This window comes from Secundilactobacillus yichangensis, assembly GCF_016861565.1.
Classification (GTDB): Bacteria; Bacillota; Bacilli; order Lactobacillales; family Lactobacillaceae; genus Secundilactobacillus; species Secundilactobacillus yichangensis.
This window is the reverse complement of sequence record NZ_BOLK01000009.1, coordinates 1-57671: the sequence shown is the minus strand read 5'-3', so window position 1 is coordinate 57671 and position 57671 is coordinate 1. Positions and strand designations below refer to the sequence as shown.

The window sequence follows — 57671 nt, the reverse complement described above, 5'->3', positions numbered from 1 at the left end:
TCTTCAGACTCCCCTGCTTTGTCGACGATAATAGTAGTTACATTTTAGCACAAATGAAAATAAGGTGCGGACTCAGCTCTCAGGATATCGTTTTAACCTTGCTGTAAACATCGCTTATCAAGTCAAAATTAATTCTCTCATAAAAAATTAACTTACGAAGCCGATTTTTTTCTGGTAATGTAACCCATTGTGCAAAAAACTTTTCTGAAAGTGGGGAATTTATTCAATGGAACAACAAGCAACAATGTCCGCTTCAAAGCCACGTGTTACCGTTAAGCATCCGGCATTAGCCATGGCCAGCATGCTGATCGGGGCTTTTGTTGGGATGTTTAGTGAAACGTCTTTAAATATCGCCTTACCAAGTCTGATGGTCAGTCTCGGAATCAACACGGCAACTGTCCAATGGCTCGTCACGGGTTACATGCTAGTCATCGGGGTAGTCTTACCGCTGAATAGCTTGATTACTAAGTGGTTTACCACCCGCCAAGTGGTTATTTTCGGCCTATTAGATTTTTTAATTGGTACTATTATTGCGGCCTTAGCGCCGAATTTTTCAGTATTACTCTTCGGCAGAATGATCCAAGGAATTGCGACAGGGTTAATTCTACCTTTGATGTTCACCGTTGCCATGCAAGTCTTCTCACCAGCTAAACTGGGCGCTGCTATGGGTGCTTGCGCCATGGTGATTATGTTTGCACCCGCAATCGGACCGACGCTAACAGGTTTAATTTTAGCGAAACTTTCTTGGCGCTGGATCTTTTGGGCTTTCGTTCCCTTCTTAGTAGCAGCTTTAATTTTCGCGCTAACTTCATTGGAAAACGTTGGTAAAATCAGCAAGCCAAAAATTGACGTCGTCTCCATTTTAACCAGTGTCGTGGGCTTTGCTAGCATCGTTACAGCGGTCAGTTTCGCCAGTTCTCACGGCTGGGGATCGCCCCTTGTTTTGAGCTTATTACTCCTTGGTATTATCGTTTTAGCCATCTATACTTACCGTCAAGTTCATATTAAAACACCAATTTTAAATCTGAAGATTTTTGCCAATCCCGCTTTTCGGGCTGGTGCGTTAATGGTGATGCTCGATTTTGGTATTATCCTTTCAGCGATGTATATTTTACCCATGTATATGCAAAAAGGACTGTTATTGCCAGTTGCAATGACTGGCATCATCATGCTGCCAGGCGGTATTGTTAATGCGTTAGTATCCGCCGTTTCAGGCCGTTTATTTGATAATTTTGGCGCCAAATGGCTGACTCGATTAGGCTTTTTGATTGCCATTATTGGTGGTATCATGCTGCTCATGACCGGAACACATACCGCCGTGATCTTTGTGATTGCCGCTCACGTCACTTTGATGATCGGCTGTCCGTTAGCCATGTCGCCTGCGCAAACGCACGCACTAAATGCATTGGCAGGTCCAACATCCGGTGACGGCAGTACCATCATGAATACCATGCAGCAAATCGTTGGTGCCATTTCCACAGCTTTAGCCACCAGCCTCTTAGGCATCGGTCAAGCTGCCAGCCATGCAAGCGCTCAGGGTGCCTTTACAGCTGGTGTCCATGTTGCGGTCTATCTGCCACTTGTATTAGCTGTAGCAGCCCTAATTATTGCTTTTACGACACATTCTTTTAAGACTGAACACTAATCGATCAGCTTAATCCGAAAAAACGTCTTCGCAGGTCAGAACAGACCTTACGAAGACGTTTTTTGATATGATTCAATTATTCTTTTTCATGCTTCCGACGCGCGAAGCCGAACCAGCCGAGAATACTTAACAGCAATCCGCCAATCAAGGTTGGCCTAGTTTTTGCAGTCTCGTTGGTTTGCGGCAAACGTGCTGCGGATAAATGATTTGTTGTCTTAGCTTTTGAACGCGACAGTGACACCATTGCTTGACCGTCACTGCTGCTTTGTGAAAGAACAGGTGTGGAAGCCCGTTTGGACGTTCCAACTGCACTGCCGTCCTGATCATTTTCAGACATTTCGGATGCAGCATGCGCCTTAATCGTTTTTCCTGGTTGCTGGTTAGATTCGCCATGGTCATCGGCGGTGTTAAGCACCGTCTGTGAACTATCATTTGGCGTTGGAACCGTTCCATTATCGCTACTAGTACCAGCCGGTTGCTGTTCTGGATCAGTCGGCGCAGGTGTTGGAGCCGTTTCTCCACCGGTCGTAGCTGTCCCGCTTTCCCCTTGTGAGGGGCCAGTTGGTGTATCATCTTGCGGTGCTAACGGAATAATGACCGTTTGATTGTGGGCTTGCGCTATCAATAAAGGAAGCTCACTGATTGGAATGGCCAGCTGCCAATTAGCAGGCACCTGTTCCAAAACCTGATACCGGTCAAATGGTACGCCAGGATTGCCAATCAAAGTCATACTGCCACGGGTGATACCATCTGGCGTCTGATAATTAACTGTTATGGTTGTAGCATCCAAAGCCGGTGCAGTAGCCGTTTTAGTTTGTGCGGCTAAAGGAATCACAATTGTCTGATTTTTCGCTTGCGCTACAAGCTTGGGTAATTCATTAACCGGTATCCCCAACTGCCAATTTTCAGGAATATGTGTCAAAATCTGATCCGAGTGAAATGAAAATCCTGGATTGCCAACTAAGGTCATACTGCCACGGGTGATACCATCTGGCGTCTGATAATTAACTGTTATGGTTGTAGCATCTAATGCCGGTGCAGTAGCCGTTTTAGTTTGTGCCGCTAAGGGAATCACAATTGTCTGATTTCCCGTTTGGGCTACCAGCTTGGGTAATTCATTAACCGGTATCCCCAACTGCCAATTTTCAGGAATATGTGTCAAAACCTGATCCGGGTGAAATGAAAATCCCGGATTGCCAGTTAAAGTCATACTGCCACGAGTAATACCATCTGGCGTCTGATAATTAACTGTTATCGTCGTCGCAAATACTGCGGGTGCAGATGAGGCTTTATCCCTCTTAGGGTGAATGACCAAATTACTTGTCCCGTAACTACCAGACCCTACAGAGCTAAACTGAAAGGTTACTTGGTTAGGCATTGTTTCACCGTTTGGAATGGTAAGGGTATCTGTTTTGACATCGTAAACCCACTGATGACCAGTACTATCAATAAAAGTTAGCTCGTCAGGCAACGTCACACCAACGGTAGCTTCAATTGCAGAACGAACTTTTTCAATTTTAGTGTCTGTCGCTTGTGCCGTGACATCAACTAACGCCTGTTGGTTGCTTAAGTAATCAGCTGAACCGTTTCCAGAATGATCGACGATCTTGCTAATTTCATTCTTAGCAAAAGCATCGGTAGCAATTGTTTGGTTAGTAGCTGAAGCCGGTTTGTCGATGACTAATTCACTAATTTTGTTATTTTCAAACGCATGGACACCAATCGAAGCAACCTTCTCGGGAATAGTAACAGTGCCACTAATATGATTGTCCATAAAAGCATTATCGCCAATCGTTTCAACGTTTTTACCCAATGTTAGACTATCAATTTGGTTATTCGCAAAAGCGTTATCACCGATGTAAGTAACCGTATCGGGAATGACAATTGCGTCCTTAAGTTGATTACCCGCAAATGCACCGGTACCAATTGTCTGAACCTGATTGTCTAACGCCAGTACACTAATGTGATTACCTGCGAATGCATGGTCTCCAATATTTACAATGCTCTGCGGAAGCGTCAATGAACTAATAGAATCTGCTTCAAAGGCTGACGTCCCAATTCCTGTCAACTTACTATTCTGACCGAACTGAACCGTTGTTAACGACTTATTATTCTGAAATGCTTCATCATTAATCAATCCAACTTGATCCGGTATTGTCAGTGTAGTTAACTGATTATTCACAAACGCATCATTACCAATTAGCGTGACACCCGTTCCTAAATCAAGATTATTGATTTGATTATTGGCAAATGTGCCGCGGCCCGTATACCAAGTTCCCGTTCCCAGCACAACACTGGTAATTTGGTTGTCTGCGTAAGCGTCATCGCCAATTGACTGTACTGAATTAGGAATCACAACTTCACCGGTAATCGCGTTACCTGCAAAAGCAGCGGTACCAATTGATGAGATGTTTTTACCCAATGTCACTTGGGTCAAAGCTTTAACAATCTGTAATTGATCATGGTCACTTTCATTATCAAAGGCGTAATCAGCTATGGCCGTAACCGCATCACCATTATAAGTATCTGGTATTGTAATCGCTGTAGCATACCCGTCCTTTGGTGTCGTACCGCCAGCGAGGTACTTTTGAAGCTCACCAGTGTAGCCAGTAACGGTGTACCCGTAATCGTTTTTCGCGTAAGTATAATCCGTCAACTGCGTATACGTATTAACCCCGGTTTGTTCATCGGTTGCGGCGTCAGTAACTGACACCCAATAGTTGCCAGTTTGATCCTTTAAAACAGTTGGATTAACTGTTTGGGCAGTTGTTTCACCCGTCTTTTGACCATCGGCTGATTGAGTACCGCTTGGTTGCTTAGTCGTAGATTGGCTGTCCGATGCGTTAAGGACCAGTGAGTGACCATTAACATCAACTGCTGATTGCTGAGACGGTTTAGTTGTCTCAGTGGCTGGAGTAGGTTGGCTTGAGGAATCAGGCGCTACTGAACTACTGGTTGAAGCGCTCGATTGAGCATCCGATTTACTCTCAGCAGAACTTGATGAGGAATTACTACTTGAAAACTGTGAAGAATCTTCGCCCTCTTGCTGTTCGGATGAGTCAGCTACTGAGGCTGTTGATGCCTTAGTTACCTCGGTCTGTGTAGCTGATGTCTCCTGAACATTAGCGCTGGCAACCGACATACTAAGTGTAAATCCGGTCATCATTGTCACGGTAATAATCCCCATTCGAACCCAGCATTTTTCTTTATTGCACTCAAAATGCTGAATTCGAACCATATTCAGATTATTTAATCGGTCGATTTTTTTCATTTAACTATGATACTCCCTGTTTAAAATTCTATAACTTGGTATTGTTCTGGATAGACGCACTCTCACTATACCACTACTGCATTTATATAAGTAAGGCTTAAATTAACTAAATTTACAAGACTTATACTATGATCTAAATTCAGGCACAAAAAAATGCCAACCAGCAATACTGGTTGACACCCTTCGCTCACTATATTAGTCAGCAACAACGAATGGCATTAAGCCCATGATCCGTGCACGCTTGATAGCGATGGTTAACTTACGTTGGTTCTTGGCACTAGTGCCAGTCACACGACGTGGTAAGATCTTGCCACGTTCTGAAACGAAACGTTCCAATAAGTTAGTATCTTTGTAATCGATGTATTCGATATGGTTTGCGGCGATGAAGTCGACTTTACGACGACGACGGCCACCTCTTCTTTGTTGAGCCATGATTTTCCCTCCAATTCGATCCGTTTAGAACGGTAAATCATCATCGGAGATATCAATCGAGTCGCCATTATTTGCAAATGGGTCCGCTTGATTATCACCGTTATTCTGATTATTGTTGTTTGCCGCTCCATTGGTGTTTGGATCACCAAACGGATTAGTGTTCTGAGGAGCATTGCCAGTGGGTGCATTATTGCTGCCGCCGTTGTTAGAGTTCCCTGCATTATTATTCGCTGAACGCGGTTCTAATAACGCAAAGTTTTCAACAACAACTTCGGTAACGTAGACCCGTTGACCCTGCTGATTTTCGTAGTTTCTGGTTTGAATCCGGCCATCAATCCCTACTAACGCACCCTTATGGGTGAAATTAGCAAAGTTTTCAGCAGATTTCCGCCAAATAACACAGTTGATAAAGTCAGCTTCGCGTTCGTTGTTTTGATTGGTAAATTGCCGATCAACAGCTAACGTAAAGTTCCCAACTGCTGCCCCGCTTGGGGTATACCGCAAATCAACATCTCTTGTCAAGCGTCCGGTAAGCACTGCCCGGTTGATCATACGACCCGCTCCTCTCAGTAGTTAAATGTCAATGTCAAAAATTAGTCTTCACGTTTTACGATCATGTGACGAAGAATATCATCGTTGATCTTTGAAAGACGGTCGAATTCGTTTAAGGCTTTGTCGTCATTAGCGTTTAAGTTAACAACGTGGTATACACCTTCATTGTAACCGCCAATTTCGTAAGCGAAACGAAGCTTCTTCCAATCTTTTGAATCGATTAAATCTGCACCATTATCAGTCAAAATCTTGTCGAAACGGTCAACCAATGCGGTCTTTGCTGCATCGTCAAGATCTGGACGAATGATGTAGGTAATTTCATACTTCATGAAATTTGCACCTCCTTATGGACTTCAGGCCCTCTTCATTGAGTTTTAAGAGAGCAAGGAGAGTTATCCGAATGGATTACTCACAGAATATTATTCTACCAAAGTTCACTCAAAAGTGCAATGTTATTTTACGTTTAGATTATCGGCAGCGAAACAATCACCCCACAATTCAGCTGCCATAACCCTTAAAAGTTAAATCAGTTTAAGACTAACCCGACAAGAGATGATGGTTATACCTCTTATCTACGAAAAAAGAACGGCATTAATTGCCGTTCTTTTAAATCATTTTATTTATTCATCGTCGTTATTATTATCTGATGAATCAGAATCATCATCGGTTGCTCGGTCAACTAACCGATTCAATGACGTATCGTCACCATCAGCTGAATCATCTGAAGCTGTATCGTCAGATTCATCTTCAGGCGCTTCTTTTTCAACAACCGCCATGGTAGCAACTTTAGCGTCATCGTCCAAGCGGATCAAGTGAACCCCTAAGGTTGCCCGACCAGTCTGGGAGACATTTTCCACACCAAACCGGATCATGACACCCTTATCGGTAATCAGCATAATATCCTCTTCACCGGTAACCGTCGTTAAGCCCGCCAGCGGACCATTCTTTTCGGTAACGTTGATGGTCTTGATTCCTTTACCACCACGCCCCTTAATGGCGTATTCGCTGGCCGGTGTCTGCTTACCGTAGCCCTTTTCGGAGATAACGAAAACGTTATCGTTTGGTTCTAGAATAGCTGAACCAACCACGTAATCGTCTTTACGCAGACGGACACCACGGACACCAGTTGCCGAACGGCCCATTGAACGAACGTCACTAGCCTTAAAACTAACAGCGTAGCCAGAATGGGTCCCAATGATCATGCACTGTTCATCATCAACGATGGACACATTGATCAGCTGGTCATCATCTTTCAAACTCAAAGCTTTAAGACCGTTGCTGCGAATATTAGAAAAGTCGCTAACAGGAGTCCGTTTAACGGTTCCGTGCAAGGTGGTGAAGAACAGATACTTCTGCTGATCCCCCGCTGCATCGGACACGTTAATTACGGCTTGAATCTTCTCACCAGCCTCGATGTTTAGCAGGTTGATCACTGGAATTCCCTTAGCGGAACGCCCGTATTCAGGAATCTCGTAACCCTTCATCCGGTAAACTTTACCCGCGTTGGTAAAGAATAACAGGACATCATGAGTGGAAGTTGAAATCAGGTGTTCGATAAAGTCATCATCATGGATACCCATGCCTTGAACACCACGGCCACCACGATTCTGCGCCTTAAATTCAGACGTTGGCAACCGCTTAATGTAGCCGTTATGGGTCAAGGAAATCATGACGTTTTCTTCTTCGATCAGGTCTTCGTCTTCCAAACTCAAGACTTCGCCGACCATTAATTCAGTCCGACGCTTGTCGCCAAACTTATTTTGAATATCCAGCAGTTCTTCGTAGATAATTTGGTTCTGCTTATCCTTGCTTGCCAAAATTTCTTGGTATTCAGCAATGGACTTTTGCAGTTCCGCATACTCTTTTTCGACCTTATCACGTTCCAGACCGGTCAAACGAACCAGCCGCATATCCAAAATGGCTTGTGCCTGTTTTTCAGAAAGCGGATAACGGCTGATTAACTCGTTTTTAGCAACTTCAGCCGTTTGTGAATTACGGATGATTGAAATAATCTCGTCAATGTGATCAAGGGCGATTTGCAACCCTTCCAGAATATGAGCTCGAGCTTTCGCCTTTTTCAGTTCAAATTCAGTCCGCCGACGGATGACTTCCAGTTGATGAGCCAGGTAATACTGCAAGATCTCTTTTAAGCTCAAAATCTTTGGTGAACCGTTTACGATAGCCAGCATGTTGAACCCAAACGAAGTCTGCATCATCGTCATTTTGTACAAGTTATTCAAAATAACTTCGGCACTGGCGTCGCGACGCACATCAACCACGATCCGCATCCCTTCACGGTCAGACTCATCGTTAACATCCGTAATGCCTTCGATTCGCTTATCCCGTGCTAGTTCAGCAATTCGCTCAATCAAGCGGGCTTTGTTGACCATGTAAGGAATTTCGGTGGCAACGATCTTTTGCTTGCCGCTTTTATCTTCTTCAATTTCAACCTTAGCCCGTAAGGTAATGGTTCCCTTACCAGTCTCGTAAGCTTTCCGGATGCCAGATTTACCCATGACGACCCCGCCAGTTGGAAAATCAGGGCCGGGTAAAGCTTCCATCAAATCAGCAGTGGTTGCATCAGGATTTTTCATCAGAATATGCAGCGCACTGATCACTTCTGCCAAATTATGCGGTGGAATATTGGTGGCCATCCCAACGGCGATCCCAGAAGCACCGTTAACCAGTAAGTTTGGAAAACGGGCCGGCAATACAACGGGCTCTTTTTCGGTCCCGTCGTAGTTGGGTTGGTAGTCAATCGTATCTTTGTTGATATCACGCAGCATTTCCATGGCAACCTTGCTCAGACGAGCTTCAGTATACCGCATGGCAGCGGCACCGTCGCCATCGACTGACCCGAAGTTACCATGACCGTCGACTAACATGTAACGGTAACTGAAGTCTTGCGCCATTCGAACCATGGCTTCATAAATTGCGGAATCCCCATGGGGGTGAAACTTACCCATGACGTCCCCAACGATTCTGGCAGACTTCTTGTATGGCTTATCAGGCGTAACCCCTAATTCACTCATTCCGTAAAGAATCCGTCGGTGAACTGGCTTTAAGCCATCACGAACATCCGGCAGTGCCCGAGCAACAATAACACTCATGGCATAGTCCAAAAATGAAGTCCGCATGGTTTTCGCTAAGTCAACATCGGTGATGCGACTTGGCAGTTCTTCATTCGCCAAATTTAGTACCTCCCATAATGTATCACGGGCAACTCAGCTACCCGTCAATCAATGACCCCCAGCGAATTAACAATTAATTCAAACTAGACATCCAAGTTTTCAACATACTTTGCGTTCGTTTCAATGAAGTCCCGACGTGGTTCAACCTTGTCACCCATCAACGTGGTGAAGACTTCGTTGGCTTCGGCAGCATCACTAGGATCGACCCGTAAGAGACGCCGTTTTTCTGGATCCATGGTAGTTTCCCACAGTTGACTGGCATCCATTTCACCAAGTCCCTTATACCGTTGAATAACTGGCTTTGGTGATGGCGGTAACTGACCCATAATAGTGTCTAATTCTTCGTCGGAATCAATATAACGTTTCATTTTTCCTTGGCGAACCTGGTACAGCGGTGGCTGGGCAATGTATACGTAGCCCGCATCCAGCAGTGGCCGCATGTAGCGGTAGATCAGCGTCAGCAATAGGGTTCGAATATGGGCGCCATCCACATCGGCATCGGTCATGATGATCAGCTTATGGTAGTTGACTTTAGAAACATCAAAGTCTTCACCAAAACCAGTTCCCATGGCAGTAAACAACGACCGAATTTCTTCGTTAGCCAGAATCTTATCCATGCTGGCTTTTTCAACGTTCAGGATTTTCCCACGAATTGGCAAAATGGCTTGTGTCAACCGTGATCGGCCCTGCTTAGCAGAACCGCCGGCGGAATCCCCTTCGACAATGAACAACTCGGAAATTGCTGGATCTTTACTGGTGTTATCAGCTAGTTTCCCGGGTAAATTGCTAATTTCCAAACCGCTCTTTTTCCGGGTAACTTCACGCGCACGCTTTGCAGCAACCCGTGCTTTAGAAGCCAATAACCCCTTGTCAACCACTTTTCGAGCAACCGTTGGGTTCTCCATCAAAAACTTCATGAAGTGCTCACTGAAAATGTGATCCGTCGCTGTTCTAGCGTCTGAATTCCCCAACTTAGTCTTAGTTTGACCCTCAAACTGCGGATCCGGGTGCTTAACTGAAACAACAGCCGTCATTCCTTCACGGACATCTTCCCCGCTCAGGTTAGCTTCATTATCTTTCATCAGGTTATTCTTACGTGCGTAATCGTTAACGATCCGAGTAAGGGCGCGTTTGAACCCTTCCTCATGAGTACCGCCTTCATAGGTGTGAATATTATTGGTAAACGTCAGCAGATTGGAATGGTAGCCATCCGTATACTGCAGTGCAACCTCCACCGTAATACCGTTTTCTTGACCCTCAACGTAAATCGGTTCGTCAAATAAAACGTCAGTATTCTTATCCAAGTACTCAACGTAATGTTTGATCCCGCCTTCGTACATGAAAGATTCTTCAGTTGGTTTTTCTGGCCGCTCGTCACGAATGGTGATTCGCAGACCCTTATTTAAGAACGCTAACTCACGAATCCGCGTCGTCAGCGTTTTAATATCAAAAGTAGTGGTTTCACGGAAAATATCTGAATCCGGCAGGAAGTGAACCGTGGTCCCGTGAATGTTTTCTGGCAAACCAGTGTCAATAACCTTCATTGGCGTAGTGACCCGACCATAAGCAAAGTCCATGTAATAACGCTTACCATCACGCACAACCTTGACATCAAGTTTGGAGGACAGCGCGTTAACGACTGAAGCCCCGACACCATGCAGACCACCAGAAACCTTGTAGCCGCCACCGCCGAATTTACCACCGGCATGCAAAATCGTGAAGACAGTTTCCAGCGCTGGTTTACCCGTTTTCTTTTGGGTATCAACAGGAATTCCACGACCATTGTCCATCACAGTGACGCTATTATCTTTGTGAACCGTCACGTGGATGGCATCGGCGAAACCAGCTAAGGCTTCGTCAATCCCGTTGTCGATGATTTCCCAGACCAAATGGTGCAGTCCTTGTGAACTGGTGGAGCCAATGTACATTCCGGGCCGTTTCCGAACCGCTTCAAGCCCCTCAAGAACTTGAATCTGACTGGCATCGTATTCGCGAGCACGTTCTTGTTTACTTTCTTCTTCAGCCAAGTGTGATCCTCCTCACTCTAAATCCCTAAAACAACTAATCATCAGCTTGGATTTCGCCATTGCTGATCCTAAATACTTTTGGTTGGTGTATTAATTTCTGCGCCACTCCGCTTAAGCTAGTGGTCGTCAAAAAGGTCTGAACCTTATCTTGAATCGCGGTCAGTAAATGCGTCTGCCGACTGTCATCCAATTCGGACAAAACGTCATCAAGCAGCAATACCGGGTATTCACCGGTTTGTTCATGCATCAAGTCAATTTCAGCTAACTTAACACTGAGTGCTGTCGTTCGCTGCTGCCCCTGAGAACCAAAACTTGAGACGTCTTTGTCATTCACCAGAAACTTTAAATCGTCCCGGTGAGGTCCAATCAGCGTCGTTCGCTGAAATAATTCTTTATCACGACGCTGCTGATACAGCAATTTAAGCGCATCGTAGACGTGCTGAGTATCTACTAGATCTTCATCGTTAACGCTGGTTTCATAATGAAACGACAGCTTTTCCCGTTGCTGGGAAATTTCCTGATGAACCTGAGCTGCCCAGACTTCTAAGCGCTTTAATAACGTCACGCGGGCACTGATGATCTCAGACCCGTACGCCGCCAGCTGATCAGACAAAACGTCTAACAGCACCATATCGGATTGCCGCTTACTACCCAATTCCTTTAAATACCGATTACGCTGCTTCAGGATCGTGCGGTATTGGGACGTATTGTATAAATACTTATGGCTCATTTGCCCGAATTCCATATCCATGAAGCGGCGACGAACCTGAGGCGAACCCTTGACTAGGTTTAAATCCTCCGGTGCAAATAAAATCACGTTCAGCTGACCGACATAGCCCGATAATTTAGCCTGTTCCAAATGGTTTACCTTGGCTTTTTTACCGTGCTTGGACAAATCCAACTCCAGCGGCGTCACTCCGGCGTGCTTTTGAACACGGCCGAGGACCTGTGCTGCTTCGGCCTGCCAGCCAATCAGTTCACGATCATTACTCGTTCGGTGACTGCGTGCCAGTGCCAAAAAGTAGATGGCTTCCAGCAAGTTTGTCTTCCCCTGAGCGTTCTCGCCGATCAAAACGTTTACGCCTGGTCCAAAGGTCACCGTCAGATCCTGATAATTGCGAAAATTGTGTAGCCTTAATTCTTCTAGTTTCATAAGCTTATTCAGCCTGATTTAAGCGAATAAAAAATAGCCCGACATCTTTGACATCGACCGTATCTCCTGGATATAGTTTTCGTCCGCGCCGATCATCCGGCTCATCATTTACAGCAACCGCATGTTCCTTCAAATACCACTTTGCTTGACCACCTGAACCAATAATTGCTTCCTCTTTGAGCAACTGGCCCAAAGTGATAAACGGTGGTTCAATGAAAACTTCCTTTTTCACGGCTTCACCCACCTTCATTTTCTCTTATAATTATACGCTTTTTAGGGGTAAAAGTATAGTTTCAGTTTCATTTTAAGCCATTTAAGCGGTTCTTCATATTCGTAAGGTATTTTGTCAAAATTCAATCAAAAACGCTTAGAGCTTAAAAATAACGTTTTACGTCAAAATGGCCCAAAATTGAAACATTATCCAGTTACCCTTGTAAATAACAGGCAAATAAGTCAACCTTTACCGGAGAAATACGTGAGCTTTTAACTAACGTTTTGTTAGACGAAAAAAGCACCGTTTCAGTTTTACCTGAAACGGTGCTTGCTTTTTTTCAATTGCTTAAAAAGTTCTCACTGGTGTAATCAACTGAATAAAGTTTTCCTTATCTTCAGTTGGCACTAGCGTAAATGGCCGCAATGGGGACGTAAAGGAAATTGTGATCACCGCAGCGCCAAAGGAACGCAATGCGTCCTTCATATAATCAGGGTTGAAGGAAATTTCCAGTTCATCACCAGTCATTTCACTGGGCGTCAATGCTTCTTCAACGTTACCAACGTCAGGTGAATTACCAAAAATCTTAGCTTGGTTATTGGCTGGATCAAGCGTTAGTTTAACCACGTTGTTCCGTGATTCATGGGACAGCAATGACGCACGTTCAATGGCTGAAAGCAGACCCTTAGCATCAAATTCAGCGCTGGTTGTTGATTCGTTAGGAATCAACCGCGATGTATCTGGATAATTGCCTTCCAGCAGCCGCGAATAAAACATCGTGTCGCCAATGGTAAACAGCACTTGGTTTTCTGAAAGCCGCATTTCAACGTCCGGATTATCATCGCCAATCATCCGTGCCAGTTCCGTTAAACTCTTACCAGGAATGATCACGTCGTAAGTAGCGGAGGCTGCAGATGGTAACTCGATCTTGCGTTGGCTTAACCGGTGACTGTCAGTTGCAACGGCTAAAAGTTGATTATCAACTAAGGTAAAGTGAACCCCAGTTAAAATTGGTCGGCTTTCTTGGTTAGATACGGCAATAACTGTTTGATTGATAAGTTCGCGGAAAACATCGCCAGTTAACGTAATGGCATCGCTAGCATCAATTTCTGGTAAGTGCGGATAGTTGTTGGCATCTAACCCATTGATAGTAAATGACGCTGAACCAGATGTGATCTCAGTTTGAAAGCCTTCAGTCACATCTAACGTCATGTTGTCTTCTGGCAAACGCTTAACAATGTCACTGAAAAAGCGGGCAGGTAACACAATGGCACCTGGACTTTGAATAGCCAGCTGATTGTCAGGATTATCTGAATGAATCAGAGTTTCAATGGAAATATCGGCATCTGAACCGGTCAGTGTTAAGCCGGTATCGTCGGCAGATAATTTTAAACCTGTCAGTATTGGAATAGTCGTTTTTGAAGAAATAGCCCGTTGGACATTATTGAGTTCTTTGATGAACGCTGCACGATTAATTGTAAATTTCATGATCGGTACTCCTTATAATCCATAATATAAATAAAAGAATAGTAATAGTAGGGCAGTGGATACTGTGGATAAGTTTAAGAAACACGCAGAAACTGTAAGTTATGCACATGTGGATAACTTGTGCATAACTTTTTGAGTTTTCCACATCTTGTCCTTTGAAGTCTTATCTATCATAGCCTATTCGTAGGAGTAAAAAAAGTAGCCGACTTGAAAACTGAATCAAATCGATTACTTTTTTACTTTACTCGGACTACCTTTCGATTTCGGTTTTGAGATTAGTAATCTCAGCTTGCAGGTCACTATCAGTTTTAAGCGCATCCGCGATTTTATCGTAGGCGTGAATAACGGTTGTGTGATCTTTGCCGCCAAATTCATTACCGATCTTTGGCAGTGAACTATCGGTCAGCTCCCGTGACAGATACATTGCAATTTGCCGCGGCATCACAATAGTTTTCATCCGCTTTTTACCCTTTAAGTCGGTTAATGAAACATGGTAATACTTAGCGACTTTTTCTTGAATCAGCGGAATCGTCAGTTCGCTGGAACGGCGGTCGAGTTTCAGACTCTTCAGCGAGCTGGCAACCAGTTCAGTGGTGATCGGTTGATGAACCATCTTCGAATAGGCATGAACCCGTGCTAAAGCACCTTCCAGTTCACGCACGTTGGAATCGATTCGGCTAGCAATGTAGCTTAAAGTTTCATCAGGAATGGCAATGTTATCAGCTTCGGCCTTGTTCCGCAAAATGGCGATTCGGGTTTCCAGGTCAGGTGGGGTAATGTCAACTGATAAACCCCAAGCAAAGCGTGATACTAAGCGGTCTTGCAGCTTGGGAATTTCGTTTGGCAAACGGTCTGAAGTCAAGACGATTTGTTTACCATCGTCATGGAGATCATTAAAAGTATGGAAGAACTCTTCTTGAGTTCCTTCTTTATCAGCAAAAAATTGAATATCATCCACTAATAGTAAATCAACACTGCGGTACTCTTCACGAAACTGATCCTGCGTTTTGGACTGAATTGCGGTAATGAAGTCGTTCGTAAACGCCTCACTAGTCACGTATTTCACCTTTGTATTCGGATCGTCGGCTAGCATCTTGTTACCAATGGCATGCATCAAGTGGGTCTTACCTAATCCCACACCACCATAGAAGAATAGTGGGTTATACATCACGCCTGGTTCCTCGGAAACAACCAACGCAGCAGCATGAGCCATTTGATTTCCCTTACCAATAACAAAGGTATCAAAGGTGTACTTAGGATTCAATTTAGCGCTTTGGCTAAATGGTGCTGATGCTGTTGCGGGATGTTCAAGTGTGGATACCTGAGAGTTGTTGTCATCATCAGCCACAATAAAAACTGGCTGAATATCCTCTTGGGCGTATTCATAGGCCAGTTCAACTAACGGTTGAGTTAGGTTGCGTTGCCAATAATCACGATGTAACTCCGATGGTAGCTTGATTGTCAGACGATTGTTTGTTAACTTAACGGGCTCTGCAGATGAGATCCACGTTTTAAATGCTGTAGGGGCGATTTTCTGTTGGAAACCGTCTTTGATTTCACCCCAAAGTGTGTCTAAATCAAGCACTTTTCTTCCTCCCCGTATTAAATTGATAAATTAAGTTTAGCATGCTGGAAAAAAGTTTTCCACAGGCTTTTGAACTTGTGGATAATTGTTTCACAGGCAGGTATAAAGTTTTCCACAAGGGTGTTCATAACTTTTAAAAAAGCTCTGTGAAACATTTTCATCCACAGGCAGTTGTGTAAAACAAATGCTGATATATCAGGTGTTTCACAAGTTCGTCCCCAGAATTAACAGGGGTAAAATTCTGAGAAACCACAGGCTGTGGACTAGTGGATAACTCTGTTAAAAAGGCGTAAAAATAATTCTAAAATTGACAGGTTATCCACACCCCTAAATCATGAAACAAATTTTTTTAGTTGCAAAAAAGACGCTCTTTTTTAAATTAAGTCTTTGATGTTGGCGCTAGATATGCTATTATATTTTAGAAATGCATTTAGAGATGTAAATAATGGCTTCATGCCTGAGGATCAGGAGGTGTAAGTTTTATGAAGCGCACATATCAACCTAAGAAGCGTCATCGTTCACGCGTGCACGGTTTCCGTAAGCGGATGAGCACGAGCAACGGCCGTAAGGTTTTAGCACGTCGACGTCAAAAAGGTAGAAAAGTATTGTCTGCATAGACCACTGACCAATCAGTGGTCTTTTATTTTTATGCCACGTAAAAATAATGTAAGCGGACGTTTTGGAGATGCAATATGCGAAAATCTTACCGCGTTAAAAAAGAAGCGGAATTTCAAGAGGTCTTTGAAGCCCGGCAGTCGGTGGCTAATCGTCAATTTGTGGTTTACCGAATGGATCGAAAGGATCAGCCCCATTTTCGGGTTGGTATTTCAGTAGGTAAAAAGATTGGCAATGCAGTTCACCGAAATTGGGTCAAACGCCGGATTCGACAATCGCTGACGGAGTTAAAACCCTATTTGAAACAGGACGTTGATTTTTTGGTGATTGCCAGACCATCAACGTCAGAGATGCCAATGCCGGAAATCAAGGCACACTTGGTTCACGTTTTAAAGCTTGCAAAATTGCTTGATAATGATTATAGCGAGGAAGACCAGTGAAAAAATTAAAGCGATTTATAACTATGTTTGGAATCGTTGGTCTGTCTGTCTTATTGACAGCGTGTGGTAACCAGCCAATTACCGAACATAGCACAGGGTTTTGGGATGGTGTTGTCCTTTTAAACTTCTCCCGGGCCATAATTTGGTTAGCTCACGTTTTCGGTGGGTATGGTATGGGGATCATCGTCTTCACAATCATCGTGCGGATCATCATCTTACCTTTGATGGTTTTCCAAACACGAAGCATGCGGAAGACGCAAGAGATTCAGCCCCAGTTAAAGGCATTACAAAAAAAGTATTCATCTCGTGACCAGGAAACGATGGCTAAGCTACGTGAAGAACAGCAAAAACTGTACAGCGAAGCGGGCGTCAACCCAGTTGCTGGATGTTTGCCAATGATTGTTCAACTGCCAATTATCTGGGCTTTGTACCAAGCTATTTTTCGGACCGACGTTTTACGATCCGGTCATTTCTTATGGTTACAACTGGGGTCACGGGATCCGTACTTAATTTTACCGATCCTAGCTGCAATCTTTACCTTCTTAAGTTCATGGCTCATGATGAAAGGTCAACCGGAGTCAAATTCCATGACAACTATGATGACGGTAACCACGCCTGTGATTATCTTCATCACCGCGTTAAGTTTGCCAAGTGCACTTTCGCTATACTGGGTTGTTACTAACGCGTTCCAAGTGGGTCAAACCTTGGTCATTCAAAATCCTTGGAAGATCCGTCGTGAACGTGAAGAAAAGAACCGGGAACAGCGAGAACGTGAACGGCAAATCAGAAAGGCTGTTCGACGAGCTAAGCAAAGTCGTCGTAAGTAGTTAACAGCTCACATTTTAAAAGCTAATAAGGATCTCAGGGTAGTCTGACTGCTCTGAGATTTTTTGTGCTTTCTAGTTAGATATCGTTATTTAAAATTAATTTCACAAAAAATTTGTAATATTACCATTTGCAAAAGCTACTAAATGCAAGCCCCTCGCATGCTATACTATAAGTTAAGCAGTTTATTGAAGGGAGAAGCAGTCATGACGTTATACACCAGCGAGACCGTTGAAGGGGCCGTTCAAAAAGCACTTCAACAACTTCAGCTCGATAAATCTCAAGTGGAGGTGACCATATTAACGAAACCGCGCAAAGGTTTTTTTGGTATTGGTGCCCGAAAGGCAAAGGTAGAGGTTAAGCCGGCTGTTGTCAGCAAGCCAGAAGAAGCAGTGGAGACGACTGATCCGTTAGCTAAAGCATCGTATAACAAATCAGAGTCAGAAACTGAAACTGACAGTGGATCGACACAGGATGTAGCAACCACTGATGAACCAACGGCTAACCGACAAGCTGAATATCAGCAGGTAGCCAATGAACTCAATCAGTATTTAAGTGAAATTATTAAACGATTAGGCATTGAAGCCACCAGTCAGGTTGTCGTCCAGCACAGACACGTCAACTTGAATTTTGAAACTGAACAAGAGGGGCTGCTAATTGGTAAGCATGGCCGAACGATCAACGCACTGCAGAGCCTGGCACAGGTTTATTTAAATCATAAACGGTTCTCCAAACTTGAAGTGACATTGGACGTTGCTAACTACCGTGAGCGCCGGGTAGAAACCTTGACCCGCTTAGCCGAAAATATGGCCCGTGAAGTGGTCGCAACGGGCAAACCAGTTTATCTGGATCCAATGCCATCTTTCGAACGTAAACAGATTCATAGCGTCCTAGCAGATAACGAGCACGTCATGACCTATTCGGCAGGAACGGAGCCGAAGAGGGCGGTGGTGATTACGTTAAGATAGGTGCGTAAAAAAGCGTTAAGGGAGTGGAGCGTAAGGTGACTAGTGGTGTAAACCGTGGGCTTGGGTTTAGACCACTAGTCACCTTACGTGCAACTCCCTACTTTTTGAAGCCAGTTTGGGCTAGGTGAAAGGGGAGCGGGGTAGCTGAAAGAACCGAGTAGTTAAGAGCTCTAATTTTACCCAGCCTAATCGGGCTACAACGAGCAGACAGCTGCATGTAAGGTACTATCAGCACAGGCACGCCAAAGTACGGCGCACCTATACTGATAGTACCTTACACTCCGCTATCTAAGCGCTCGTTTCCGCACCTTTTTTCCTTGACACTCCTCCCATTCCAGTCTATTATGATACTTAATCATTCTTATCTTAAATAGATAAAGTAGTCAAAGTGCTTTATCCATGCTGTTAGGGGCATGGAGTGGGCACTTTTTTTGTGCGTGAAAAAATGAACAATTAATTAATGGAGGGATAGATATGACGACGACAAGTGAATTTGACACGATTGCGGCCGTTGCAACACCGCCTGGTGAGGGTGGTATCTCAATTATTCGGGTGAGCGGCGATCATGCTTTTGAAGCGGTGATGCCTTTATTTAAAGGTAAAGCGTTGGATAAGGTGAAAAGTCACACAATCAACTATGGTCATATTATTGATCCTGAGACACAGTCGGAAGTGGATGAGGTCATGGTTTCCGTAATGCGGGCGCCAAAGACTTATACGCGTGAAGATGTGCTTGAGATCAACTGTCATGGCGGTTTGGTTGCGACTAACGAAATCCTGCAGCTTGTTATTAGTCAGGGTGCGCGGTTAGCCGAACCTGGTGAATTTACCAAGCGCGCCTTCCTCAATGGCCGAATTGACTTGAGCCAAGCTGAAGCCGTGATGGATTTGATCCGGGCCAAAACGGACCGGTCGATGAAGGTTGCTTTGAACCAGCTGGATGGCAATTTATCCCGGTTGATTAAAAACCTGCGGCAAGATATTTTGGAAGTCTTGGCACAAGTTGAGGTTAACATTGATTATCCAGAATACGATGACGTGGAAACCATGACTACAAAATTACTGCTGGAAAAAGCCAAAGAAGTGAAGGCTTCGATTCAGCAGTTGCTGAAAACGGCTAAGCAGGGTAAAGTACTCCGAGATGGTTTAGCAACGGCAATCGTCGGCCGGCCTAACGTGGGCAAGTCCAGTTTGCTGAACGAACTGCTTCATGAAGATAAGGCCATTGTAACGGACGTTGCCGGGACCACTCGAGACGTGATCGAAGAATATGTGAATGTCGGTGGTGTCCCGTTAAAACTAGTTGATACAGCTGGCATTCACCATACGGATGATAAAGTTGAAAAAATCGGTGTGGAACGTTCAAAGAAAGCCATTGCCGCAGCTGACTTAGTGGTGCTGGTCTTAGATGCCAGCGAACCGCTGACTGCTGAAGACCGTCAATTACTGAAGGATACCGCGAATGAAAAGCGGATCATCATTTTAAATAAAACTGATTTACCGCAGAAATTGGAAATGCCGGAACTGAAGCAATTAGCCGGCGATACCAAAATTATTCAAGCTTCCATGACCAAGAATCAGGGAATTGATCAGCTGGAAGGCGAAATCAGCCACTTGTTCTTTGATGAAGGCATCGAAACGGGTCGCGGTACTGTCATGGTGACCAACGCCCGCCATATTGGTCTGCTGAAACAGGCTAGTTCCGCTTTAGATGACGTTATGAGCGGTATTGCAGCTGGGATGCCAGTTGATTTAGTTCAGATCGATATGACCCGCTGCTGGAATAAGTTGGGTGAAATCACTGGTGACAGTTATCAAGACGAACTGCTGGATCAGCTTTTCAGTCAGTTCTGTGTCGGTAAGTAAACGAGAGAATTTATTTAGGAGGAAACAACATGCCTAAGATTCAAGCCTATCAAGGCAAGGACTATGATGTCATTGTCGTTGGTGCCGGCCACGCCGGAGTAGAAGCAGCGCTGGCAGCTGCGCGCATGGGTAACAAGACGTTATTAATGACGATTAATTTGGATATGGTGGCCTTTATGCCATGTAATCCATCGATTGGTGGGCCAGCTAAGGGAATCGTTGTGCGCGAAATCGATGCTCTGGGCGGTGAAATGGCCAAGAATATTGATAAAACTTACGTCCAGATGCGGATGCTCAATACGGGTAAGGGCCCAGCTGTCCGTGCTTTACGGGCTCAAGCTGATAAGCACGCATATCACGCTGAGATGAAGCATACCTTGGAAAAGGAACCCAATTTAACTTTGCGTCAGGGAATCGTTGACGATTTGATCGTTGAAGACGGGGTCTGCAAAGGTGTGATCACTAATACTGGGGCGCACTATAGCGCTAAAGCAGTGGTGATTGCTGCTGGAACGGCCGCACGGGGCAAAATTATCATCGGAGAGCTGATGTATTCATCAGGTCCTAACAATTCCCAGCCCGCAATGAAACTCACTAAGAACCTTGAAAAATACGGTTTAGAGCTTAAACGGTTTAAAACTGGGACACCGCCACGAGTTGACGGTAATACTATTAACTACGGCGAAACTCAGGAACAGCCAGGGGATAAAGAACCGAATCATTTCAGTTATGAAACGCCAGACGAAAACTATCTTGCGCTTAAAAACCAGTTATCCTGCTGGTTAACTTATACCAATGAAACGACCCACAAAATCATTCGTGCTAATCTCGACCGGGCACCAATGTTTACCGGTGTCATTGAAGGTGTGGGTCCACGGTACTGTCCTTCAATCGAGGATAAGATCGTGCGGTTTGCTGACAAGAGCCGGCACCAATTATTCCTGGAACCAGAAGGCCGGAATACGGATGAATGGTACGTTCAAGGACTATCCACTTCAATGCCGGAAGAGGTTCAGCAGAAGATTCTTCACTCCATTAAAGGCCTGGAAGCAGCTGAATTAATGCGGCCGGGTTATGCCATTGAATATGACGTGGTTTCACCGTATCAATTGCGGCCAACCCTTGAAACTAAAATCATTAAAAACCTCTATACTGCTGGCCAGACCAACGGGACTTCCGGTTATGAAGAAGCGGCTGGCCAAGGTATCATGGCAGGAATCAACGCCGGCTTGCGTGCCTTGGGTAAAGAACCTTACGTAATGAAGCGCTCAGAAGGTTACATTGGTGTCATGATCGATGATTTGGTGACTAAGGGAACTAATGAGCCCTACCGTTTGCTGACTAGCCGAGCAGAATACCGGTTGATCTTGCGGCACGATAACGCTGATCTGCGTTTAACACCGAAGGGTCACGAACTGGGTCTGATCTCTGACGAACGTTACAATGCCTTTTTAGCAAAACGGAAAACCATTGAAGACGAGATTGAGCGGTTAAATACCGTGCGGGTTAAGCCTTCTCCAGAAGTTAACGCCTACGTTGAATCACATAATGAAAAACCGTTGAAAGACGGTGTTTTAGCTGCGGAATTTCTGCGTCGCCCACGGGTGACTTATAAGGACTTGCTGAAGTTTATTCCAGCACCTGAAAAGCCGCTGGATCGACGGATCATTGAGGAAATCGAGATTCGCATCAAGTATGCTGGCTACATCAAGAAAGCCGAAGAAAACGTGGCTAAGATGAAGAAGATGGAAGCTAAGAAGATCCCGGATGATATCGACTTTGATGCCATTGACGGTTTAGCAACGGAAGCACACCAGAAATTAGATAAGATTCGGCCTGAAACCATTGCACAAGCAACGCGGATCAGTGGGGTCAACCCAGCCGATATTGCGATTTTAAGTGTTTACATTGAACGTGGCAGAATTGCCAAAATTCACTAATAACTAGACTAAAAAAGCTGAATCCTCGCTAATTTGCGAAGATTCAGCTTTTTAATTTACTTCAGGTTGAGATGGTTCAGTAGGTCTTTTTGATACTTACGGTCTTGTTGACGCTCGGTTAACCGAGCAGCATAGCCATTGCAAATGAATTTTTCTTCATCCGTTTCAGGCATGATTTTTGGCAGCGGCGGGTCAGCTGGATTAGCCACCGTGACGAAGGTGACAAAACAGGTGAAGCCCACAAAACGCTTGCCAGTTAGTAAATGTTCACCCAATCCCTTAACGAAGACTTCCAGCGAGCGGTGACTGGTACCAGTTACGTAAGATTCGATCAGCATAGCATCCTGCATGACAAATGGTGCGATAAAATTCATGTGATCCATTGTGGCAGTGACTTGGACCTGACGTACTGCCTTAGAGGCCGCAATTGAGCTGGCATCATCAACTAAGGATAAGATTCGACCGCCAAACACGGTGTCGTGGTCATTTAAATCGGAACTAAATACGCGGTGACTAGTAGTGGTTAACGTTTCGTGGCAGGTTAACTGATTTGTGCTCACAGTGGTGACCTCCAGTACTTAATAGTTAAAGGTATTTTAACATAGATTCACAAGCTGAATTAAAACAATGATTTTTAGCGTGACGCGGAACTGAAACAGATTAATTGTAATTTAGGCGGATAACTTTCATAATGAACCCAAAATTATCTGAAAGAAGCGATGAACATGACACGTCATTTAACATTGTCACCAGAAGCAATTGAGAAGATTAAGCCCCGTTTAAAAGATGATACGCGACTATTGTTGAGCTATGATGATGGCGTCGGTCCCTATTCTCACCATGGATTAGTTGCCCTGCAAGTTTCCTTTCAGCTAGTTTTGATCAATGACAGTCAGCCGTTTAAGGATTATGACGAAGAGATCGAGACTAATCTGCAGCCGATGTATATCAAAAGTTATTCTGGCCGTTTCCTAAGTGATCAAATGACCTTAAAGCTACAACCAAAATACCAGACATTAATTTTGGCGGATGACAGCGAAGTTATTGATCAGAACGTGGAAATTGTGGATGAACGTCAATAGTGGCTTTGAGAGTGTGTGCAAGACTTGGTGGATTCCAGAATTCAACGTGAATAAGGCCCATTTCGGCAGATCTTGTCGGAATGGGCCTTATTCACGTTAAGTGACCAGAAGCTGAGTTTTAGCATGTTATTAGGCGATGCCATCTGATACGGCTACAACCAAAACACTTAAAGTGTCTGTTTCCCAACTATTTTCCAGCAGCTTTAACCAGCGCATCCGTAAATTTAGCCAGTGTCTCAACGTCTTCTTCAACCGGTTCCAGGTCGATTTTAACGTTAGTGGCACCCTGGGTAGCGTGGGCAGTCTTGAATGCCTCACCATAGGCATCAACTGCTTTATTAAAGTCATCACCGTAGAAAACATCACCGGAGCCTGCAACCCCGTAAATTTTGCCAGTGAGATCCAATTCCTTTAGGTCTTCATAGAAGTCCATGCCTTCTTCAGGAAGGGCGCCTTCATCGTAGGTATATGGACAAACAACACAGATATCTGCGTCCAGCAGTTCTTTAGCGTCCGTTTGTGAAATTTCGGTTTCATCGACTTCAATACCGTGTTTTTTGAGTTGGTCTGCAATAATGTCTGCGATGTCTTCGTTATTGCCAGTAATAGTTGCGTATACGACGTGTGCGTTCATAAATAGGTTACCTCTTATTATTGTATTGTTTATAGTTCTTTCTAGTTACATATGATTCTACTACTTAAGTAACGCGGAGACCTTATCGATGTTGGTATCCGTGAACGCTGATATGGAGATGATCGGGTCAGCGCCCGCATCGTTTAAACGATCCTTAACGATGGCGACATCCTTATCAGTCGCTATATCAGTTTTAGTTACGATACCGATTGTCGGACTGCTGAACATGGAACTAAAGCCAGTGGGTAAAATTACCCGTGGATCGGTAGCGCTCTGCAGTAAAACGATGATATCGGCACCAATGGCTGAAGTCATCAGGTTTGAGTACATATAACGATGTTCCAAGTACTCGCCCGGAGTGTCAATGATATTATTGTAATACTCAATGGTCTGGGTTTTGTTGTATTCAATTTTCTTTTCGTTTAGCCGTTGAATCAACGTTGTTTTGCCGCAGCCAACTGGGCCGATAAACATTGCCCTTTTCATGTTAAAAGGCCTCCATAATTAAATATTTGAGATGATAGGTGTTTAAAACGCGTTATTTTTAATGAGGATGTAAATCCCTAACATAATGAAAATAAGCGGAATAACCCATTTCCGGTATTCCTCAATTTTTTTCTTTAATACTGGTAAATTAGCCAGTTTATAACCAATAAAACACCAGATTAAAGTCATTATCATATAAACACCGATAGTTAGGCCTGTTTCAGTCTGGTTATATTGAGAAAATAACGGAACGTAGATACCGATATTATCGGCACCGTTTGAAATGGTCAGCAGGCAGATACTGAGAATTTTAATAATGGCGAATCGATTATACTGAATTGATTTCGGTAAGCTGCTGTTGTCTGTTTTACTACGGAAATAGTAGTCAAACCAATACTTAATCCCCAAGAAAATCGGTAAAAGACCCAACCACTGCAGTAACCCGTTGATTAAGAAACTGAGGCCATAATCAATCAGCAGACTGAAAACGACCAGGCAGTCAATGCCCAACAACTGGCCCAAAATAATTTGATATTTTTTATACTTTTCTTCCTGTGTAAAAAGGAGTGTTAGAACCACAATGTCATCTAGGTCTGAGCTGATAAATGATACTACCCCTGTAATAATCAGTGCAAGCATTATAGGACCTCTGTATCCGCTTTCATTAAATACTTATCCTCTCATTCTAAGTGATACATTGCACATATTCAAGTGTTTATCTTGTTCAGTTGATAGACGTCAAGATTTGAAAAATCGTGGTATAGCAAGGATAGAAGCAGAAAACGCAGGCGCGTGACGGGTACTTTAATATCATTATTTTGCTGGTCCCTTAGCAAAACAGCTAAATGTTTATCAGGTATTGCGGAAGAAACCGACGTAATTGAGCTTTAATGACGTGTCGTTTCATAATTATCGGCTGCCACTGCGTTAAATGAGATGTAACAGAAGGATTTACTGTTGTTAATAAGTTTTAGCAGACGTGTCTAACATAGTATGTCATAATAATGGCAGAATAAGAAGAACGGGGGCACACTATGACAGATTTTTATTTCATTCGTCACGGTCAAACGACGGCAAATGTTCAGGGGTTAAAACAGGGAACCCTGGATACGGAAATTACCCATTTAAACGAAAGGGGTTTAGCTCAGGCAGCTAAGTTACGCGATCATTTTGATATTAGCTTCGCCGATCGGATGATGGTTAGTCCGCTAAACCGAACGAGACAGACAGCCGCCATTTTGAACGAAAACGCGCAGTTACCAATCAGCTATGACGACCGATTATTGGAGATTTCCTACGGCGACTGGGATGGCCAAAAAAACCGGGACTTGGAGAAACAGTATCCCGATGTGTTCGACCATCGTCTTCATGATGTGCTGCCAACGTATGTCAGCCTTGCGCATGGCGATTCTTTTCAAACGATAGCTGATCGGACTCAGTCATTTATGACTGAATTTGCAGGTAAATATCCTGATCAAGCCATTATTGTGGTGACTCATGGTTTTACTATCAAGGCCGCGGCCATGGCTGTTTTGCAGCCAGATAAACTCATGGCCCTGCCAGAACCTGATAATACAAGTGTTACCAAAGTGACCGTTGATGCTACTAGCGGGCAATCTTACTTATGGTCGTACAACCAACACTATTAAGAACTATTGTGTAAAGCGCAATTCGAACGCTGCGGACCACAAATAAGATTATTTTGAAAAGATAATGTTTTTATATCCACTCTTGATCAAAAGCGAGCTTTTTGACGCACGTCGTCATATAATGTAAGTGCTTACAATTAATTGATTAGACACGCATTGTCAACATAAAGATATTTTTGAGGTGGTTGTCTTGAAAAAAATAGGTGTATTTGTTGGTAGTTTACGGAAGGAATCATATTCCAAAAAAATTGCAAAAGTTTTAGTATCACTACTACCAAGTAATGTTGAAGCAGAGTTTTTAGATACAGGCGTACTCCCGTTATTTAACGATGATCTCGATCCCAATGGTGTGCCAGAATGGAATCATTTCAGAAGCCAGTTGGATACGCTGGATGGCCTATTGATCGTTACACCAGAATACAATCGTTCAATTCCAGGAGCTTTAAAAAATGCCATGGATATTGGCTCTCGGCCGAAGAACCACTTTAACGGTCAGGTTGCTTTAGTGGTGTCCGATTCCCCTGGAAATGCCGGTGGATATGGGGCGAACCATCACCTGCGGCAGACATTTACCACGCTGAACATTACGCCAGTTCAGCAGCCAGAGGTCTATCTTGCTCATGTGAATACGATATTTGATGAGCATGACATGATTAAAGACGAAAGAACAGTGGGGTTCTTGCAGTCCGCCATCGATGCATTTACCCAGTTGCTTTATGTGACGTCATTATCAACGAGCGTTAGTGATTTCTTGGAGAATAGTACCGATCCGCTATCGTTAACGCTTGGTGATGGGCACTACTACCATAAAAATGACGCTGGTGATATCGTGGCTGAAATTAAATTTAATTTTGACACACCTGGAGCATTGACTATTACTAGTACCACTGTTCAGCCTGAATTACAGGGCAAGGGAATCGCAAAACAACTGGTGCTTAAAGTCATTGCCATGGCAAAGGCTTATCAGCTTAAAATTATTCCTGACTGCAATTACGCAAAGTCATTTTTTGAAACGAATAAAGACTATGCGGACTTAGTTCAGTATCGTTAAGTTATCAGATTTCCCAAAAAACTACCAAGACGAGAATTCAATCGAATTAGCGTTTTGATAGTTTTTTAAAGCGGTTAATGTTGTTTTATATTGTTTTATAACAAATATTTACTCGAAAATTATGATGATTTTATTGATATGAAGGCAAAATAATACTATTAGCCATACTGAAATTTAGTATGCGCTTGATTCGGCGGTTACGTTATTTTGCTATTGGTGGTTGGGTGGTATCTTGCTTGTACCCGATTTTCGTAATAAAAGCCCTTGATATTGAGAGATGAATATCTCTTAACATCAAGGGCTTTTATAATAAGCTGTCTTTTTACGAAAAAGATGGTTTACCGGAATACGGGTTTGCTGTTCAGATATAAAACATCCTTGTTATCATCGAGCATGTTTGCGTAACGGGCTGCTGCAAAGAAGTAGTCAGACAGGCGGTTAATGAAGACCAATACGTCTTTATTGATATCATCTTCACCTTGAAGGGTCACAATGTTACGTTCAGCGCGCCGGGTGATTGTCCGGGCTACGTGTAAGGCTGAGGCTGGTTGGCTGCCCCCTGGCAGGATAAATTTCTGAACGGGTGGTACGGCTTCAGTATAGGTATCAATTTTACCTTCGAGCCACTTTATGGCATCGACGTTAAAAATGAAGGACCGTTTAGGATCGTCATTTAAGGTGGCCAGATCAGTACCGGCATCAAACAACAACTGTTGAATTTCTTCTAATTCTTCTTTTAAAACGGCGGTCTTTGGTGTGAGCACCGAGATCGTGTAACCGACCCAAGAATTTAACTCATCGACAGTACCGTAGGATTCGACCCGAGCATCGTCTTTGTCGACGATTTTTTTACCAATGATCCGGGTTTGCCCTTTGTCGCCTTTTTTCGTGTAGATTTTCATAATGAGCCTCCTGAAATAATAGGATGAAATTACTTTTTCCATGATACATAAACCACGCGTCACTGAAGTAACGAACTTCTAGGAACACCGTATGTTTGTTCGCTACCTGATTCATTTTATCGTTAACATGATTACATGTAAATATTGTATAGCAGTGCTCAAAGCGCTGATCCTTTCGTTAAACCCCCTAATCATTAACAGGGAGGTGTTTAAAGTAATGTGAAGTCAAAAAAATAAAATTCTAACAAAATAATAGTATTAAATTCAATATAGCGTAAAAATAATCTGGTTATGACGATAATTTGTCATAAAATCACGCTCGAAAAATGAGTTTTAAAAACAAACTGTAACATAAAACCTATGATGTCGCTGTTTTAATTTTGAAGGGGCGTAAAAATATCATGCAATATTTTATCATTAATCAATAAATCAGTATTATTTTAAAGAAATAGTCAGATTACCGTAAATAAATTGTTAGTTAAATCACAAGTCGTTGAAATGGGGAAAGGAACCTTTTATATTTTTAATTGAACACTGAATACAGTGTTATGTAAGCGCCATCATTATAATCTTTTTCAGAAAGAGAGGTTCTTCATTCATTATGGGTGATTCAGCCAGATTAAAAAGAATTGTATTAACAGCAATGTTACTGGCCCTTTGTGTCGTTGGGGCAAACATTAAGATCTTGGGTTCGATTGCGTTTGATTCTATGCCCGCATTTCTTGGTGCTATTTTATTAGGGCCGTGGTTCGGGGCGTTTTTAGGTGTCTTTGGTCACTTGACTTCAGCAGCCATAGCTGGGTTTCCATTAACCCTACCTATTCACCTTATCATTGGGTTCATGATGGGGGTCTGCATGTTTGTTTTCGGTTGGATCCGCCAGCGATTTGGTAAGGATAAGTTTGGTATTATTTTGATTTCAGACGTCGTGGGATACGTCATTAATACGCCGCTAGAAGTCCCGTTACTGTACCCGTTGTTAAAGGGTGCTATTTTCGCGCTGTTCGTTCCATTGACGATAGCAACCATCGTTAACATTGTCATTGCAGAAATTATCTATGCCTTTTTACCAAAGAATATGAAGCACGCCAGCTTCTTAGGGAGTAATTAGCATGAAAGTAACACACGGCGGTAACCGCGAATTAATTGCACAGCGGATTGGAATTTCAGCAGACAAGCTAGTGGATTTTAGTGCCAATATCAATCCACTAGGACTGTCACCACGGCTTAAGCAAGTTATTACGGATGCGGTGGACGAGGTGATCTACTATCCAAACCCGCAGTATCCAGAACTACGCGAGGCAATTGGCAGCCACTTCAAGTTATCATCTGAAGATGTTTTCGTTGGAAATGGCGCAGTGCAAATGATCTTTGATACCGCGACTGCCCTTCATTCGAAACACGCGCTGGTACTGGCACCGACGTTTGGCGAGTATGAACGCTCACTGACGCACGCTGGTACCACGGTCTCACACTTTGAATTAACGCCAGAAAACAATTTTCAAGTACCTGTTCAAAAGCTGTTAACATACCTAAAGGCACATCCAGACATTGATCTTATCTGTCTGTGCAACCCCAATAATCCAAGTGGTCAGGTTGTTAAACCAACGGATGTTCAGCAGTTAGCAGACTATTGCACGAAACACGACGTTTGGCTGATTCTTGATGAGGCCTTTATGGACCTCATTGATCATGACGCGCTCAGTTATGTGTCGTTGATGAAACCAACGGATCCCGTGATTATTTTACGGTCCGCGACTAAGTTCTTTGCGATTCCGGGTTTGCGGCTGGGGTTTGCATTGACGCGAAATGAGCAGTTAAAAAAACAATTGATCAATACACAGGAACCCTGGTCGGTGAACACTATGGCTGCCCGATTCGGTGAACACATGTATGAGGATACTGATTACATTAAACGGACCTACGATTGGTTAAGAACTGAAAAGCCATACCTGTATCAGGCACTGCAGACTGTGAATTACCTAACCGTTTTTCCGTCGGTCACTAATTACTACTTATTAAAGAGTGAGATTCCGCAATTACGCGAACGGCTTTGGCAACGCGGCATTATGATTCGTGACTGTTCTGATTACGTAGCGCTGAGTCCGGATTATTACCGGGTAGCGGTACGCAGTCACGCTGAAAATGAACGGTTGATTGCTGCTTTACGGTCGTTGGCATAGAAAAAATAAAGGGGGTTGGTTGGATGAAAAAGTTAATGATTGCCGGAGCAACGAGTGGATCCGGCAAAACCAGTGTGACGCTGGGCATTTTATCAGCCTTGAGTGACACGTTGCGGATCCAGCCTTATAAGGTGGGTCCAGATTACGTCGATACTAAATTTCACTCGCGAATCACGGGACGCCAATCGCGCAATATTGACAGTTTCTTGGTACCGGATGAGCATTCGCTGAAGTACCTCTTTGAACGCGATACCAGTGATGTGGATCTGGGATTGGTCGAAGGAGTCATGGGGCTCTACGACGGGCTGGGCACGGATAAGGATGCCCATTCCTCAGCAAGCATCGCAAAGACGTTAAACATTCCCGTTGTGCTAGTCGTCAACGGCCGGTCAGCCTCAACGTCGATTGCGGCCATCGTGAAAGGGTTTATCGAATTTGATCCCGCCGTTCCAATCGTTGGCATTGTGGTTAATAACGTGATGAGTCAAAATCACTTTGACCTCATTAAGGGTGCCATTATGCGGTACGTCAATATTCCAGTACTAGGCTATCTACCGTTTAAAAAATCGTTATCACTGCCATCACGGCAGCTGGGGTTGGTTCCCGACAACGAATTACCAGCAGTAGATTCAAAAATCGCTGAATTAGGCAAGCTGACGAAGGCTCACATTGATTTAAAACAACTGTTAGCGTTATCCGGCACAAGTGTGGATGCGCATTTACCATCACCAATTGTGACCCAGCAAGTTGATTTAACGTTGGGCATCGCCCAGGACGACGCCTTTAGTTTCTACTATCAGGATAACTTGGAAGCTTTGAAAGAAGCGGGCGTGACGCTCAAGTCATTTAGCCCGATTGCAGACAAAGCATTACCAGAGGGCATCGACGCTCTGTATCTGGGCGGCGGTTATCCCGAAGAATTCGCGGCAGAGCTGTCGGCTAATACCGCAATGAAACAAGCTATCCGCGCTTTTTCGCAAGCTAATCGTCCCATCTATGCTGAATGCGGCGGCTTGATGTATTTAGGTAATCAGCTAACGACCAGCAACGGTACGTTTAACATGCTGGGGCTGCTGAATGGCGAGAGTGAAATGACACCGCGATTGAAGCGGTTTGGCTACTGTGAAGCTTCACCAGTTGTGGATACACTCATTGGTGCAGCGGGTACTAAACTCGTTGGCCATGAATTTCACCACTCAGTGTTTACAGCGAACACAGGCCTTGAGCCGGTGCTTCGCATGAGAAAGGTCCGGGACGGTGCAGTTGTAGATGAGTGGCCGGGCGGTTATCAGGTTCGGCAAACATTTGCGAGCTACCTGCACGTTCATTTCTATCAAAGTAAGACCGTTTTCAACGGTTTACTAGATCGGTTAGGAGCGCGTGTCCATGCTAGTCATTAGTATGATTGCAATTGGCTTCGTTCTCGACCTGATTTTGGGCGATCCGCCGACCTGGCCGCACCCGGTTAAGCTAATTGGCCACGCAATTGCGGGACTGACTAAGTGGTGGAACAAACCAGCGTTTGCACCGATAACGCGCCGGCTGCTTGGCGGCTTGATGTGGCTGATCATCGTTGGTGGTACTTGGGTTGTCACCTTTGGACTCATGCGGCTAACGCGGCCAGTTCCCTGGTTTCAGTTTATCCTCGGCACCTATCTGTGTTACACGTGCCTTTCTATCAAGGGGTTGTCGATTGAGAGTCGCAAGATCATGCGCAGCTTAAAACAGGGCAACTTAGACAAGGCTCGCTATCAGGTGGGGATGATCGTTGGTCGTGATACTGATCAGCTTTCCGCTGAAGATGTTTGTAAGGCGACCATTGAAACGGATGCCGAAAATACCAGCGACGGGGTGATTGCCCCGTTGATTTATTTAGCTATCGGCGGTCCGGCGTTGGGACTGGCTTACAAGGCAGTCAACACGCTTGATTCGATGGTTGGCTATAAAAATGAACAGTATGGTGACATTGGTTTTGTTTCTGCCAAGTTAGATGATTTATTCAATTATATTCCCGCTCGGATAACGTGGTGTCTGCTGATGCTAGCCACGGTGCTGTTGCGGTTTGATGTACACAATGCATTGATCGTTGGTCGGCGTGACCGGGAACATCATCGCAGTCCAAACAGCGGTTTTTCTGAATCCGTGGTAGCCGGCGCACTAAATTTGCGTTTAGGCGGGCCGCATTACTACTTTGGCGAAATCGTGGATAAACCGTTTATTGGTAACGAGGATGCCGTAGCAGCCGACTTTAGCGCCATTCGAAACACGCTTAAACTCGTTTATCTAGTGGCGTTTATCGGCTTGCTGCTGGTCTGTGTCTGCCGCTTCGCATTTTTAATCATTGGAGGATTTATTGCATGAGTGATTACATTACGATTCCAAATCAAATTACGGATAAAAGTTTTGAAATGATTCAAGACGAAATTGATCAAATTGATCCCAATTACACGTTTAATTCAGCCATTGAGGAGGCCACAATCAAGCGAGCGATACATACCACTGCAGATTTTGACTACCTCAAGAACTTGAAGTTCACGCACGACGCTATCGCTAAGATCGCGCACGTGATGCAAAGTGGCGGCACGATCTTTACCGACACGACGATGGCCCTTGCCGGGATGAATAAACGTAAATTAGATGCGATTGGCTGTCATTACCACTGTTACATCAGTGAACCTGAAGTGTTTGCCCGGGCAAAGGAACGTGGCATTACCCGTTCCATGGCGGCCATAGAAGTGGCGGCTGAAGTCCCAACGGAGAAGGTGTTCGTCGTTGGAAACGCCCCAACTGCACTGTATAAGATTCTGGAGATGACGAAGGCCGGGAAGTTGAATCCAGACGCCGTTATCGGTGTGCCGGTTGGGTTTGTGGAAGCGGCGGAAAGCAAACAGGCCCTCTACGAAAGTGATATTCCAGCCATTGTGGCCCTTGGCAGAAAAGGCGGCAGTAATTTAGCCGCTGCTATGGTCAACGCAGTGTTATACAATTTAAAACTCGTGAAGTAGGTGACATCAATGTCAGAACCAGAAGATAATTATGTTTACTATAACGGCCGTAAATTACGAAAAGGCTACACCACGGGAACAACAGCAACCGCGGCATCTGTCGCTGCTGCCCGAGCGATTCTTGACCAGAAAGCGCCAGTGGTTGTGAAAGTTAATGCCGCTAACGGGACACCCGTTCAATTTAACGTTCAGGACTGCACGTTTGATCGCAACCAGGCAAGCGTTGCCATTCAAAAGGATGGCGGCGATGACCAGGATGCAACTGATGGCATGTTGATTTATTCAACGGTGACGTTGCGGTCTGATCACACTATCACACTCGACGGTGGCAAAGGCATTGGTCGCGTGACGCAGGAAGGGCTTGCTAATAAGCCGGGGATGCCAGCGATTAATCCAACGCCTTATAAACTGATTCAAGAAGGGGTTCGAGATGTGCTTGGTCCCGGCCGGGGTGCCGACATCGTTATTTCGGCACCGGAGGGCGAAAGGGTCGCTAAATTGACCTACAACCCTAAATTAGGGATCGTCGGCGGTATTTCCATTTTGGGTACCAGCGGCATTGTCACACCGATGTCTGAGGAATCTTGGAAGCATTCCATTTCGATTGAAATGAATATTCACCGTAAGCGCGGTGACACGGAACTGATCCTAACACCTGGAAATTATGGTGAAGATTTCTTAAAGGATGAAATGCATATTCCAGTTACCAAACAAGTGCAGATGAGCAACTTTGTCGGCTACGTACTCAAAGAAGTTCAGCGGTTAGGCTTTACGAAGGTGCTCATGGTGGGTGATCTTGGCAAGATGATCAAGGTCGCTGGTGGTATCTTTTCGACCCACAGCAAGGACGCTGACGCCAGGGCAGAAATCATGGTTGCCAACCTTGCCTTAATGGGTGCGCCGCTGGATCTGATGAAGAAGGTTTACGGCTGCTTAACAACGATTTCGATGATCAAATTGATTAACGAAGCTGGGTATCAGGACGTCTACCAGACGATTGTCGATAAGATTAAGGGTCGTGCTGAGAAGCTGCTGGCGCATAGAGAACCTAAAGTTGAAATTGACGCGGTCATTTTTTCACGGGATACCGGGTTCCTAGCTGCTACTAAGCCACTTAAAGAAATTGAGGCGGATTGGCAATGATTACGGTCCTAGGGATTGGTCCAGGCAGCCCAGATTTGATGCTGCGCGGGACCGACAAAGTGGTAGCACAGGCGGATCTCGTGATTGGGTCGAGGCGACAGCTGGCGGGTTTTGATATTCCAAGTGAGAAACAGCTGGAATTACCCAAACTAGAAATCCTCAAAAAATTGCTGGTGGAACAATACGACCAAAACGTGGTGTTGCTAGCATCAGGTGACCCATTACTTTACGGCATCGGCAGCTGGACACTGCGGCAATTTGGTAGTGACCATGTGAAGGTTGTTCCAGGTATCAGTTCCATTCAATACATGTTTCATCAGGTGGGACTCGCGATGAATGATGCGTACTTTACCAGCAGCCACGGTCGGATTCCAGACTTTGACTTTTTGCTGGCACACCAAACGGTCGGTATGGTGACCGATAAAAAAATCGGCCCTTACCAGATTGCACAGGAGGTATTGAATCGACATCAGCACCGAACCATCTACATTGGTGAACAGCTGAGTTATCCGGAAGAACGGATCAGTCAGTTACGACCCGAACAAGTTGAGAATAAAAAATACAATATGAACGTGGTGATCATAACAAATGCGTGATGAAGACTTTTTACGAACGAAGGTTCCAATGACCAAATCAGAAGTACGAAGTATTAGTTTGGATAAGCTCCAGCTGCACGGTAAAACCAGTTTCTTGGACATTGGCTCGGGTACTGGCAGTGTAAGTTTACAAGCAGCGCTTGAATTTCCAGAACTGCAGGTAACGGCCATTGAGAAAAACGATGACGCCATTGCCATCATGCACGACAATATGGTGCACTTTAAGACCAAGAATATTCAGCTGCTTCAAGGAGAAGCGCCAGCCGATATTCCAGAGCAGCAGTATGATGCTATTTTCGTTGGCGGCAGCGGTGCTAATTTAACGGCTATTATTGATTTTGCAGTGGCCCATTTGGTAGATGGCGGTGCGTTAGTGCTTAACTTTATTTTGCAAGAGAATGCGTATGAAGCGTTTGAACACCTCCGATCAGCCGACGTGGATGAACTGGAAATGGTTGAAACGCGAATTGCGAAATGGCACGCCTTAGGCCATGGCCATTTCTTTAAACCCCAAAATCCGACACTCATTGTGAGTGCCATTAGAAAGGTAAGATAAATTATGACAATTGTAAGTTTTGTAGGTGCAGGTCCTGGCGACAAAGATTTGATTACATTGAAGGGCTACCGACGTTTAGCCGAAGCCGACGTGGTTATCTATGCGGGCTCCCTCGTTAATCCCGAATTGCTCGACTATTGCAAAGACGGTGCTGAAAAAGATGACAGCGCTAGCATGACGCTTGAGGACATCATTTCGAAGATGAAGGAAGCCGTTACTGCTGATAAAAAGGTAGTTCGTTTGCAGACCGGGGACTTTTCAATCTATGGTTCAATTCGTGAACAAATCGAAGAGCTGAAGAAATTAAACATTGGCTACGAATGCATTCCAGGCGTCAGTTCGTTCCTTGGCGCCGCATCATCCATGGGTGTGGAATACACGGTTCCGGAAGTATCACAGAGTGTCATCATCACCCGAATGGCAGGTCGCACACCAGTACCAGACAGTGAATCATTACAAAAACTTGCTAGTCACCATACCTCAATGGTTATCTTCTTATCCGTTCAAGGTGTTGGCAAGGTTGTCCGTGAACTTTTAGCAGGCGGCTACAAGGAAACAACACCGGCAGCTGTCATTTACAAAGCAACTTGGCCGGATGAAAAGATGGTTAAGGGCACCTTAGCCGACATTGCCAAAAAGGTCAGAGAAGCAGGTATTCGTCGAACAGCCCTGATCATGGTTGGTGATTTCTTAGGTGATGAATACAGTTACTCTAAGCTCTACGATGCCACGTTTACTCACACTTATCGCAAGGGCGTTAAGAATGCCAAAAAGTAAGCGCTCGCAACTTGGTGTTATTGCGCTGACAAAACAGGGAAGCTTATTAGCACGGCGTATCGCCGACCTTATGCAAGGCACGGTGTACTTGCCAGAACGGTTCGCTGTAGCTAACGAGCAAACGTTTGGCAAGGGCCAATTTACTCAGACGTGTCAGCGGTTGTTTCATGAAATGGACGGCGTGATCTGCGTCATGGCCACCGGCATCGTGGTTCGGACGATTGCACCGCTTATTGAAGATAAAACAGTGGATCCAGCGGTGCTAGTGGTTGACGAACGGGCTAACCACGTTATTAGTCTGTTATCTGGTCACGTCGGCGGCGCGAACGCGTGGACGACGCAGTTAGCCGCGTTGCTGGAGTCAGATCCGGTAATCACTACCGCAACTGATACGGAACATGTTCAGGCGCTGGATACGTTAGCACAGCGGGTCGATGGCTGGTATCCAGATTTTAAAATGAACACTAAGAAGTACAACAGCCTACTAGCAGCCCGTGAGCCAGTTGAGATTTGGATTGATCCTGATTTTGTATCAGCATTTCCTGATTTAAGCGGTTTTCGTCAATTGGAAGCGTTAACGGATGCTACGCCAGACGTACCGCTGGTTATTGTGTCCGATAAAATCAACTTTGATAAGAGCGCAAATAGCGTCCAGGTAGTCCCCAGGGTCAACGCTCTAGGTATCGGCTGTCGCAAGAATGTGACCTACGCTATGATGCAAACTGCGTTTACTCAGTTTTGCGGTGAACATCAGCTGGCTTGGCAATCAATCTACGCGCTTGGGTCCATTGATAAAAAGCAGCATGAAGGCGCCATTCACTACCTCGCTGATACGTTAAACGTGCCGGTGACATTTTACTCGGCCGAAGCACTGCAGCCAGCAAGCCAACATTACCCGCAATCAGCATTTGTTGCCAAAACGGTAGGGGTTGGCAACGTTGCTAGCGCTGCCGCTGAAACGCTGACTGGCCAGCCCACCGTGACGGACCGTTTGGCACTTGACGAAATCACGATGGCGATGAGCCGAAAGTTGCTGTGAGTACGGCTTTGATCAGTTGCATGCAACGTTTAAATTCAAAGCAGAAAGTGTAACGGACTTAATTTCCGGATCCTGAAAAAACTAGATAAAAACTCAAAGGAGTAAAACGTATGTTATATATCGTAGGGTTAGGCCCCGGTTCAAAAGAATTGATGACGCAGGAAGCTTTGGACGTCATTGAAAAAACGGATACGATCGTCGGTTATGCAACCTATGTCCGCTTGATACAAGATATGCTGAAGGGTAAGAATCTTGTAGTTACTGGGATGCGCGGCGAAATTGACCGGTGTAAAAAAGCCATTGAAATTGCCCAGACTGGTAAGGATGTTGCCATTATCTCCAGCGGTGATGCCGGCATTTACGGTATGGCTGGACTGGTATTAGAACTGGCATCTAAAGCTGATCAGCACATTGACGTGAAAATTGTGCCGGGCGTTACCGCAAGTATCGGTGCCGCCGCAGCGTTGGGTGCACCGTTGATGAACGATTTTTGCCACATTAGTTTAAGCGATTTGATGACGCCCTGGGACGTTATCAAGGAACGGGTAGATGCTGCAGCCAAAGCAGACTTTGTGATTTGCCTGTACAACCCACGCAGCAAGGGCCGTCCAAACAATTTGCATGAAGCGCTAGATATTATTTTGAAATATAAGTCAGAAGATACGGTTGTCGGTATTGGTAAAGACGTTGCCCGTAAGAAGGAAATTGACAAAGTGACCACCATTAAAGACTTGGATGAAGAGGAGATCAACATGACCACCATCGTTATCGTGGGTAACAAGAACACCTACGTTGCAGATGGTCGTATGGTGACCCCTCGAGGATATACGCTGTGATTTTGCTGTTAGGCGGTACCAGCGAAAGTCTGGATGTTGCTGATTATCTAACGAAAGTTAATGCACCGTTCATTTTATCGGTCACTACGGATTACGGTGCAGAACTCGCGCGGCCGCACGCTGCAAATATCAGTGAGCAGATATTGACGCCAGCTACCTTTCATACCTTCTTTTCTGACCATGATATTACACTGATCATTGATGCGACGCACCCGTTTGCGAAGGTAATCTCCAGCACTGTGATGGCAGCAGCTCAAACGGATCAGATTCGTTACATCCGGTTAGAACGGGAAAATGGCTTAGCAGAGGGACCCAACCTGAAGTTATTCGATGATCTGGATGGGGTGGTCGACTATTTAAGAACGACTACCGGCACGGTTTACCTTTCCACTGGCAGCAAAACGGCCGGTGAATACGCCCAGAAACTTGGCGTTGAGCGCCTGCACGTCCGTGTCCTGCCGACAGTTAAAGCAATCAGCTTATTAGATGACGCAGGTTTTGAAGCCGACCAAATCGACGCTGTTCGCGGGCCCTTTAACGAGCAGCTCAATATTGATCTGTTTGATCGCTGCCATGCAGTTGCGGTGGTGACAAAAGAATCTGGGCGTCGTGGCGGCGTTCAGGAAAAGATGGCTGCCTGTGAAAAATTGGGAATTCCGTGTCTGGTTATTAGACGTCCAACGCTGAATTATCCAGAGCAGGCTGCAAGTTTATCTGAATTAAAGGCACTATTGGAGGGAACGCAATGAATGGTTTAGTCTCACTTATTGGCGCCGGGCCAGGCAACCCGGAGCTGCTCACACTATTGGGTAAGCGCCGTCTTGAAGAAGCCGACGTTATCGTGTATGACCGGCTGGTGAATCCAGCAATGCTGTCACCATTTGTGGCAGAGAAAATTGATGTGGGTAAGATGCCGCTGCACCATAAAGTCAGCCAATACCAGATCAATGACCTGCTGGTGGATCTGTCCAAACAGGGAAAGCGAGTTGCCCGGTTAAAGGCCGGCGACCCATATGTGTTTGGCCGTGGCGGTGAAGAGGGGCAGTACCTGAGTAAACATAATATCCCCTTTGAAGTCGTGCCGGGATTGACCAGTGCCATTGCCGGTTTGGCAGCCGCGGGGATTCCCATTACCCACCGTGACTTTGCCTCCAGTTTTCACGTGATTACCGGACACCGCAAAGCCAACGGTGAAGAATTGGATTGGGAAAACATCGCGCATCAGGAAGGGACCATCGTTTTCCTGATGGGCATGGGAGAGTTACCTAACATTACCAAACAGTTAATCGCACATGGAATGGCAAGTGATACACCAGTCGCTGTGGTTCAATGGGCAACCCACTGGAAGCAGCGGTCAATCTCGTCTGATTTGGCCAACGTTGTTCAAACGGTTGAAAAAATGAAGATTTCCTCGCCAGCGCTGATTGTCGTTGGTGGCGTTGTTCAATTAATGGGCGATCTGCAGCCGCATCGGCCATTGCAAGGGCTGCATCTCTTGGTTCCGTTTAAACAGGATTCTAAATTATTTCACGCTCTCCAAGATGAAGGGGCCGCCGTCAACTTCTTTGACCGGCGGGTAAAGCAGCCATTAGCATTTGACTTGCCTGACTTTGACGCTGGCGGGATGCTGATTATTACTGACTTTGCGGCTTTTCACTACTTCCAGGAGCGCTTGCTGACGATGGGTATCGATAACCGGGCACTGGCCAACTGGAAGGTGGTGGCTTGCAACCACATCGTGAAGTACCGACTGCAGCAAGATGGCCTTTTAGCCGATGAATTGTATGATCCCAATAAAATCGATTATCAGCGGCCAGTCGTCTTCATTGGCGAAAGAGCCACGCTGGCACACTATAACACCACGGATAACACGGATAAGGCCGACTACCTGGCAACATATCAAAGCGAAGCGATCAATCAAAACATTGACCTGAACGATTTTCACGGCATCGTATTTCCAAGCTCGGCATCAGTAGCTGATCTTTATACGGGCAGTACCAGTGACCAACGTGACTTAATGAGTCACCTGCACTGCTTCGCTATGGGTAAGACGGTTGCCGATGAATGTCAGAAATTAGGGTTAAAAAACGTCATCGAAGTAAAACCAAGCTATGATAACGTGATTCAAATGGTAAAGAAGGTCTTTGCGCGATGAGTAAAACAGCATTGTTAATTGTGAGTTTCGGGACCACTTATCCTGAGACGCGCCACCAGACGATTGAAGCAACGGAGGACGCTTTCCGAACAGCTTTTCCAAACGCGGAAGTTTTCCGGGCGTTTACGTCGAAGATCGTTGTTTCTCGAATCAAGCAAAACGAAGGTCTCAGTATTGATTCACCAAAACAGGCGCTTGCTAAAATTATTGCGGGTGGATATGACACCCTTTACGTACAATCGTTACACCTGATTCCCGGCATTGAATATCACCAGGTTGAAGCAGCAGTGGCGAAGGAAGCGGGACATTTCAAGCGAGTTGTGATTGGTCAGCCGTTATTAAACGACTTTGCGGATTACCAAGCTACGAGTACCTTTTTAAAACAGATCGGTAAACCGCTGGCAGCTGATGAAGCCGTACTCTTTATGGGACATGGTACTGCCAATAGCGCGTTTACTGCGTACGCTTGTCTGGATCACATGCTAATGGGTAGCCAGCATTACATGGGAGCAGTTGAAAGTTATCCTGACATTCAGTTTGAAATTAGCCGACTTAAAGCCGACGGAATCAAACGGGTGAGGTTGCAGCCGTTCATGTTAGTAGCTGGCAATCACGCCCATAACGACATGGCCTCTGATGCGCCTGATTCGTGGCAGAGTCAGTTGCAGCGTGCGGGGATTCAAGTGAGGTCACAATTGAAGGGTATGGGCGAGTATCCTGAAATTCAACAGCAGTTTATTAACCATTTAAAACGACAATTATTGTCAACTGAGACGAAAGGCGGTATGTAACGATGGCAACATTTTATGGTATTGGGGTCGGTCCCGGTGACAGCGAGCTGATGACGGTGAAGGCGGTCAACACGCTCAAACAGATCGACATCCTGTACACTCCAAAAGCCCATAAAGACCAGGTAAGTGTTGCAGAAAAAATTGCTGCGCCGTACCTTTCAAAGGATCTGACAGTCAAACGACGGCACTTTCCGATGGTTAAAAACCTCAGCGAGAAACAATCCAGTTGGCGTGCCATTGCCGAAGAGATCGTGGCAGACGTTAAATTAGGCCACGATGTCGGGTTCATCACACTGGGTGATCCCTCCGTGTACAGTACTTATAGTTATTTGCTGGACATCATTGGCGATCAGGTTGCCGTGGAAACGGTGGCCGGTATTTCTGCATATTCGCAGATCGCGGCAGCGACATCAATTCCACTGGTGTTAGATGACGAACTTTTAGAAATCATTCCAGCAACCGCGGATATGTCACTGATCAACAAGGCAGTCGACATTAATGACAACGTGGTCCTTATGAAAGTAGCGACCCATTGGTCAGAAGTCTTTGAGTTGCTCGAATCAAAAAAATTATTGGATCAGGCGATCGTGATTTCGAATGCTTCAATGGCTAACCAGCAACAATTTAAGGTTGCCGAGTTAACTAAAGAAACAAAGTTGCCTTACTTTTCAACGTTGATACTAAAGAAGAAATATCAGTTTTGACTAATGTCAGATGGGGTGAAACAAATGAAAAAGGTTTTTAGAAATCATTTGGTACCAAAGGTAAGCATAATTGCTGGCCTGAGTTCCTTAATATACTTTGCACTATATCCCCGTGATGCATATGCCATGCATATAATGGAAGGAATGTTACCGCCCAAGTGGTGTATTTTCTGGTTTGCGATCAGTGCACCGTTCTTCATTTACGGGTTATACCGAATGAAAAAGATCGTTACTTCAACCACGCAAAATGCCAAAATTATGCTGGCGCTGTGCGGTGCTTTTGTGTTCGTCCTTTCATCACTGAAGCTGCCTTCCGTTACGGGTTCATGTTCGCATCCAACTGGTGTCGGGCTGGGCACTGTCATGTTCGGACCAGGGGTCATGTCAGTTCTTGGGGTGATTATCCTACTGTTTCAAGCATTATTGCTTGCTCACGGTGGGCTAACAACCCTTGGTGCCAACTGTTTTTCAATGACGATCGTCGGTCCGTTTGTCGGTTATGCCGTGTATCAAATTTGCCGGGCATTGAAGGTCAGTCGTTCAGTGTCACTGTTCTTATGCGCGGTACTGGCTGATTGGTCAACTTATGTGACCACGTCCTTCCAGTTAGCCGTTGTTTTTCCAGACCCGAATAGTGGAGTCGGCGGTGCTGTGATCAAGTTCTTAGGCATTTACGCGGTAACACAAATTCCGTTGGCTATCGCTGAAGGTCTTTTGACCGTGGTTGTCTACAATCTGGTGATCAGCAATAACCTTTGGAAGGAGAACGCACTGGGATGAAGAAAAAAACAAAGCAAAATTGGATCCTACTCCTGTTAGTTTTAGTTCTCGTGATCACGCCATTCTTCGTTGCCAAAGGCGGTTCATTTTCCGGCAGTGATGACGAAGGGACTGCTCAAATCAAGAAAAATGATCCCAGCTATAAAGTCTGGGCTCATCCGCTATGGACACCGCCTTCAGCTGAAATTGAAAGCTTGCTGTTTACGGTTCAAGGCAGTCTTGGAACTGGTGTGATCGCCTACATTATTGGTAATGCTCATGGGCGTAAGAAGGAACGACAGCGTCAGCAGCAAGCGCAAGCTCAAAATAGTACTGGCAACGGTCGTTAAATAGGGTGATGAAATGTTAGTCATTGATAAGTACGCTTATTCAAATCGAATCGTTAAGTGGTCTCCTAAAATCAAGGGGCTGCTCTGGCTGCTTGGCATTATCCTGGCCTTTCAGCCAATCATTCCAATCAAGCTCGTCGTCATCGTGGTCGTTGTCTGGCATACCTTATACGCGACAAAAATGTCTGTTCGCGTTTATCTGCACTGGTTTTATGCGATATTGCCTTTTCTCCTACTGAGCATTATTGGCATTGTTTTCACCATGTCACCTAAAGCCAGTCAGATCTACTATCCAGTTCACTTATTTGGCAATTATTTTGGGGTTTCTAAAGTGATGCTGCCTAAGGGACTGCGGCTTGGCGTGCAAGTTTTGACGGCGGTGATCTGTACGTACTGGTTTGCCTTAACCACGCCATTTCAGCAGATCATTTTGACTTTGAAGGCTGTGCATATGCCCGCCTTGATGATTGAAGAAACGATGCTCATGTACCGGTTCATCTTCATCTTTGTTGAAGCGTGTGAACAGATTTACCGGGCTCAAAAATTACGGTTGGGTTACCGGACCTTTCGATTATCCATTCATTCAGCCGGTATTCTAGTCAAGATGCTCTTTCAGCAAGTGATGATTAATTATCAGCAAATGGTGCATGCCCTGGATGCAAAATTGTATGACGGTGAATTCAAAGTTTGAGAGGGTGATTAGTGATGATTGAACTAAAGCACGTGGATTTTTCATATGAAAAAAATCACCCCATTTTGAAGGATATTTCAGCTAAGTTCGGCGAAAATGGGTCCAAAGTCGTGGGGATCATTGGCCCTAATGGAACCGGTAAATCGACCTTATTTTTAAACTTGGTGGGCATGCTAAAGCCTACTGCCGGTCAGATCTTAGTGGATGATCAGCCCATCAACTATTCTAAAAAGGGCTTGAATCAGCTGCGCCAAAAAGTGGGTATTGTTTTTCAAAACTCCGATCAGCAGATCTTCTATTCTATTGTTAGAGATGACGTTGCGTTTGCTCTTCACAATCTGGACGTTCCGGAAGATGAAATCAAGCAGCGGGTGAACACGATTTTAAGGGAGTTAGATATTAGCGAGCTTAAGGATCGGCCCATTCAATACTTGAGCGGCGGTCAAAAAAAGCGGGTCGCCATTGCCGGTATTTTGATTTTAAATTCGGAATGGCTGCTGCTGGATGAACCGACGGCCGGGCTTGATCCGGATGGTAAGCGGCGAATGGTTGAACTGATCAAACATTTGATTGATCGGGGTCAAAAAGTGATTCTGTCTAGTCATGACATTAATTTTATGTATGAAGTTTGTGACTACTTTTATATTTTACAAGCCGGCCAGATCGTGAAATCAGGTAAAAAAGAAACCGTCTTTAATGATGAAAAAATGCTTTTGGAAACGAAGCTCGAACAGCCGTGGCTCGTGAAAGTCCATCAAAAATTGCATTTGCCACTATACGATAATGAAGCGGAACTTTTTGCCGACAAGACGTTGCAGGCTAAATTAGCGAAACTAGAATAAGGGTTGCGCCAATGCGTGATCATGCGTATTGGTCATTACATAAGGAAGCGGAGGTACAGAAAGATGTGTGCAAAATCGATTATGTTTCAGGGAACTGCATCAGATTCTGGTAAGAGCTGGACTGTGGCTGCACTTTGTCGCATATTAAAACAGCAGGGGTTAAAAGTTGCGCCATTTAAGTCGCAAAATATGGCGTTAAACTCTTACATTACGGATGATGGTAAGGAAATGGGTCGGGCGCAAGTCTTTCAGGCCGAAGCCGCTGAGATTGATCCAGATGTTCGGATGAACCCGTTATTGCTGAAACCTTCCACTGATACTGAGTCGCAAGTCGTCTTCATGGGCCGCGTGCTTAAGAATATGAGCGCAGCCGCATACCAGCAATTCAAACCGCAGTTAAAGGATAAGGTAAAAGCCGTGTATGATGATCTGGCATCAGAAAATGATGTGATGGTGCTGGAAGGCGCCGGCAGTCCTGCGGAGATTAACCTAAATGATCAGGATTTAGTTAATATGGGCATGGCAAGGATGGCGAAGAGTCCCGTCATTTTAGTTGCTGACATTGATAAGGGCGGTGTGTTTGCCTCAATTTATGGCACAATTAAATTACTGCCCCCAGAAGACCAGAAACGGATCAAAGGGATTATTATCAACAAGTTTCGTGGTGATGTATCCCTGCTGGAATCAGGCAATCAGATGATTGAGAAATTGACTGGGGTGCCGGTTATCGGCGTTTTGCCCATGACGACCATCGACTTGGATGAAGAAGACAGTGTGGCACTGGAACGAAAGTCACAGGTTAAAGACGACACCAAGGATCTTGACGTTGCCGTAATTGCGCTGCAAAAATTATCCAATTTTACCGATTTTCATAGTTTGGAGATCCAACCCGATGTTTCGGTTCGCTACGTTCTAAACACCAGTGAACTTGGTCATCCGGATTTATTGATTTTACCTGGTAGCAAAAACACCAACGAAGACATGGCTTATTTAAAAGCGCATGGTTTTGTTGAAGCGATTCAAAAGGTTCACGAAGCGGGCACTCAAATCGTTGGTATTTGCGGCGGTTACCAGATGCTGGGTACTGAGATGGTTGATGAGCACCACGTTGAATCGGATCGGCAAGTTCAGTCAGGACTGAATTTACTGGATACTAAGACGATTTTTACCCAGGAAAAAACCACGACTCAGGCGGTAGCAAAACGCAATGGGCAAACTTTATATGGCTATGAGATTCATATGGGGGAGACCAAGTTAGGCAGCGGTGCCAAGCCGTTTTCCACCATCACGGAGAATAACGGCCAGCCAACGGATCGTGAAGACGGTGCCGTTAACGCCGATGGCAGCGTGTGGGGGACTTATCTCCACGGTATTTTCGATAATACCGTGTGGGCCCGGCAGCTACTGGATCAATTACGACATAAAAAGGGCCTGCCATCGTTGACCGAGGTGCACCGCTCAATGGCCGAATACAAGGAACAGCAATATGAGCGGCTGGCTAAAGTTTTCAAGCAACACGTGGATATGCAAAAAATTAACCAGATCATAGCTGATTCTGACGCAGGGAAGTGAGTATGATGGAGCACCCTTATCCGGTTGTAATCGACCTAACAAAGAAGCGAGTGGCAGTCATTGGTGGCGGTCACGTTGCCGTACGAAAGGTTAAAGGCCTATTAGCGGCCCACGCTAACGTGACGGTGATCAGTCCCCAAATTGACCCCGCTATTGACCGCGATGCCGTCATTTGGAAGAAAAAACGGTTTGCGCCAGTTGATATCAAAGATATGGATCTCATCATTATCTGTACGTCAGATAGTGCTGTTAACCAGCAAGTGGTCGAGACAGCAACACACTTTCAACTGATCAATGATGCCACTGATAAAGCACGCTCAGATTTTTTCAACGTTGCCAAGGTTGAATCACCAGAATTGCTGTTCACAGTATCGACTAAGGGCAGTTCGCCCTCAAAAGCGAAATTTATCAAAGGCAAACTAAAAGAATGGTTAAACCAAAATAATTGGTTTACCGGAAAGGACAGTTAGCATGTACGTGATATGCGTTAGTCTAAACTACCAACATCTGCCAATTACTACGCGAGAACAATTGGTTTTTAGCAAGGAGGAACTGACTCAGGCGAACGAACTTTTAAGTGATGAAAAATCGATCCTTGAAAATATGATACTATCAACTTGTAACCGAACCGAAGTCTATGCGGTAGTTGACCAGATTCATACCGGGCGCTACTACATCAAACGGTTTTTAGCCAACTGGTTTCATGTGTCCATTGATCAGGTTAGCAAATGGGCAGAAATTAGTTTTAAACGAGATGCAGTGACACACCTGCTGCGGGTAACGACTGGTCTGGAATCCTTGATCGTGGGTGAACCGCAGATTCTGGGTCAGGTGAAGGATGCTTTCTTTACCGCACGCGACCTAGGTACCACGGGTGTGATCCTCAACCATCTTGCAAAAGACGCCATTACCTTTGCTAAAAAGCAGCATACGATTCATCGCGTTAGTGAGCTGGCCAAAACATCGGGACAGACTGGGCTACACCAAATTAAAATGAATCTGCGGGATCTTTCGGATAAGCACTTGGTGATTGCCGGACTTGGTAATGTCGGCAGCCACGTACTGAAGAACGCTAGTACCATGGGCTTTAGTGAGATCACCATTTTGAATCGGACGAATGAAAAAGCGGTTCAGATGGCCGGTAACTACGGCAAAACGGTGCAGGCGGCAGACTGGGATAAATTGGCGGTGGCAGCCAGCGCGGCGGACGCCGTTATTCTCGCAACTTCTGCTAAAACACCAGTGCTGGATGGGCGTATTTTTGCCAGCGGAACAGCCAATCTGAAAATAGTCGTGGACTTAGGTGTACCACGTAACTTACACAGTGAAGACCTGCCTGCCACGATTACCTACTTTGATATTGACCACTTAACGGCCATTATTTCAAAAAATCAACAGGAAAAAGCTGAAATGATTGATCAAATGGCGGCTCAGGTACCGGCAGCGGTGGATGATTTTTACGTGTGGGAACAGCAGCTTCACGTGGTGCCCGTCATTAAAGAGATCCGGGAGTCGGCAATGGACGTTGAAAAAACGGCCTACGACAGTCTGCTACGGAAGTTGCCGGAACTGGATGCTCACCAGCGTAAGGTAATCAGTAAACACATGAAGAGCATTATTAATCAGATGATTCTTGGCCCGATCAAAGAGGTCAAGGAGCTGGCTCTTCAAGACGATGTTGACGTGGACCTTGCGTTTATTTGCCAAATTTTTGGCCTCTCAACAGACTTAGCGAAACAGGAGCATACTTATGAAAAATGAATTTGTAGTGGGATCACGTAAGAGCTTACTGGCAATGTGTCAGTCAAAACTAGTTATTGCGGCCCTGCAGAAACGGTTTCCAAATATCACCTTTCGCATTAAAGAAATCGTGACTCAGGGTGATCGGAATATCAAAGATAGTCTTCAAAAAATTGGGGGCAAAGGGGTCTTCGTCAAGGAGATTGAAGCGAACCTGCAAAACGGTAACATCGATTTTGCGGTGCACAGCCTCAAGGACGTGATGCCGGTATTACCCGAAGATTTAATCATCGGGGCGATTCCCAAGCGTCAATCCCCCTACGATTGTCTGATTACACCCAAAAAGGTGGCACGGTTAGCTGATCTGCCACAGGGTGCGCGAATTGGAACGAACAGTCTGCGGCGTCAGGGACAGCTGTTGCATTTGCGGCCAGACATTCAAGTGATTCCAATCCGTGGAAATGTTGATACACGAATCAAGAAAATTAAAACGGAACATTTGGACGGTGTTATTTTGGCAGAATCTGGGTTGGATCGCTTGCAAGTCTCACTCGATGGCTTGTATCGGCTCAGCTTGAAGGATGATATTTTACCAGCCACGGGTCAGGGAGCATTGGCCATTGAATGTCGTAAGGCGGATGCCGATACGTTGGCGTTGCTGAGTACCATTGACGATGCTACTACCAAGCAAAATGTTCAGGTGGAACGCAATTTTCTGCGTGCTTTGGGGGGCAGCTGCAATTATCCGATCGGCGCGTTTGCCGAATCAAACGGGGATCAGATTACGTTTAAGGGGCTGGTCGCGTCACCCGATGGCACTCACCTGTTTCATAAAACAACGCAGGGAACAGTTAGTGACGCAATCGGCGGTAAAACTGCCGACACATTAATTGCTGAAGGCGCTTTGAAATTGATTGAATCAACGTTAAAATAAAAATGCCGGATGATTGCGCTTTCTGATTTGGCGTTTGTCAGCAACAGTTACCAGTTAATTTTAAAAAATGATTTTAATGGGAAGAAGATTATATATTATGGTTACATTTGATCGTCATCGTCGTTTAAGAAGCAGTGCAGCAATGCGTGATCTCGTGCGCGAGAATCACTTGGAAAAATCTGATTTAATTATGCCGGTGTTTGTGGATGCGACGATTCAGGACAAGGAAGAAATCGCGTCCATGCCCGGAATTTACCGGTATAGTCTCAATACCATTCTGGATGAAATTAAAGAGATCGTCGACTTAGGAATTCAATCAATTATTATTTTTGGAATTCCCGATCATAAGGACGACGTTGGTACCGGTGCTTGGGAAGATAACGGCATCGTGCAGGAAGCTATTCGTAAGATCAAAGCGGCTTATCCAGACCTGATCGTTATTGCTGATACTTGCATGTGTGAATACACATCGACTGGTCATTGCGGTATCGTGAAGGATCACAAGGTATTAAACGATGAATCGCTTGAGTACAATACTAAGGTTGCTGTCAGCCAAGTAAAGGCGGGTGCTGATATGGTGGCCCCTTCAAACGCGATGGACGGTTTTGTGGCCGCCATTCGTGAAGGATTGGATAAGGCAGGGTTTAAAGAAACGCCGATTATGGCTTATTCCGTTAAGTTTGCTTCCAGCTTCTATGGCCCATTCCGTGATGCCGCTGATGGCGCACCGCAGTTTGGTGATCGTAAGGGGTATCAGATGGATCCTGCTAACCGACTTGAAGCACTTCGTGAAATGAAGAGTGATGAAAAAGAGGGTGCTGACTTCACCATGGTTAAACCAGCAATGGCCTTTGCTGATATCATTCGTGATGTTCGTAACAACACCAACTTACCACTGGTCGCCTACAACGTTTCTGGCGAATATGCCATGGTTAAAGCGGCCGCAGCTAACGGCTGGATCAACGAAGAACAGATTGTTAACGAAGTTCTTGTTGGCTTAAAACGTGCGGGTGCTGATTTGATTATCACGTACTTCGCTAAGGAAGTTGCCGCACGGATGGACAAGAAGTAAGTTTAGGCTGACATTCGTTGCCCTACGATGAATTAAGGTGTTGCAAGCAACGAACGTTCGCGCAAAATAAAAATCGTAAGAGAAGGGAACACACACATTGAAGAATTTTGACAACTCAAAAAAAGCGTTCAAAGAAGCCCAAGACTACATGCCTGGTGGTGTAAATAGTCCAGTACGGGCGTTTAAGAACGTCGGTGGCGACCCACTGTTTATTAAACGGGGGAAGGGCGCCCACATTGAAGATATTGATGGCAACACGTTTATCGATTACGTGCTGTCATGGGGACCGCTGATTCTGGGCCACGCTGATGACAAAGTTGTTAGCGATTTGCAGGCAGCGACCGAGAAGGGGACCAGCTATGGTGCGCCAACGGAATTGGAAACGGAACTGGCTAAGAAGATTCGTGAAATCGTACCATCCGTTGAGATGATGCGGATGGTTTCATCTGGGACCGAAGCCACGATGAGTGCCATTCGTTTGGCCCGTGGGTTTACGAAGCGCGATAAGATCGTGAAATTCATCGGTAATTATCATGGTCACAGTGATTCCTTGCTGGTTGATGCCGGTTCTGGCTTGGCCACGTTTAACATTAATACTTCGCCTGGTGTGCCAAAAGATCTCGCTTATGATACGTTGACGGTGCCTTATAACGACGTGGAAGGTATCAAGGCGGTTTTTGAAAAGCATGGTTCTGAAATTGCTGCCGTCATCGTTGAACCCATTGCCGGGAACATGGGCGTTATTCCAGGAACGCAGGAATTCCTGGATACTTTGCGAAAACTGACCAAGGATGCTGGCTCGCTGCTCATCTTTGACGAAGTAATGTCTGGATTCCGGGCTGCCTATCATGGAGCACAGAGCCTCTATCACATTAAGCCAGACCTTACCACCCTTGGTAAAGTTGTTGGTGGCGGGTTGCCCGTTGGTGTGTTTGGCGGTCGGCGCGACATTATGGAGCACATTACACCGGTTGGTAACATTTACCACGCAGGGACCTTATCAGGGAACCCGTTAGCCATGACCGGTGGGTTAAGTACGCTTAACCAGTTGAATGATAACTTGTATCAGAACATGACAGCTAAAACGACTCGTCTTGTGGAAGGTATCAAGGCTGCTGGTGACGCTCATAACGTGCCGATTACTGTACACCATGTTGGTACCATGTGGAGCTACTTCTTCAACGCTGGTCCAGTGAACAACTTTGCGGACGTACAAGCTAGTGACGTCACCTACTTTTCAAAGTTCTTCAAGCAGTTACTGCAGCGGGGTATTTACACCGCGCCATCACAGTTTGAAACAAACTTTATGTCCAGCAAGCATACAGATCGGGATATTGAAGATACGATTCAAGCGTTCAACGATGCTTTTGATGCAGTAAATAACGGGTAAAACACATGACAAATACACAGTTTCGAGACTTAACGCTAACGCCATTGACAGCAACTGAAACGCTGGTAATTGCGTGTGACAGCAGTGCCGGAATTGGGGAGAAAAAAGCAGACGTTGTAGCCGTTGATCCAGCTATTACGGCTGCTTATTCTTTAAGGGTGCCACTATTAGAGCTGATGTGCTTTGGTGCCCACCCGATTACGGTTGTTGATACGGTTGGTAACGAAATGGTGCCGACTGGTGAGAGAATTATCAGCGGTGTCAAAGCAGAGCTTGCGCGGGCACAGCTTTCGGATATCCCGTTAAATGGCAGTACTGAAGATAACATGGCAACGGTCACAACTTCAATCGGCATCACGGTGATCGGCCGGATTCAGACGGCAAGTATTCCGAAGCCTGCTACGACAGATCTAACCGTTTTTAAATTGGGTACACCTTATGTGGGTAACGATGTGGTGGCGCATTTAGACCAGATATTCAGTTACGATATCGTTCGTCAAATTCGTGCAAACGCGGATGTCGTGGACATGCTGCCGGTGGGTTCAAAGGGTGTGACGTATGAACTCGACCAAATGGCGCAAACCAATCATTTGAAGACCCATTACCTGATTGACCGCACGTTGCCAGAATTAAATACTTCTGCTGGTCCAGCAACCGTGGTGCTAGTGGGGGTAAAAAAGGCAAGGGCAGCTGCGGTAAGCCAGAAATTCCCAGAATTAATTGCGGTGGCTGAACTCAGGAGGTCAGAATAATGAAGAGCCAGTTAGTGTTGGTAACCGGCGGGGCGAAGAGTGGTAAATCAGTATTTGCTGAGCAGTCTCTATCAGATGACGCTCACGTGTGCTACATTGCCACTGGTGTAATGACTCAGCCGGATCCAGAAATGCAGTTACGCATTAAAACCCATCAGAAGCGACGGGCGGAAAAAAACTGGGCCACGGAAGAACGGTATCAAGATGTTGGGTCGTTTATCGCGGCTAATCATTACGACAGTTATTTGTTAGACGACGCCACGATGCTTATTACCAACCTGTTTTATGACAGTACAATGCAGCTGGCAAAGGATCGGCATCTTGATTTGGACGATGCTATCGAGCAGATGACCAGTAATGATATTGATAAACTGAATCAGCAGATTTTTGATGCTTGGGATCAAATTATCGCTGCTCTACGCGCCACTAACCAATCAATGGTTGTGGTGACCAACGAAACGGGTCTGGGCATCGTGCCAGCGACAAAACAGACGAGAATTTTGCGGGATCTATACGGTCAAGTGAATCAACGCTTGGCACAGGCGGCTGACCACGTGTATTTTGTGATTAGCGGTCTGTCACAGCAATTGAAATAATAGGGGGGTTACCATGGGACAAGCAATGATTTTATTCGCGCAGTTTTTTACGCGAATATCCATTCCAATCGAGATCAAGGATGTCACGAACAAGTTTAAAAACAATATCCAGTATTTCAGTCTCTTTGGGTTATTGTTGGGGTGTATTGAGGCGCTGATCTTTTGGGGCTTTGCCAGTATTTTTCCACTTTGGTTTGCCTGGGTGATCTACTGGGTCACGGATGGCCTGCTGACTGGCGGTTTCCATCTTGACGCCTTAGCGGATACTGCCGACGGACTGTTTTCGGCACGAAAGCCAGAAAAGATGAAGGCCATCATGCATGATAGCCGACTCGGCACGATGGGCGCTTTGGGCCTAGTCTACTTTTACTTGATCGTTATCGGGTGCGGTATCGTCATTTGTAATCAGCTGCCGCTATGGCAACTGGTTGGGTTGACGGCTGTCATGACGATGGTCGCAAAGACCGGGATTGCGTTGCTATTTTACAAGATGGTCTATAACGGCGAAAATGGCCTGGCCAGTATTTGGATCGGCGTTAAAACCTGGCGGATTGTAGTAACTCAAGTAGTGGCTGTCGTGGTCATTGGTGCGGTACTGCAGTGGCAGGGTCTGGTCAGTTATTTAGCCATAATTGTGTTTGGCTACTTTTACCGGCGTTATAACATTCATTTGCTGAAGGGGCTTAGCGGTGACACGATTGGTGCTTTTGGTGATTTATCGCAGGTGATTTTTCTGCTGGTATACAGTGGCATTACTGAGGTGATTAAATGACCCTATTGGTGACGCGGCACGGTGAAACGACGCTCAATCAACACCGAAAATTTTATGGTTCGATGGACGTGCCGCTTGACGAAAAAGGACGGCAACAGGCTGCTGAACTCGCAGAGAAACTGCGCCATCAGCAACTCGATGTTATTATCCGCAGTGCAACGAAGCGCACAGAACAAACTGCCCAACCCATTATTGATGATCATCCAAACGCGGCGGTTTACGTGAACGCTGGCCTGAATGAGAAAGGGTTTGGTGACTGGGAAGGACTGGACGCTGACGAGATCGAGGCAAAGGACCCGGTAACTTGGGCACGATGGATTGAAAAGCCGTTTGACGTAACGCCAAACGGTGCCGAAAGTTATCTGGCTTTTTCGAGACGGGTGTTAGGAGTGATTGCCGACTATCAAGACCTGCTGGCTTCGGCAGCCAACGTGTTAATTGTCGCGCACCTTGGCACGCTACGGGTCATCCACCAGTCATGGGTATCGGGCACGGTGTTTTGGAATCTTGATTTCAAGGCTGGTCACTATTCAACGTATCAGGCTGATAAGCACGGCAAGATGAGAGTTATAGCGTTAAATCAATGAGTTGGAAGGTGTTTTCGGTGGCATTTTTAATTACGTATCCAAAAGAGAAGGTCGAACCGGAACTACAAGCACAATTGGCAAGCGTCACGATGCCGATGTATCTGCCATTACGGCAACTGGTAGCAACTCGGTTAATACCAGCTGAGGTGGCTAAGATTCGTACCGCGACAGGGATTGTGATAACGAGTCAATTTGCACTTCACGTGTACTTGAATCGGGATTGGCACCACGCGACCAAGCCAGAATTCTTTGTGCTGAGTCAAAAAATGGCGACGCAGTTGCAAGCAAAGGGGGTTGCTCAGGTCAGCTATCCGGTTGAAGAAAACCAGGCTAGTTTGGCGCAATTGCTAGCTTCAAGGCCAAAGCGACAGCTGCTGTGGCTGACGGGTAACCGGCACGTAAAGCATAACCAACTTTCAGCTTTGCCTCATTTAACCCAGTTGACATGCTACCAAAATACCTGGTCTCAGACGCAGGAAGACCAAGTTGTTTCTCAATTGAAGGGACATCAGATTACTAGAATACTTGTGACAAGCCCTTCAAGTTACACTCGATTACAAGCGATTGAAACGCGACTTGCACCTCAATTTTCAGCAGTAACCTACTACACTCTGGGCAACAGCACGTTTACATTGATCAGTGGCAATGAAAAAAATGTCGTCAAGCCCGTTAGTAATCGACATGTTCTTCGGCAAATGTTGCAAAAAATGTGCAATGATGAGGTGGAAAATCAGTAAAATTTTGAACATTATCACACTTTTTTGCTAAAGTAAATCACATTTATGTTTTAAAGAAGTGAAAATAATATAAATAAAGCGCTTACAAATATGCTACTATTAGTGTGTTAATTATTTAACAAACTTATGTAAAGGTGGGTGTCACTAATGGATGGTTTTATTGGTGAGTTTTTCGGCACTGCGATCCTAATTTTGTTAGGAGCTGGTACTGGTGCCGGACTTAACTTAAATAAGACGTATGCCAAAGGTTCAAGTTGGTTATTCGTCTGCCTGTCATGGGGTATGGCTGTTACCATGGGGGTTTATGTTGCAGGACTGCTGGGTTCAGATGGACATTTAAACCCAGCGGTTACAATTCCATTTGCAATCTTCGGATTGTTCCCATGGAATGAAGTTTTACCGTATTTAGCAGGCCAATTCTTAGGTGCGTTTGTCGGGGCAGCGTTAGTAATGGTCGCATTCGGCGCACACTTTAAGGAAACAAAAGGGGAAGAAAATGGGAACACGGTTGGTATCTTTGCTACTGTGCCAGCAATTAAGTCACCACTTTTCAACTTCTTTTCAGAAGTTATTGCGACGTTCGCTTTTGTCTTTGTTCTTCTCAATTTAGGTAACTTTACAACTGGTTTGAAGCCATTTATTGTTGGATTCTTGATCTTCGTTGTCGGTACTGGTTTAGGGACGACTACCGGGTTCGCCATTAACCCAGCTCGTGACTGGGGTCCTCGGTTTGCTTACACGATTTTACCAGTTCCTAACAAGGGTTCAGGTCACTGGGAATATTCATGGGTACCAATGTGTGGCCCTCTAGTTGGTGGTTTCCTCGCAGCTGCGTTGGAATCAGTAATTCATTAGCATTTAGCAATCATATTCAATTTAAATATAATAATCTAAGATCAATTCTGGGAGTGTAGCGTAACTCGGTAAACCCCCAGAGTTTAAAATAAGTTAACGTCATTTCGGTTTTTATCGGAATGGCGTTAATTTTTTAACTAGCTTCAGAATTTTACATAAGTCTCGGTTGGGAAAAATGTGAAAAATGTCACTTACAAAAAGTAAGCTAATCTCGTGACTTTTAAATTTGTTCGTTTTATACTTTTCCATGTTAAACAATTTAAGAATTAAAAGTTCTAACAGAAACTGATGGAGGAGTGCGATTCAGATGACAAAGATGATGGCAGGACAAGCATTAGTTAAGGTACTAGAGGATTGGGACGTTGACCATATTTATGGAATCCCCGGTGGCTCAATTAACCACACGGTTGAAGGCTTATACCTAGAACAAGATAAAGTTAAATACATTCAGGTTCGGCATGAAGAAGTAGGTGCCATTGCAGCGTCTGCTGACGCTAAATTTACCGGCAAAATTGGGGTTGCCTTTGGTTCCGCTGGTCCTGGTGCCACCCACCTGTTTAATGGCCTGTACGATGCCAAAATGGACCATGTACCAGTGCTGGCCATTGTTGGTCAAGTGCCGCAGCCAACGATGAACACCAATTTCTTTCAGGAAATGGATGAAACGCCAATGTTCGAAGATGTTTCAGTTTACAACCGGACAGTGACAACTGCGGAACAGATTCCATACGTCATCAATGAAGCGATTCGCGAAGCCTACCGTCAAAGCGGGGTTGCTGTAGTGATCTTGCCGGAAGACTTAACCACCAAAGAAATTGATTACGAACCAGCTAAGACACCAAAGGTTGTAGCTAATAACTATAGCCAAACCGTTGATCCAAAGGCGATCAAAGACAGTCTTAAGATGATCAAAGAAGCTAAACACCCATTAATTTATGCTGGCCGTGGCTTGTTAGGTGCCCGTGACGAATTAACGAAGTTCTCAGAACAGTTCAATATTCCAGTGATGAACACGGTACCAGCTACCGGTGTCATTTCAACTGATCACCCGAACTTTATTGGGACGTTTGGCCGCTTAGGCGCTAAATCAGGATTTGAAGCCTTACAGCATACTGACTTGATCCTGTTCTTGGCTTCCGAATTCCCGTTTGCCCAATTCTGGCCAAAGGACGTTAAAATTATTCAAGTGAACACCAATGCTTTTGATATTGGTAAGACAGTTGATGTCGATTATGCCATTATTGCGGATGCCAAGGCTTACTTGAACGATATGATTGCTACTGGTGAAACCCGTCCAGCTGATACTTGGCTAAAAGCTAACCAAGAAAACAAGGCTAACTGGGATAAGTGGCTGGATGAACAGGCTGAAGACGACAGCCGTGGATTGAACCCAGAAGCAGTGACGAAGAAAATCGCTGAATTGGCCGGGCCTAATGATACCTACGCTGTTGATACCGGGAACGTTTCTGAATGGGGCGTTCGTGGGTTGCCAATGAATAAGAATCAGCGGTTTGCCATTTCCGGTTTATTTGCAACCATGGGCTTTGGTTTACCCGGTGGTATGGCCGGTGCGCTCAGTGTGCCTGATGCTCAGGCTTGGTCATTATCAGGTGATGGCGGTTTTGCCATGGTTGCACCCGATATTATCACTGAAGCTCGCTACGAATTGCCAGTTATCAACGTTGTCTTCTCCAACAGCCGGTTTGGCTTTATCTATTATGAACAGGCTGAATCCAAGCAGCATTTCTATGGTGTTGATTTAACCGATGCTGATTGGGCAAAGGTTGCTGAAGGACTTGGCGGAATCGGCTTTACCGTTAAAAATAAGGCTGATCTGGACGAGGTCTTCGCTAAGGTTAAGGATCTGCAAGCTAAGGGTAACAAGAAGCCAATCGTTATCAATGCTTACATCAATCCTGATGACCCGATCGCCACGGCCTTTATGCCACTAGACGAAAAACTCTACGGTGCGGATACTGTTAAGGCTTACTCAGAGAAGTACCACATTGATCCAAAGACGCAGCCATCATTGGGCGAATTGCTTCGTGCTCAGGGTGACGAGAGATAATAATACCGATCAAAACTTACTAATATAAATGGTGTATTCAGCCCGACGGAGTTGAATACACCACTTTTTTTGTTAAAGTGGTAGCGAAGCAAAGCCGCAGCGCTTTTTGGCACATGATGCCGCTATTAAAAATGGCTGTTTCGCTGGCAACCTATT

At 45.2% G+C, this 57671-nt stretch carries 58 protein-coding genes and 1 pseudogene (1 of these 59 running past the window's edge); 43 read left to right on the top strand and 16 right to left on the bottom strand.

Annotation, left to right across the window (positions count from 1 at the left end):
• A protein-coding gene (locus JUE95_RS08195) for a DHH family phosphoesterase (protein ID WP_203650603.1) crosses the window boundary here: on the bottom strand, window position 1 shows a 1-nt sliver of it. It extends 2021 nt beyond the left edge of the window; a 1-nt sliver of its 2022-nt coding sequence is all that appears in the window; the start codon is cut by the window's left edge — 1 of its three bases falls inside, at window position 1; its stop codon lies beyond the left edge, outside the window.
• Between the two features lie 225 nt (window positions 2-226).
• On the opposite strand from JUE95_RS08195, the gene JUE95_RS08190 reads away from it, so the two are divergent.
• The gene (locus JUE95_RS08190) at window positions 227-1645 is read left to right on the top strand and encodes a DHA2 family efflux MFS transporter permease subunit (protein ID WP_203650601.1); all 1419 of its coding nucleotides are present in this window, start codon (window positions 227-229) and stop codon (window positions 1643-1645) included.
• A 76-nt stretch (window positions 1646-1721) separates the two neighbouring features.
• Here the strand turns inward: JUE95_RS08190 and JUE95_RS08185 are convergent, their stop codons facing one another.
• The 10 genes from JUE95_RS08185 to dnaA form a co-directional block, all read right to left on the bottom strand.
• Complete coding sequence (locus JUE95_RS08185; protein ID WP_203650599.1) at window positions 1722-4916, bottom strand: leucine-rich repeat domain-containing protein; 3195 nt, start codon at window positions 4914-4916, stop codon at window positions 1722-1724.
• Window positions 4917-5111: 195 nt separating this feature from the next.
• Complete coding sequence (gene rpsR, locus JUE95_RS08180; protein WP_054655617.1) at window positions 5112-5348, bottom strand: 30S ribosomal protein S18; 237 nt, start codon at window positions 5346-5348, stop codon at window positions 5112-5114.
• A gap of 24 nt (window positions 5349-5372) precedes the next feature.
• Complete coding sequence (gene ssb / locus JUE95_RS08175; RefSeq protein WP_203650597.1) at window positions 5373-5900, bottom strand: single-stranded DNA-binding protein; 528 nt, start codon at window positions 5898-5900, stop codon at window positions 5373-5375.
• Window positions 5901-5941: 41 nt separating this feature from the next.
• Complete coding sequence (gene rpsF / locus JUE95_RS08170; RefSeq protein WP_203650595.1) at window positions 5942-6229, bottom strand: 30S ribosomal protein S6; 288 nt, start codon at window positions 6227-6229, stop codon at window positions 5942-5944.
• 291 nt (window positions 6230-6520) lie between these two features.
• Window positions 6521-9037 (bottom strand): DNA gyrase subunit A, encoded by a 2517-nt coding sequence (gene gyrA / locus JUE95_RS08165; protein ID WP_235995371.1) that lies wholly within the window; start codon window positions 9035-9037, stop codon window positions 6521-6523.
• A 137-nt stretch (window positions 9038-9174) separates the two neighbouring features.
• Window positions 9175-11118 carry a DNA topoisomerase (ATP-hydrolyzing) subunit B gene (gene gyrB / locus JUE95_RS08160; RefSeq protein ID WP_203650592.1) on the bottom strand — a complete coding sequence of 648 codons (1944 nt, stop codon included), beginning with the start codon at window positions 11116-11118 and terminating at the stop codon, window positions 9175-9177.
• A 34-nt stretch (window positions 11119-11152) separates the two neighbouring features.
• The gene (gene recF / locus JUE95_RS08155; RefSeq protein ID WP_203650590.1) at window positions 11153-12271 is read right to left on the bottom strand and encodes a DNA replication/repair protein RecF; all 1119 of its coding nucleotides are present in this window, start codon (window positions 12269-12271) and stop codon (window positions 11153-11155) included.
• Window positions 12272-12275: 4 nt separating this feature from the next.
• On the bottom strand, window positions 12276-12521 hold the full coding sequence (gene yaaA / locus JUE95_RS08150; protein WP_203650588.1) for a S4 domain-containing protein YaaA: 246 nt from the start codon (window positions 12519-12521) through the stop codon (window positions 12276-12278).
• A gap of 309 nt (window positions 12522-12830) precedes the next feature.
• Entirely contained in the window at window positions 12831-13970 is a 1140-nt protein-coding gene (gene dnaN / locus JUE95_RS08145) for a DNA polymerase III subunit beta (protein ID WP_203650586.1), read from the bottom strand.
• Window positions 13971-14220: 250 nt separating this feature from the next.
• Complete coding sequence (gene dnaA / locus JUE95_RS08140; protein WP_203650584.1) at window positions 14221-15555, bottom strand: chromosomal replication initiator protein DnaA; 1335 nt, start codon at window positions 15553-15555, stop codon at window positions 14221-14223.
• A gap of 482 nt (window positions 15556-16037) precedes the next feature.
• Here dnaA and rpmH point away from each other — a divergent pair, with 482 nt between their 5' ends.
• The 6 genes from rpmH (at window position 16038) to mnmG (ending at window position 22209) form a co-directional block, all read left to right on the top strand.
• Complete coding sequence (rpmH, locus tag JUE95_RS08135) at window positions 16038-16172, top strand: 50S ribosomal protein L34 (RefSeq protein WP_054702263.1); 135 nt, start codon at window positions 16038-16040, stop codon at window positions 16170-16172.
• A 75-nt stretch (window positions 16173-16247) separates the two neighbouring features.
• The gene (gene rnpA / locus JUE95_RS08130; protein ID WP_203650582.1) at window positions 16248-16610 is read left to right on the top strand and encodes a ribonuclease P protein component; all 363 of its coding nucleotides are present in this window, start codon (window positions 16248-16250) and stop codon (window positions 16608-16610) included.
• A gap of 23 nt (window positions 16611-16633) precedes the next feature.
• Window positions 16634-17437 carry a membrane protein insertase YidC gene (yidC, locus tag JUE95_RS08125; RefSeq protein ID WP_203650683.1) on the top strand — a complete coding sequence of 268 codons (804 nt, stop codon included), beginning with the start codon at window positions 16634-16636 and terminating at the stop codon, window positions 17435-17437.
• A 204-nt stretch (window positions 17438-17641) separates the two neighbouring features.
• The gene (jag, locus tag JUE95_RS08120) at window positions 17642-18403 is read left to right on the top strand and encodes an RNA-binding cell elongation regulator Jag/EloR (RefSeq protein WP_203650580.1); all 762 of its coding nucleotides are present in this window, start codon (window positions 17642-17644) and stop codon (window positions 18401-18403) included.
• Window positions 18404-18877: 474 nt separating this feature from the next.
• Complete coding sequence (gene mnmE, locus JUE95_RS08115) at window positions 18878-20269, top strand: tRNA uridine-5-carboxymethylaminomethyl(34) synthesis GTPase MnmE (protein ID WP_203650578.1); 1392 nt, start codon at window positions 18878-18880, stop codon at window positions 20267-20269.
• A gap of 29 nt (window positions 20270-20298) precedes the next feature.
• Window positions 20299-22209, top strand: a complete 1911-nt coding sequence (mnmG, locus tag JUE95_RS08110) for a tRNA uridine-5-carboxymethylaminomethyl(34) synthesis enzyme MnmG (RefSeq protein WP_203650576.1) — start codon at window positions 20299-20301, stop codon at window positions 22207-22209.
• A gap of 56 nt (window positions 22210-22265) precedes the next feature.
• Here the strand turns inward: mnmG and JUE95_RS08105 are convergent, their stop codons facing one another.
• Window positions 22266-22769, bottom strand: a complete 504-nt coding sequence (locus JUE95_RS08105) for an acyl-CoA thioesterase (protein ID WP_203650574.1) — start codon at window positions 22767-22769, stop codon at window positions 22266-22268.
• 165 nt (window positions 22770-22934) lie between these two features.
• Here JUE95_RS08105 and JUE95_RS08100 point away from each other — a divergent pair, with 165 nt between their 5' ends.
• Window positions 22935-23291, top strand: a complete 357-nt coding sequence (locus JUE95_RS08100) for an iron-sulfur cluster biosynthesis family protein (protein WP_203650573.1) — start codon at window positions 22935-22937, stop codon at window positions 23289-23291.
• 187 nt (window positions 23292-23478) lie between these two features.
• Here the strand turns inward: JUE95_RS08100 and JUE95_RS08095 are convergent, their stop codons facing one another.
• The 3 genes from JUE95_RS08095 to JUE95_RS08085 are packed head-to-tail and all read right to left on the bottom strand — an operon-like array spanning window position 23479 to window position 25050.
• Entirely contained in the window at window positions 23479-23925 is a 447-nt protein-coding gene (locus tag JUE95_RS08095; RefSeq protein ID WP_203650572.1) for a flavodoxin, read from the bottom strand.
• 60 nt (window positions 23926-23985) lie between these two features.
• Window positions 23986-24411, bottom strand: a complete 426-nt coding sequence (locus JUE95_RS08090) for a EutP/PduV family microcompartment system protein (RefSeq protein WP_203650571.1) — start codon at window positions 24409-24411, stop codon at window positions 23986-23988.
• A 42-nt stretch (window positions 24412-24453) separates the two neighbouring features.
• Window positions 24454-25050 (bottom strand): cadmium resistance transporter, encoded by a 597-nt coding sequence (locus JUE95_RS08085; protein ID WP_203650570.1) that lies wholly within the window; start codon window positions 25048-25050, stop codon window positions 24454-24456.
• 395 nt (window positions 25051-25445) lie between these two features.
• Between JUE95_RS08085 and JUE95_RS08080 the strand changes: the two genes are divergently transcribed.
• The 3 genes and pseudogenes from JUE95_RS08080 to JUE95_RS12930 all read left to right on the top strand — a co-directional run bounded on the left by JUE95_RS08080 (window position 25446) and on the right by JUE95_RS12930 (window position 27111).
• On the top strand, window positions 25446-26060 hold the full coding sequence (locus tag JUE95_RS08080) for a histidine phosphatase family protein (protein ID WP_203650569.1): 615 nt from the start codon (window positions 25446-25448) through the stop codon (window positions 26058-26060).
• Window positions 26061-26250: 190 nt separating this feature from the next.
• A pseudogene (locus JUE95_RS12935) lies at window positions 26251-26763 on the top strand (NADPH-dependent FMN reductase); the annotation flags it as partial.
• 15 nt (window positions 26764-26778) lie between these two features.
• The gene (locus JUE95_RS12930; protein WP_235995369.1) at window positions 26779-27111 is read left to right on the top strand and encodes a GNAT family N-acetyltransferase; all 333 of its coding nucleotides are present in this window, start codon (window positions 26779-26781) and stop codon (window positions 27109-27111) included.
• Between the two features lie 338 nt (window positions 27112-27449).
• Here the strand turns inward: JUE95_RS12930 and JUE95_RS08070 are convergent, their stop codons facing one another.
• Window positions 27450-28013, bottom strand: coding sequence for a cob(I)yrinic acid a,c-diamide adenosyltransferase (locus tag JUE95_RS08070; protein WP_203650567.1), 564 nt, complete (start codon window positions 28011-28013; stop codon window positions 27450-27452).
• A gap of 601 nt (window positions 28014-28614) precedes the next feature.
• Between JUE95_RS08070 and JUE95_RS08065 the strand changes: the two genes are divergently transcribed.
• The 32 genes from JUE95_RS08065 to spxB all read left to right on the top strand — a co-directional run bounded on the left by JUE95_RS08065 (window position 28615) and on the right by spxB (window position 57515).
• On the top strand, window positions 28615-29124 hold the full coding sequence (locus tag JUE95_RS08065; RefSeq protein WP_203650565.1) for an ECF transporter S component: 510 nt from the start codon (window positions 28615-28617) through the stop codon (window positions 29122-29124).
• A gap of 1 nt (window position 29125) precedes the next feature.
• On the top strand, window positions 29126-30196 hold the full coding sequence (gene cobD / locus JUE95_RS08060; RefSeq protein WP_203650563.1) for a threonine-phosphate decarboxylase CobD: 1071 nt from the start codon (window positions 29126-29128) through the stop codon (window positions 30194-30196).
• Window positions 30197-30219: 23 nt separating this feature from the next.
• Window positions 30220-31596: a cobyrinic acid a,c-diamide synthase CobB gene (locus JUE95_RS08055; protein WP_203650561.1), complete on the top strand. Its 1377-nt coding sequence runs from the start codon at window positions 30220-30222 to the stop codon at window positions 31594-31596.
• Entirely contained in the window at window positions 31583-32557 is a 975-nt protein-coding gene (gene cbiB / locus JUE95_RS08050) for an adenosylcobinamide-phosphate synthase CbiB (RefSeq protein WP_203650559.1), read from the top strand. Before JUE95_RS08055 ends, cbiB begins: the two co-directional genes overlap by 14 nt.
• Window positions 32554-33201 carry a cobalt-precorrin-8 methylmutase gene (locus JUE95_RS08045; protein WP_203650557.1) on the top strand — a complete coding sequence of 216 codons (648 nt, stop codon included), beginning with the start codon at window positions 32554-32556 and terminating at the stop codon, window positions 33199-33201. The genes cbiB and JUE95_RS08045 overlap by 4 nt, the downstream gene beginning before the upstream one ends.
• 9 nt (window positions 33202-33210) lie before the next feature.
• On the top strand, window positions 33211-34344 hold the full coding sequence (cbiD, locus tag JUE95_RS08040; RefSeq protein ID WP_203650555.1) for a cobalt-precorrin-5B (C(1))-methyltransferase CbiD: 1134 nt from the start codon (window positions 33211-33213) through the stop codon (window positions 34342-34344).
• Window positions 34341-34940: a cobalt-precorrin-7 (C(5))-methyltransferase gene (locus tag JUE95_RS08035; RefSeq protein ID WP_203650554.1), complete on the top strand. Its 600-nt coding sequence runs from the start codon at window positions 34341-34343 to the stop codon at window positions 34938-34940. The genes cbiD and JUE95_RS08035 overlap by 4 nt, the downstream gene beginning before the upstream one ends.
• On the top strand, window positions 34933-35496 hold the full coding sequence (locus tag JUE95_RS08030) for a decarboxylating cobalt-precorrin-6B (C(15))-methyltransferase (protein ID WP_203650553.1): 564 nt from the start codon (window positions 34933-34935) through the stop codon (window positions 35494-35496). Before JUE95_RS08035 ends, JUE95_RS08030 begins: the two co-directional genes overlap by 8 nt.
• A 3-nt stretch (window positions 35497-35499) precedes the next feature.
• A complete protein-coding gene (locus tag JUE95_RS08025; RefSeq protein ID WP_203650552.1) occupies window positions 35500-36273 on the top strand; it encodes a cobalt-precorrin-4 methyltransferase in 774 nt (257 codons plus the stop codon).
• On the top strand, window positions 36260-37312 hold the full coding sequence (locus JUE95_RS08020; RefSeq protein WP_203650551.1) for a cobalt-precorrin 5A hydrolase: 1053 nt from the start codon (window positions 36260-36262) through the stop codon (window positions 37310-37312). Before JUE95_RS08025 ends, JUE95_RS08020 begins: the two co-directional genes overlap by 14 nt.
• Window positions 37313-37422: 110 nt before the next feature.
• A complete protein-coding gene (gene cobJ, locus JUE95_RS08015; protein ID WP_203650550.1) occupies window positions 37423-38148 on the top strand; it encodes a precorrin-3B C(17)-methyltransferase in 726 nt (241 codons plus the stop codon).
• Window positions 38145-38897: a precorrin-6A reductase gene (cobK, locus tag JUE95_RS08010; RefSeq protein ID WP_203650549.1), complete on the top strand. Its 753-nt coding sequence runs from the start codon at window positions 38145-38147 to the stop codon at window positions 38895-38897. The genes cobJ and cobK overlap by 4 nt, the downstream gene beginning before the upstream one ends.
• Window positions 38894-40303, top strand: a complete 1410-nt coding sequence (gene cobA, locus JUE95_RS08005) for a uroporphyrinogen-III C-methyltransferase (protein WP_203650547.1) — start codon at window positions 38894-38896, stop codon at window positions 40301-40303. Before cobK ends, cobA begins: the two co-directional genes overlap by 4 nt.
• Entirely contained in the window at window positions 40300-41094 is a 795-nt protein-coding gene (locus JUE95_RS08000) for a sirohydrochlorin cobaltochelatase (protein WP_203650545.1), read from the top strand. The genes cobA and JUE95_RS08000 overlap by 4 nt, the downstream gene beginning before the upstream one ends.
• Window positions 41095-41096: 2 nt before the next feature.
• On the top strand, window positions 41097-41798 hold the full coding sequence (locus JUE95_RS07995) for a cobalt-factor II C(20)-methyltransferase (protein WP_203650543.1): 702 nt from the start codon (window positions 41097-41099) through the stop codon (window positions 41796-41798).
• A gap of 24 nt (window positions 41799-41822) precedes the next feature.
• Window positions 41823-42578 (top strand): energy-coupling factor ABC transporter permease, encoded by a 756-nt coding sequence (locus tag JUE95_RS07990; protein ID WP_203650541.1) that lies wholly within the window; start codon window positions 41823-41825, stop codon window positions 42576-42578.
• Window positions 42575-42907 carry an energy-coupling factor ABC transporter substrate-binding protein gene (locus JUE95_RS07985; protein WP_203650539.1) on the top strand — a complete coding sequence of 111 codons (333 nt, stop codon included), beginning with the start codon at window positions 42575-42577 and terminating at the stop codon, window positions 42905-42907. The genes JUE95_RS07990 and JUE95_RS07985 overlap by 4 nt, the downstream gene beginning before the upstream one ends.
• A gap of 13 nt (window positions 42908-42920) precedes the next feature.
• The gene (gene cbiQ / locus JUE95_RS07980; protein WP_203650537.1) at window positions 42921-43598 is read left to right on the top strand and encodes a cobalt ECF transporter T component CbiQ; all 678 of its coding nucleotides are present in this window, start codon (window positions 42921-42923) and stop codon (window positions 43596-43598) included.
• A 14-nt stretch (window positions 43599-43612) separates the two neighbouring features.
• On the top strand, window positions 43613-44440 hold the full coding sequence (locus JUE95_RS07975; RefSeq protein WP_203650681.1) for an energy-coupling factor ABC transporter ATP-binding protein: 828 nt from the start codon (window positions 43613-43615) through the stop codon (window positions 44438-44440).
• 63 nt (window positions 44441-44503) lie between these two features.
• A complete protein-coding gene (locus tag JUE95_RS07970) occupies window positions 44504-46012 on the top strand; it encodes a cobyric acid synthase (RefSeq protein WP_203650536.1) in 1509 nt (502 codons plus the stop codon).
• A 2-nt stretch (window positions 46013-46014) separates the two neighbouring features.
• On the top strand, window positions 46015-46482 hold the full coding sequence (locus tag JUE95_RS07965; protein ID WP_235995365.1) for a precorrin-2 dehydrogenase/sirohydrochlorin ferrochelatase family protein: 468 nt from the start codon (window positions 46015-46017) through the stop codon (window positions 46480-46482).
• 1 nt (window position 46483) lies between these two features.
• Window positions 46484-47773 carry a glutamyl-tRNA reductase gene (hemA, locus tag JUE95_RS07960; protein WP_203650534.1) on the top strand — a complete coding sequence of 430 codons (1290 nt, stop codon included), beginning with the start codon at window positions 46484-46486 and terminating at the stop codon, window positions 47771-47773.
• Entirely contained in the window at window positions 47763-48686 is a 924-nt protein-coding gene (gene hemC / locus JUE95_RS07955) for a hydroxymethylbilane synthase (RefSeq protein WP_203650532.1), read from the top strand. Before hemA ends, hemC begins: the two co-directional genes overlap by 11 nt.
• A 97-nt stretch (window positions 48687-48783) precedes the next feature.
• Entirely contained in the window at window positions 48784-49758 is a 975-nt protein-coding gene (gene hemB / locus JUE95_RS07950; protein ID WP_203650530.1) for a porphobilinogen synthase, read from the top strand.
• A 97-nt stretch (window positions 49759-49855) separates the two neighbouring features.
• Window positions 49856-51148: a glutamate-1-semialdehyde 2,1-aminomutase gene (hemL, locus tag JUE95_RS07945; RefSeq protein WP_203650528.1), complete on the top strand. Its 1293-nt coding sequence runs from the start codon at window positions 49856-49858 to the stop codon at window positions 51146-51148.
• 5 nt (window positions 51149-51153) lie between these two features.
• Window positions 51154-51900 (top strand): hypothetical protein, encoded by a 747-nt coding sequence (locus JUE95_RS07940; RefSeq protein ID WP_203650526.1) that lies wholly within the window; start codon window positions 51154-51156, stop codon window positions 51898-51900.
• Window positions 51900-52496: a bifunctional adenosylcobinamide kinase/adenosylcobinamide-phosphate guanylyltransferase gene (locus JUE95_RS07935; protein ID WP_203650524.1), complete on the top strand. Its 597-nt coding sequence runs from the start codon at window positions 51900-51902 to the stop codon at window positions 52494-52496. Before JUE95_RS07940 ends, JUE95_RS07935 begins: the two co-directional genes overlap by 1 nt.
• A gap of 13 nt (window positions 52497-52509) precedes the next feature.
• Entirely contained in the window at window positions 52510-53268 is a 759-nt protein-coding gene (gene cobS / locus JUE95_RS07930) for an adenosylcobinamide-GDP ribazoletransferase (protein ID WP_203650522.1), read from the top strand.
• Window positions 53265-53855: a histidine phosphatase family protein gene (locus tag JUE95_RS07925; RefSeq protein WP_203650520.1), complete on the top strand. Its 591-nt coding sequence runs from the start codon at window positions 53265-53267 to the stop codon at window positions 53853-53855. Before cobS ends, JUE95_RS07925 begins: the two co-directional genes overlap by 4 nt.
• A 17-nt stretch (window positions 53856-53872) precedes the next feature.
• Complete coding sequence (locus JUE95_RS07920) at window positions 53873-54592, top strand: uroporphyrinogen-III synthase (RefSeq protein WP_203650518.1); 720 nt, start codon at window positions 53873-53875, stop codon at window positions 54590-54592.
• A gap of 147 nt (window positions 54593-54739) precedes the next feature.
• On the top strand, window positions 54740-55447 hold the full coding sequence (locus tag JUE95_RS07915; RefSeq protein ID WP_203650516.1) for an MIP/aquaporin family protein: 708 nt from the start codon (window positions 54740-54742) through the stop codon (window positions 55445-55447).
• A gap of 307 nt (window positions 55448-55754) precedes the next feature.
• Window positions 55755-57515 carry a pyruvate oxidase gene (gene spxB, locus JUE95_RS07910; RefSeq protein ID WP_203650515.1) on the top strand — a complete coding sequence of 587 codons (1761 nt, stop codon included), beginning with the start codon at window positions 55755-55757 and terminating at the stop codon, window positions 57513-57515.
• Window positions 57516-57671: the final 156 nt, after the last annotated feature.

What these genes read in the sequence shown, in the direction of transcription:
- mnmG (WP_203650576.1), top strand. Translation starts at nt 20,299, where the DNA reads ATGCCTAAGATTCAAGCCTATCAAGGCAAGGACTATGATGTCATTGTC.
- JUE95_RS08045 (WP_203650557.1), top strand. Translation starts at nt 32,554, where the DNA reads ATGAGTGATTACATTACGATTCCAAATCAAATTACGGATAAAAGTTTT.
- yidC (WP_203650683.1), top strand. Translation starts at nt 16,634, where the DNA reads ATGTTTGGAATCGTTGGTCTGTCTGTCTTATTGACAGCGTGTGGTAAC.
- JUE95_RS07935 (WP_203650524.1), top strand. Translation starts at nt 51,900, where the DNA reads ATGAAGAGCCAGTTAGTGTTGGTAACCGGCGGGGCGAAGAGTGGTAAA.
- JUE95_RS08035 (WP_203650554.1), top strand. Translation starts at nt 34,341, where the DNA reads ATGATTACGGTCCTAGGGATTGGTCCAGGCAGCCCAGATTTGATGCTG.
- JUE95_RS07995 (WP_203650543.1), top strand. Translation starts at nt 41,097, where the DNA reads ATGGCAACATTTTATGGTATTGGGGTCGGTCCCGGTGACAGCGAGCTG.
- JUE95_RS08085 (WP_203650570.1), bottom strand. Translation starts at nt 25,050, where the DNA reads ATGCTTGCACTGATTATTACAGGGGTAGTATCATTTATCAGCTCAGAC.
- JUE95_RS08065 (WP_203650565.1), top strand. Translation starts at nt 28,615, where the DNA reads ATGGGTGATTCAGCCAGATTAAAAAGAATTGTATTAACAGCAATGTTA.
- JUE95_RS08030 (WP_203650553.1), top strand. Translation starts at nt 34,933, where the DNA reads ATGCGTGATGAAGACTTTTTACGAACGAAGGTTCCAATGACCAAATCA.
- JUE95_RS07970 (WP_203650536.1), top strand. Translation starts at nt 44,504, where the DNA reads ATGTGTGCAAAATCGATTATGTTTCAGGGAACTGCATCAGATTCTGGT.
- JUE95_RS08000 (WP_203650545.1), top strand. Translation starts at nt 40,300, where the DNA reads ATGAGTAAAACAGCATTGTTAATTGTGAGTTTCGGGACCACTTATCCT.
- JUE95_RS08080 (WP_203650569.1), top strand. Translation starts at nt 25,446, where the DNA reads ATGACAGATTTTTATTTCATTCGTCACGGTCAAACGACGGCAAATGTT.
- cobA (WP_203650547.1), top strand. Translation starts at nt 38,894, where the DNA reads ATGAATGGTTTAGTCTCACTTATTGGCGCCGGGCCAGGCAACCCGGAG.
- cbiD (WP_203650555.1), top strand. Translation starts at nt 33,211, where the DNA reads ATGTCAGAACCAGAAGATAATTATGTTTACTATAACGGCCGTAAATTA.
- JUE95_RS07975 (WP_203650681.1), top strand. Translation starts at nt 43,613, where the DNA reads ATGATTGAACTAAAGCACGTGGATTTTTCATATGAAAAAAATCACCCC.
- JUE95_RS08025 (WP_203650552.1), top strand. Translation starts at nt 35,500, where the DNA reads ATGACAATTGTAAGTTTTGTAGGTGCAGGTCCTGGCGACAAAGATTTG.
- hemC (WP_203650532.1), top strand. Translation starts at nt 47,763, where the DNA reads ATGAAAAATGAATTTGTAGTGGGATCACGTAAGAGCTTACTGGCAATG.
- cbiQ (WP_203650537.1), top strand. Translation starts at nt 42,921, where the DNA reads ATGTTAGTCATTGATAAGTACGCTTATTCAAATCGAATCGTTAAGTGG.
- gyrA (WP_235995371.1), bottom strand. Translation starts at nt 9,037, where the DNA reads ATGCGGACTTCATTTTTGGACTATGCCATGAGTGTTATTGTTGCTCGG.
- spxB (WP_203650515.1), top strand. Translation starts at nt 55,755, where the DNA reads ATGACAAAGATGATGGCAGGACAAGCATTAGTTAAGGTACTAGAGGAT.
- JUE95_RS08100 (WP_203650573.1), top strand. Translation starts at nt 22,935, where the DNA reads ATGACACGTCATTTAACATTGTCACCAGAAGCAATTGAGAAGATTAAG.
- JUE95_RS08190 (WP_203650601.1), top strand. Translation starts at nt 227, where the DNA reads ATGGAACAACAAGCAACAATGTCCGCTTCAAAGCCACGTGTTACCGTT.
- yaaA (WP_203650588.1), bottom strand. Translation starts at nt 12,521, where the DNA reads ATGAAGGTGGGTGAAGCCGTGAAAAAGGAAGTTTTCATTGAACCACCG.
- jag (WP_203650580.1), top strand. Translation starts at nt 17,642, where the DNA reads ATGACGTTATACACCAGCGAGACCGTTGAAGGGGCCGTTCAAAAAGCA.
- dnaN (WP_203650586.1), bottom strand. Translation starts at nt 13,970, where the DNA reads ATGAAATTTACAATTAATCGTGCAGCGTTCATCAAAGAACTCAATAAT.
- rpsF (WP_203650595.1), bottom strand. Translation starts at nt 6,229, where the DNA reads ATGAAGTATGAAATTACCTACATCATTCGTCCAGATCTTGACGATGCA.
- JUE95_RS08185 (WP_203650599.1), bottom strand. Translation starts at nt 4,916, where the DNA reads ATGAAAAAAATCGACCGATTAAATAATCTGAATATGGTTCGAATTCAG.
- JUE95_RS08070 (WP_203650567.1), bottom strand. Translation starts at nt 28,013, where the DNA reads ATGAAAATCTACACGAAAAAAGGCGACAAAGGGCAAACCCGGATCATT.
- rpmH (WP_054702263.1), top strand. Translation starts at nt 16,038, where the DNA reads ATGAAGCGCACATATCAACCTAAGAAGCGTCATCGTTCACGCGTGCAC.
- JUE95_RS07985 (WP_203650539.1), top strand. Translation starts at nt 42,575, where the DNA reads ATGAAGAAAAAAACAAAGCAAAATTGGATCCTACTCCTGTTAGTTTTA.
- JUE95_RS07940 (WP_203650526.1), top strand. Translation starts at nt 51,154, where the DNA reads ATGACAAATACACAGTTTCGAGACTTAACGCTAACGCCATTGACAGCA.
- cobJ (WP_203650550.1), top strand. Translation starts at nt 37,423, where the DNA reads ATGTTATATATCGTAGGGTTAGGCCCCGGTTCAAAAGAATTGATGACG.
- cobD (WP_203650563.1), top strand. Translation starts at nt 29,126, where the DNA reads ATGAAAGTAACACACGGCGGTAACCGCGAATTAATTGCACAGCGGATT.
- JUE95_RS07965 (WP_235995365.1), top strand. Translation starts at nt 46,015, where the DNA reads ATGATGGAGCACCCTTATCCGGTTGTAATCGACCTAACAAAGAAGCGA.
- hemA (WP_203650534.1), top strand. Translation starts at nt 46,484, where the DNA reads ATGTACGTGATATGCGTTAGTCTAAACTACCAACATCTGCCAATTACT.
- JUE95_RS08090 (WP_203650571.1), bottom strand. Translation starts at nt 24,411, where the DNA reads ATGAAAAGGGCAATGTTTATCGGCCCAGTTGGCTGCGGCAAAACAACG.
- JUE95_RS07925 (WP_203650520.1), top strand. Translation starts at nt 53,265, where the DNA reads ATGACCCTATTGGTGACGCGGCACGGTGAAACGACGCTCAATCAACAC.
- mnmE (WP_203650578.1), top strand. Translation starts at nt 18,878, where the DNA reads ATGACGACGACAAGTGAATTTGACACGATTGCGGCCGTTGCAACACCG.
- hemB (WP_203650530.1), top strand. Translation starts at nt 48,784, where the DNA reads ATGGTTACATTTGATCGTCATCGTCGTTTAAGAAGCAGTGCAGCAATG.
- JUE95_RS08095 (WP_203650572.1), bottom strand. Translation starts at nt 23,925, where the DNA reads ATGAACGCACACGTCGTATACGCAACTATTACTGGCAATAACGAAGAC.
- cobS (WP_203650522.1), top strand. Translation starts at nt 52,510, where the DNA reads ATGGGACAAGCAATGATTTTATTCGCGCAGTTTTTTACGCGAATATCC.
- JUE95_RS07915 (WP_203650516.1), top strand. Translation starts at nt 54,740, where the DNA reads ATGGATGGTTTTATTGGTGAGTTTTTCGGCACTGCGATCCTAATTTTG.
- cbiB (WP_203650559.1), top strand. Translation starts at nt 31,583, where the DNA reads ATGCTAGTCATTAGTATGATTGCAATTGGCTTCGTTCTCGACCTGATT.
- JUE95_RS07990 (WP_203650541.1), top strand. Translation starts at nt 41,823, where the DNA reads ATGAAAAAGGTTTTTAGAAATCATTTGGTACCAAAGGTAAGCATAATT.
- rpsR (WP_054655617.1), bottom strand. Translation starts at nt 5,348, where the DNA reads ATGGCTCAACAAAGAAGAGGTGGCCGTCGTCGTCGTAAAGTCGACTTC.
- JUE95_RS08020 (WP_203650551.1), top strand. Translation starts at nt 36,260, where the DNA reads ATGCCAAAAAGTAAGCGCTCGCAACTTGGTGTTATTGCGCTGACAAAA.
- rnpA (WP_203650582.1), top strand. Translation starts at nt 16,248, where the DNA reads ATGCGAAAATCTTACCGCGTTAAAAAAGAAGCGGAATTTCAAGAGGTC.
- ssb (WP_203650597.1), bottom strand. Translation starts at nt 5,900, where the DNA reads ATGATCAACCGGGCAGTGCTTACCGGACGCTTGACAAGAGATGTTGAT.
- recF (WP_203650590.1), bottom strand. Translation starts at nt 12,271, where the DNA reads ATGAAACTAGAAGAATTAAGGCTACACAATTTTCGCAATTATCAGGAT.
- JUE95_RS08055 (WP_203650561.1), top strand. Translation starts at nt 30,220, where the DNA reads ATGAAAAAGTTAATGATTGCCGGAGCAACGAGTGGATCCGGCAAAACC.